This is a genomic window from Ancylomarina euxina, assembly GCF_003863355.1.
GTDB lineage: Bacteria > Bacteroidota > Bacteroidia > Bacteroidales > Marinifilaceae > Ancylomarina > Ancylomarina euxinus.
Map to the genome: position 1 here is coordinate 57,672 of NZ_QQWG01000013.1, position 57,671 is coordinate 115,342.

Genomic DNA, 57,671 nt, shown 5'->3' on the forward strand with positions numbered 1-57,671 from the left:
TTGCAAGATTATAGATGTGAAATTTTAAATAAATAGTAGATAGAATGAAAGAAATTAGAATTGTTAGTTTAGTTGGGTTGTGTTTATTTTTATCAGTAATGGCATATAGTCAGGAAAATGATGATGACTTGAGAAGAATAATGGAAAGAAAAAATAATATTGATTTATCGATAGGTGGAACAGGATTATTCGCATCTGTAAATTACAACAGAATGATTTTTGTTAAGACAAATTATTTTGTGAATGCTTCTGTTGGAATAGGAACCGTTCCATTAAATGGTGGAATTGCCATACCACATCAAGTTACTTTTAACTTAGGAAAGAAAAGCAGTTTCCTTGAGCTAGGGATTGGGGGGACTTGTTGGAGTGGTAAAAGTAATGCCTCAGGTTATACTGAAACATTGAATTCTTACCAACTTTCTCCAATTATTGGATGGAGAAAACATTTTGGTAACAATTTAATTTTTCGGGTGTATGCAAACCCCTTATTCCGTATTTCCGGAGAATATTATATAGAAGATTATTCTGTTATTCCATATTTAGGTATTAGCCTGGGATATAGTTTTTAATATAAGATGAAAACAAACTACTGCTAATATTTCATTTTAAGAGAGGTTTGAATATGACTCTTAATTTTGGCAACCCATTAATATTCATTAGAATAACCAAGCAAACATGTGGAATATGAAGAATTACTTATTTTTGATAACTATCGCTTTGTCTTTGAATCTTTGCTCTTGTGAAAAAGACAAATTAACAGAAGATAAGACACCTAAATTTCAGCCAATTGAATTTGTGAAGATTGGAGGAATAGACCAAGTGATTAGTGTGAAAGGCAATGATTTATCAAAACCTGTTCTATTAATATTGCATGGCGGGCCAGGCTATGCCATGCTACCCCTTTTTCATATGAAATTATCGGAATTAGAAAATCATTTTATCATAGTAAATTGGGATCAGAGAGGTGCAGGTCGGTCATATTCTGATGATATAGACGTTTCTTCAATGACACTTAATCAATCTATTTCTGATGCACATGAATTAACAATTAAGCTAAAAAATAAATTTAATAAGGATAAAATCTATTTACTCGGCCATTCATGGGGAACTGTGTTGGGTATTGAATTAATTAAGGATTATCCACAAGATTATTCTGCTTATATTGGCGTTGGGCAGGTTGTGAATGTGATAAAAAATGAACAGCATAGCTATGCATTTGCCTTAAATCAAGCTACTACTCATAATAATAGTTTTGGAATTAATGAACTTGTGTCGGTTGGGGCTCCAAATAATGATGGTGAATACTTGAATGATAAGGGGTATGAAATAACCAATAAATGGATGGAGTTTTATGGTGGAAGTATCTTTGGTCAGACCAGTTCAGATGAAGTAACTGATCTTATCCTGTCTGATGACATATATGCTGATTATAAAGACCAATGGAGTAAGGGGGTTAATTTTTCTCAGCAATTGTTTGATGATCCCAATGTCTGGTCTTTTGATTTTTCTCGAACTCACCTTGATTTATCCCTACCTGTGTATTTCTTTATGGGAAACCATGATTACGATACCCCTTTTACCTTAGTTGAACAATATTATAATACTTTGAAAGCCCCAAGAAAACAGCTTGTTTGGTTTGAAAACTCGGCTCATTTCCCATTTTATGAAGAAAGAGGAAAGTTTATATCAGAACTAATTAAGCTAAGTGATTTATAATCTGATGCGCCAAGACCTTCTCAAGCAGAGCTAAGAACTTTATTAAATAGTTTGCCACTTTAAGGAATTCTTTAAATCAGCCTAACCTGATTTTATATTATATCGGATCCATGCATTTTGACTTGTGCAATGAATTAGGTTTGGTACCACCTCCACCTCGGGGTGGTATTTTCAGTTCCTACAGACCTTATAACTTTTTATAATGAAAAACGATTATATAGGGCTCATATTTGGATGTCCTCTTTGTATGAAAGAGAGTGTATGTCCTTTTCAAATGTTTCGAAAGGAGAAGGATATGAGGATACGACTTAGGATGTGGGAGGCTATGGACCTTATCGGTTTTTCAGATAAACTAAGATTTCATGAGCTTTGTTTTGAGAAAAATAAACTATAAATAGAATCTCCCTTCAGATTCCCAAATACTTGTTTTCATGGCTACCTTCAACATCTCAGTCAAAAATATCATGAATCTGAATTAAATATTATATTGGAAGCTAGCTACACTACGGGGGTGTTTTTTTCGTTTTTATAAATTTAATCTGTCTAGAAGATTTTCCTTTTTTAAATTCATCTCTAAGGCGGGCGAGGAGCGTATAATCCAATTTAGTTTTGTGCTTCATTTACCCAATTTAATCGAATAGGTGTCTTATAGGTATAAGCAGGTATTTAGTACAATGAAAATCATGAGGTTTCAATCCTTTTAGTTGATTTCTTTTTCTTATATTTCTCTTGGGTGAGGCCTTCAATTTTCACGTTTATTTAAGTTTTTTTTAGAAATTCGTGCACTTTTATCACCCATTTCAAAAACTAAACGAGTATTATAATAAGCTTTAAGCCTAAATCCGATTTTTTGAAAAAACTACTGATCAATAAGGCCATACTCGAAGAACTCTTTAAGGAAAACTATAAGGGTTTGTATTATCATGCCTATAGTTTTACCAATGACTCCGATGTGTCAAAAGATATTGTGAATGATGTTTTCGAATTAATCTGGAAAAAAAGAGACAATATTGATATCACCTACTCCATAAAGTCTTTGCTCTACAGTATGACGAAAAATAAGGCCATCAATTATTTACGTCATGAAGAAGTGAAGAAAAAATACAGCGACTATAAAATCGATTCTTCTGAAATGGTAGAAGAAGATTATAGAGACCATGAAGCGCTCATTACTAAAATTAAAGCAGCGATTGAAGAACTTCCTCCACAAGGTCGTATCATCTTTAAAATGTGTTTTATAGAGAATAGACGTTATAAAGAGATTGCTGAAGAGTTAGACCTGTCAGTGAATACCGTTAAAACACATATTTCCAAATCGCTTAAGCGCTTGCGCAATGATTTCTCAGGAGAAATACTTTTGTTTTTTATTTCTACAAAAAAATAATAAAAAGATATCACCCTTTTTTGTTTTTTGCTGTGTTAGTAATAGAGAGCAATTGAAAAATGGATCAAATCCGAAAATTATGTTTTCTTTTATTCCTGTTTCATCCTAACGGGAATCGTTTTATAAAAAATATCAAATGAAATATCAACACGAAGATATAGAGAAGATCATACAGCTTTTTAATAAGCCTAAGGGTAAAATAGCCCAGTTTCTTGTCGATAATAAAGACGATAAGGAGCTTGTGAGCTTGTATCACGAACTTAGAAAGAATAAGGAGGCTTTATTAGATGTTGAGAAAATTGACATGCCTAATGTTGAGTTGGAATGGCAAAGAATAAGGTATAGTATCCAGAAGAAGCAAAAACGTAAGTGGTTTCGGATGATCGCTGCCAGTCTTGTGCTTATATTATCGGTGAGCTTTCTTTTGGTATTCGAATTGCCCCTTACGTCTTATGATCCTATCGCACAAACTATGGATAGCATTATTCATGGTAGTTCTAAGGCTATTTTAACAACCTCTACAGGAGAAAGTCATTATTTAGATGGGAGTAAGGACTTAAGCATAAATGAACAATCTGGTATTGAAATTTTAGCTGGAACGGATAAACGTATTTCATACAAATATCAGAACGGACAGGATAGTGTCGTAGAGAAAATGGTTTTTAACTCGCTTAAAACACCACGAGGAGGCGAATATCAAATCGTTTTGGCAGATGGCACAAAGGTTTGGCTGAACTCAGAATCAGAACTGAAATACCCTCTTAAGTTTATTGAGAATGAAAGAGCTGTAGAACTAATTGGTGAGGCTTATTTCGAGGTCGCAAAAAATCCGGAACAAACCTTTATTGTAAAAACCCATCATGTGAATACCAAAGTGCTGGGAACGCATTTTAATGTGTGTGCCTATCCCAACGAAGATGCCAATATTACACTTGTTGAAGGCAAGGTCGGTTTGGAAAATAAGCTAACAGGAAACGAACATCTATTATCACCTGGCGAAAATGCAAAGCTTGAGACTAGTAGTAGAGAATTGTTGATTTCTCAAGTCGATGTGAAAAAATACACCGCATGGCGTAACGGCTATTTTTATTTTGAACGAGAGAGACTCGAAGATATTCTTTTGAAACTTGAACGCTGGTACGACTTTAAAGTCTTTTATCAGAATGCCAATGTGAAAGATTTTGAGTTTAGAATGAGAGCCGACCGAACCGTGAGTTTCGATGAGGTGATTAAACGATTGGAACTAACAGGAAGAATAAATATCAGTGTGAAAGGAAAGGCCCTTGTGATATCGGATGTAAATAGAAACTAAACCAAAATAAAAAAAGGGATAGTTGGAGCTATCCCTAATAAAGTAACATTCATTCTTGGAGGAATGAATTATTATTAATCTTCATGACAAATTTATGAAAAAAAAACTAACCATTCCTTTATCTACATGGGATAAAGGAAAAAGAAAACGCTTTTTTATGCGCTTAGGCTTATTAAAATTAATGCTGATTTTTGGATTGATGAGTACGCATGCCAATGTGAATTCACAGACGATTATCTCGAAATTAAAACTCGAAGAAGTTGAACTATCAGAGGCTTTGGAGCGTATTGAAGAACTCAGCTCTTACGATTTTGTCTTTAACTACAATGATCTTAAAGGCTACAAGGTTTCAGTAGATTTGGAAGAAACAAGCCTTGAGAATTGTTTAGATCAAGTTTTGAGAGAAGTACCCTTTGAATACCAGACTAAAGGTGATGTGGTGGTTATTTCTTATAAGAAAAAATCTGCACCCATTCAGCAAGAAAAAAGAGAAATCAAAGGAAAGGTCACTGATGAAAATGGCGAAACTTTACCTGGTGTATCAGTCGTTGTAAAAGGGACGTCGACTGGAGTGGCAACAGATATTGATGGGAATTATGCTATTCAATTTGACCATGAAAATGCAGTCTTGGTTTTTTCTTTTGTTGGGATGGTTCAGCAAGAGATAGCTTATCATGCTCAAAGTAGTTTGAATGTTGTATTGCAATACGATACTGCAAATTTGGAAGAAGTTGTTGTTACTGGTTATCAAACTATATCTAAAGAGCGTGCGACTGGGTCTTTTGAGAAAGTTGATTCGAAACAAATTGAAAAACCGGTTTCTGATATTAGCGAAAGATTGGTAGGAACAGTAACTGGTCTTCAACAAGTGAGAGACCCTAGTGGTGATGTAAGGTTTGAAATAAGGGGACAATCTTCAATTACAACACCTAATGTTGGGGTATCACAACCACTCGTTGTTGTAGATGGATTTCCTATTGAGGGCGATTTTAAAACTGTAAATCCAAATGATATTGAAAGTGTTACAATATTGAAAGATGCAGCAGCAACTTCAATATGGGGAGCGCGTTCTGCTAATGGTGTGATAGTTATTACTACAAAAAAGGGCTCAACAAAAAATAAAGCAAAAGTTGAATTTAGTTCTTTCTGGAAATTCAAAAATAAACCGAATCTTAGAAAAACTCTTAATAGACTATCCAGTGCAGATCAAATAGAATTGGAGAAATATGTATATACCACTGAGAATAATTACGGTGAACGTGGGTATATTCCATATTACAGCTCAATAAGTGATAATAATGGCCATGTTGCAATGGGTGATTTATCAGCCGGACAACTTGCTTTTAACGAACATTATCTGGGTAAAATAACATTGCAAGAAAGAGATAATAGGCTGTCTGCTTTATCTAAATTGGATAATACGAAGCAAATAGAGAAATATTTATTACAGCAAAATTTTACGCAACAATATAATTTAGCTGTTTCTGGTGGAAATGATAAAATGAATAACCGTTTATCATTAATGTTTGAAGATCGTAAGGGTGATAATAAAAATAATGATCTGAAGAAATACATGGTAAATTATAAACTAAATTATAAGATATTAAAAAATTTAGATTTTTCTTTTAATGGGACTTTAAATTATAATAATGAGGAATATAATGGAAGTGGTTCAAAGATATATAATTCATATTCACCTGTAGCTTATGCTAAAGGTGTGGCACCCTACCAGATGTTAAAAAATGCTGATGGTTCACTGGCTAGATGGTCTAACGGGGTAATGACAAAATGGGGTATTAGTGGAAGCAGTACAACTATTTATGGGCCAAATTTTGCCAGATATATAGCTCCAATAAAAGATAAATTTCCCTATCAGGATTGGACCTTTAATCCTATAGAGGAAATAAATGCAAGAGATTTTAATGCAAGGGATATTAATGCCCGTTTTCAGGCAGGACTTAACTTTAAAATTATAAAAGGACTTGATCTGTCTTCTAAATTCCAATATGAGATATATGATCAAAGAATTAATGAACGCTATTTTGAGAATTCATTTGAAGTTAGGATGCGTGTAAATGCAACGAGTGGTTGGGATAAATATACTAATGAAGTTACACAAAGACTTCCTAAAGGTGAATTTTTAGATAAGGCAGATACTGAAATTAAATCGTATAACTTCAGAAATCAATTAAATTTTCATAGAGATTTTGGTAAACATAGCATAAGTGCATTAGTTGGTACAGAAGTTAGTGAGAAAACAACAAATATATGGGCACAGCCACGTGGTTATGGTTACGATAATAATAGATTAAGCTCAGCATCACTTCTACATGGGGATGGCTCTGATAGATCATTTATTACTGCACTTCAAATGCGCCTGGGAATTATTCCGGAACCGGTCACTTCTCCTTATCCTACTATTATAGGTAGACAAGCTTATGGTCTCCTTTTTGGGTTCAGAACCACTGCTCTACCAGGATATTCCCAAGAGGTTTATTTTTCAATGTATAGTAATTTGGCATATACTTACGATGAAAAGTTTACATTGACTGCTTCTGCCAGAACGGATGCATCTAATTTTATTGCGGATGATCCTAAATATAGATATTCTCCATTCTGGTCTATTGGTGGTATTTGGCATATTAGCAAAGAGATGTTTATGGAGGATTTAAATTGGATTGACAGATTAGCTATTCGTACGAGTTATGGTGTAAATGGAAATGCGAATAAAGGTAGCTCCGCAAAAACAGTTTTAAATGTAAAGCCATTAAGTAATTCATATACAGGAGGATTGGAGTCGGAAATAGTGAATGGTTATGGTAATCCTGATTTAGGATGGGAAAAAGTTAATACTTTCAATTTAGGATTAGATTATTCTCTTTTTAATGGCAAATTATTTGGTAAAGTTGAATTCTATAATAAAAATAGTAAAGATTTAATTTGTAGGGTATCAGTACCTAGGTATTCAGGAGCAAATTTGGCTAATTTGAATGCTGCTGAAATGTATAATCGTGGTCTTGAAATGGAATTCGGTACTAATATTTCTATTTTAAAAGATGATATTGTGTGGTCAGGTAATCTTTCTTTTGCATATAATAAAAATAAAATAACAAATGTATTAGCTGAACCTACAGGAGTTAACGATTTGGTTAATGGTGGATATTTTGCATACGCGTCAGGCTATGATGCTAATGCTTTATGGACCAGGAGGTATGCCGGATTGGTGAATGATGAACCTATGATATACGATTCTAAAAACACAAAGCATAGTGCCGTGGACACATGGAACCTTACGGGTACACCTTTTGACTATTCTGTATATAGCGGAACAAAAAGAGCTCCTTATGTTTTGGGATTTAACTCTAATTTTAAAATTTACGATTTTGATATTTCCTTTATATTAACAGGTAAATTCGGTCATAAATTTATGAGAGAAGCTTATGATTTTTATTTACCAGTAACGAATACCTCTGTATCTTCACTATATAAAGAAGCTATAAGTGTTGATCCTGATAAACAGATGCCAATGCCAACCCAAGGCTATAATACACAACTAGGAAATTATCCTTTGGCACAGAATAAGATGAATTATTTAGTTGAAAATGCCTCTCATATAAGATTTCAAGAAATAAGTGTCACTTATAATATGCCACATACGATGATTTCTAAATTAGGGTTAGACGCATGTAAATTATATAGCCAGGTAAATAATATTGGGACCATCTTATTTAATGATTATAATGAAGATCCTGAGTATGGATTTAACAAGCCAACGGCAGTATTTACTTTTGGGCTAAAATGTAACTTTTAAAATTTCGTACAATGAAAAAAATATATGTTTTAATAATATCATTTTCGTTCTTGTTGGGAGCTTGTAATGATCTTTTAGAAAAGGTTCCTAGTAAACAAAGCGATATCGTTCCTACTCATGTCGACTATCTTATAGGATTATTGTCATCAGATGATATGTATGTTTCAGCATCCGATGATAAAGTATTATTAAGTGATGATTTTAATGCTCTTAGAATTTTCCAGGAGCAGAATGATAAAACATTTAGTCGTATGGGGATGCAATTTCCTTTAACTTGGAGTTTTAAAAATCTTACAGCTGTAAAATATTCTCGCAGCTGTTGGGAGAGTGAATATTCTATAATTTATCGGGCGAATACCATTCTGGATTATTTATCGGATGTAAGTGGAACAGAACAAGAAAAGTTGAGATTAAAAGCTGATGCACATTTTATTCGTGCTTTTTCTCATTTTAATCTTGTCAATACTTTTTCGTTACCATATAAAGCTGATAAATCGAACGGTGAAGATCTGGGAGTTCCGATACAAACGTTTCCCAGTATAGCTAATTTTCCCGTTAGATCAAGTTTAGAAGATACGTATCAGTTTATCATAGATGAATTAAAAATTTCAGAAGAACTCTTGAAAGATCAGGAATTAGAAATTGCCCCTATAGGAAATATATGTCAATGGAGAGCAAGTAAACCTGCTGTTTATGCATTACTTTCTAAAGTCTATTTTACGATAGGTGATTATAGTAATGCAAAAGATTATGCTACAAAAGCTATAGTAAATAGTGGTGCAGCTTCATTGATAGATTTTAATACTGAAGTCTCTTATGCTGACGAAAGTGTTAATAAAGAAGTTGATGTGATGATTGAATCAGGTGTAATTGTAAAGGATACGGTGAAAATGCCAATGACTTCAAATAATACCTTTGAGCCTTTTGATTGGAAAGAAAATTTTTATTATAAAACTGATGGTTTTTCAAGCAAGCCCTGGCTTGTACCTACAGACGACCTCATTCAACTATATGGCGAAACTGAAGATCAAAGAAGTTATGATTTAAGATGGAAATATTTATTTGTTCAAAATTTCTCATATACTGAATCTTTTTTTAGAGGTTTTCTGAAAGGCAATACCTATAATGCACCTATCAAAATTTGTGCTTATAAGGGGCTACATCATATTGGATTAAATCTTGCTGACATGTACCTTGTAAAAGCTGAATGTGAAGCAAGAGAGGGTAATCTAGGTGAAGCACAGGATATTATCAACCAATTTAGATTAAAAAGGTTTGATGCTTCAGCACCTTCTGATATTAGAAATCTAACTTTTGTTTCGAAAGATGATGCAATTAAAAAGATTTTAGATGAACGTAGACGTGAAATGCCTTTTTATAGTAGATGGTATGATCTTAGACGTATTGCTGCTAATGGTGAGTTCTCTTATATTCCTGAGAAGTTAAGCAGGGATTTTTTTGAATTTGATAACAATAATGTCTTCACTGATAGACCAAAGGCTTATGAGTTTTATCCGAAGACTGATTATTTGAAGTTTGCTTTTCCAATCCCTTATACTGATATAGAATTAGCTGAGAAATTCGGGGTGATACTGGAACAGAATAAATATTAATAATTGTGGCCAGGTAAATCCTGGCCGCTTAAATATAGTTATCTAGAATATGAAGAAAATTATTATATCTCTGACATTAATTATATGCACTTGTAGTGCATTTTCACAAGGAATAAAGTTTGAAAAATGTAGTTTTAAAGAGGCTTTAGTCTTGGCGAATGAGAACAATAAATTTTTATTTATTGATTGTTATACACAGTGGTGTGGACCATGTAAAGTTATGGCGAAAAATATCTTTACACAGAAAAAAGTAGGGGATTATTTTAATAATAATGTCATTTCTTTAAAGATAGATTGTGGCTCAGTAGAAGGGGAAAAGTTTGCAGCGGATAATAATATTACTAGTTATCCTACAATGCTAATCTATGATGCTGATGGAAAACTATTAAAAAGGATTGAGGGTGCAGCACCCGATGCAGATATATTAATAAGTTATGTCAAGCAAGCTGTTGAGCCAGATGAGAACTTTAATCATTTATTAGAAAAATATAATAAAGGAGATAGAAACCTTGAATTAATAGCTGATCTATTAATAGATGGTTATCAATTTGCGTATATACAGGAAAAAGAAGAAAGAGTAAAACTATTTGAAAGATTAACTGATATTTTTGGGTGGTATATTTCGGTAAAAGATATTGGAAAATGGATAAATAAAAAGGATTTTAAAATAATATCTATTTATTTATCTAAAGAAGAAAAATATATCAATTTTGTGCTGAATCATTACAACGAATATAAAAATATAATTGACGAGGAGATTTTTTCTGAATTTATTGTTAAGTCAAACAATTTCTTTATTTATAAATATAGTAGTAAAGGAGATTTGAAATTTAGGACTTATATAGAAAATATTAAAGGTAAATTCGCAGATGAGTACAAGAGAGAACCGTTTATGTATGAAAAAACACAATACATAACTGAAGCCACATATTCTTTAAAGTATGATAAAAATTTCAAAGAGTTTTATTCGTACATATCGATGGCAATTGAAACTTATAAAAAAATGAATATTTTAAATGCGAATATTTACACTAGTGCCTTAAGTTTATCATATGATAATATTGATTTCTTATCCAAATCAGAGATTAAAGAGATGATTAGATTTGGAGAAAATGCTATAAAAACTTATCAGGATGATTTGGTCTTAAATTTTACATTATCTCGTTTTTATGAATTGAATAATAACAAAAAAAAGTTAATATCAGCATATAAAAAAATAATACCCTTAATAAAAAAATCAGAAAGATTTAAAACTGTAGCACCGATATATGAGGAAAAATTAAAAAATCTTCAGAAATAATAATTATTTCCCCTAAAATATAATCTGTTCTAAAATAGCCTGATATTATAATTTTTGGATATACAGTGTGTTGAAAAAAAAGTGTCCAATTTTTGACACTTTTTTTTTGTTGCTTATGCAAAAGGAGTGGGTTTTTGTAAAGTTTACATTGTGATGAAGTATAGTGATTGGCGAGGGGCAATTTAAGTCTGAAGGATATACTTATTTCAAACTTAGTTTTTTGTAGTGTGTATTCTTTTTTTAGTTATTATATTCCATTAGACAAACCAATTTATTTATAGCCAAATTTTTTGACCTTATTTTTATTGAATGTTTCAACCATTAGTTTAGTTTCATTTGCATTAAATATTGATAACAGAAAGGTTTTCTTGAGTCGATTGTGTTTTTTTAATATTATTATAAAGACAATTCCAATAATTAATTTTAAACTTTATAAACTCATAGTTTGGTTTGACTTAAAACGTTTAAGATATGAGCATATTGCTAGTTTTTGAAAATAAGGATGTTAACCCTTGGTATGAAACATTGAAAGCAAAATTACCTGATACAAATATTGAGATATATCCAGAGGTTAAAAATAAATCATCAGTGGATTTTGTTATTTGTTGGAAACCTAAAAAGAATGTATTAAAGGAGTTTGGTAACGTAAAAGTTATTCAATCGGTCGGAGCATCTATAGATCATATTACAAATTCTCAGCATTTAAGTAAAGATCACCTTGTTACAAGAATTGTTGATGAGAATTTATCCAATGATATGTGGGAGTTTTTAGTAACAATTGTTTTATCACAACTAAAAAATGTAAAAAACTATCACAAGTATCAAAAGGCTAAAGTGTGGGAGCAGCTTGAGTATCGATCAATTCATAAAACGACAGTTGCAATTTTAGGTTTAGGGAGTATTGGAGGCTATGTTGCCTATAAATTTGCACAGTTTGGATTTAAATTAAAAGGATGGAGTTATTCGAAAAAACAGATTTCAAATGTTGAAAGCTTCACTGGAGATGACGGACTTGACGCATGTTTAAGTAATTCTGATTTTCTTATCAACCTTTTGCCGCTAACGGAAAACACGAAAAATATTTTAAATAAAAAGACACTTCAAAAATTACCACAACATTCTTTTGTTATTAATGTTGGTCGAGGTGAGCATTTAGTTGAATCTGATCTAATAGAACTCATCAATTGTTCAAAATTGTCAGGTGCTTTACTCGATGTCTTTAGAACAGAACCTTTACCAATTGAACATCCCTTTTGGAATCATCCTAAAATTCAAATTACACCCCATATAGCAAGTTTAACTAATATTGAGAGCGCTATTGGTCAAATTGTTGAGAACTATAGGCGTTTTAAGAATAATGAAGAATTACTACATGCAGTATCTATAGAGAAGGGGTATTAAATAAAAGATCGAATGGAATGCAGTTATACCATTATTGCATTTCATTACTATTTCTCAGTCCAAATCATTTAATTTGCGCCCTGAGGTCTATTCCTTCTTAAATAACCTAAGGATGGAGTTGAATATTATCTATTTTGTTTGGGGAAGACTACTATTTTTTTTTGATAATTTTTTTTTGTTATTATCGATATTGATAGTCAATTTTGAAGGTCTCGGTCTAGTTTCTTTTGTATTAAGTTGCTTTGAATTTCCAGATACCAAACTTAAATAAAAATATTTTTAATTTAAATGGAATTTTTCTTAATATTTTTCAACGGTCCCGTTAGGATTGAAGGGTGATTTTAAAGATTTTTCTTATCAAAGCACCATGTATTTAGTGAAGTTGTTCAGGATGTTATGTTATTTATGTTTAGTTGCTTATTATTTAAAGCTTGTTTAAATTCAAAATATGACCACATTCGTATGTGTGGTTAGGGCTAACAGACGGATTCATATTTACTGGGAATTAATTGTATTGTGAACTTCTTATGAGGAGAGCTTTTTTGTAAAATCAATATCCTTTTCTATTTTTAGCACCTACTATGAACAATCAGGAGCAACTAATTTATACCGAAATTACAGAATGGCGACGAGTCTGGTTTGCGCCAAATGTTTGATCTGTATTATTCTCCTCTCTGTATTCGCTTTAAAATATATCGATTCTTTTGATCTTGCTGAGGACCTGGTTCAAGATATTTTTTTGTTTTTGGGAAAATAATCGGGTTTAGCAGCTAAATACCTCTTTAAAATCCTACCTTTTTACATCAGTCAAAAACAATGCTCTGAATTATACATTAAAGAACATTTTTAATGCTAAATGTTGTTTCTCAACTTCTTACGAAGCGTTATATGACGACTATTCGTGAAGAAGAAGGGAGATCATACGGTGTAAGTGTCAATCCTTCAGCTTTAAAACTACCAAGTCCAAAATTTTCTTTAAGTATCAATTTTGATTGTGACCCAGAAAAACGTGACCGATTAATGGAGATTGTAGTTGAAGAAATCACTAGAATTAAAAATGAAGCTTGTGATGCTAAAGACTTGAAAGAGATTAAGAACAATTTCATTAAAAGTAGACAAGAAGCCGAATTACAGAATTCATTCTGGTTAGGAGTTTTACTGGAGAACCAGATGGTAGGTTCTAAATTTACTTCAAAAGAGGAATATAAGATATTGCTTAATAGTATCGATGCTGATTTTGTTAAGAAGTTTGCTAAGAAACTCTTCAAGAAAGTGAATACCGTAGAGGTTATCATGAATCCAAAAAAATAAGTTAAGTATTTTTTTATTAGTTATTTCATATGAGGGGCGATCTGTATTATTACAGCATTGCGCCTTATTATGAATATCGATTTTGTATGACTTTACTTTAAAGTCATCAAAAAAATCCAATTTGTACCGTACAAAAAATATCGTTTACTTAGTTTTAACCACCTCCATTTCTGGAGGTGGTTTTTATTTTTTTATTAGATAGGTTCTATTCTATAGGTCAATAAAGTTCATGAAATCAAAATCAGCCTACGAATTCAATAGGGAGTAATATGTTTTTTTAACTGATTAAATGACTTGTTTTTATGATGAACGAACTGAAATCTGACGTTCACTTTTTCGAAAAGGCATCCATTTGATTATTCAAGGGCTAAAAAAGGACTGAAATTAATTAACAATAAGTTAGTTTAACTTTAAGATCATAGCATTTCAGTTCTGATAGGCCATGCTGCGGCTTTTTTAGATTTATTCTGTTTTTTTTGAGGGCTTTTAAATGGTTTTTTTACATGAAAGCCCATAAATACAGGGCTTGATTAATATTCTATGCCTGTTTTCTTAGATTCTTGAGCTTAAAACTCCTGATTTTAGAGTGCGAGACTCATTCTCTCACGTGTGAGAGTGAGTCTCGCACGTGAAAATGTCAATCTCTCATGCTTTTCCCCAATTCTCGCATCTGAAAATCCAGACTTTCATGTGAAAATCCTCAGCTTTCAGTTTTTTGACGATTCTCGCATGTGAAAATGCTCAGAATATAGTGCAGGGCTGAGTCTCGCACGTGAGAGAATTGCTCCCGCATCGTTTTCCTGGACATTTTCACCCTTTTCTTGAGTTCTCTCGCCTAAAAAAGTGCTTAAAACGGGTGAATATTTGACTCTCGCAGTCAAAAATATGGCCTAAAAGCATGAAAAAGTGACTCTGGGAGTGCTAGATGTTTAACTTAAGACTGTGCATTTTTATTTTAATGAAGATTTTTTTCTTTAATTTATATTTGGCTCCAGGTCTCACCATTCGGTTTATTTAGGCTCATCATTTTATTGTAAACACAATACTCTCACTACTGATCATCAGGTTTTTGGAGGGTTTTCGCGTAAAAGGAATCTATATTCTCTTTAGTTTCATTTTTGAAAATCGGAGTTTTCATATTTGAAAACATCTATTTTTGAATATTTGAGTCAGCATTGTTTAGCATAGTTATTTTTTGTATTCCTTTTGAGCTTAGTGTTTGTCAGTGTTTTTCGTTTTGCTTAATCAATTGGTTTGATTTTTGAATTCATTTGTTTTTTATCTGTTCGTTTATCCCATAACTTTAATGATGAAAAGCTAAAGCTCATTGAATTAATGGATAGGAATTGATCTGATCTTGTTTGTTTTTGCTCCCTGCTTTTTACAGATCAATCTTATTATTAGCAAAGTCTGGTTTTATTGTATATGAACTCAGACTTGTTAAAGGTTTAATTCAAACGTCAGAATATGGGTTTATTGTATTCTGAGATACGAAATAGGGTGTCCTTATTAAGAAGCGCACATTTAACAGCATGTATCTGTTTTGTCGGAACTCTTTTTTGTTCTTGTGCTCATCGGGTTTCGCCCTAATGCTTTCATTAATACGAAATGTTATGACGGTAATTAGAAAACGACATGACTTTATTGCAGGACCTGAAAACGTCTATGTGGATAGAGCCGTTGTCTACAAAAACAAGCTGCCAATCTATAAATAAATCTTAGGTTTGACAGATGAAGAAATTGCAGCAGATATTGCTGTAATGGATGATGTGATATCTAAAAAAGAGGCCAAGGATATCGCAGTTGCTAATGCCAGTTCCAAGATTGAGGAGCTTAATGAGTCCCGATCGGTACTGACACCTTATATGCGTAATAGAAGAGTTGAAATTATGTCTCATCCTAACTATACCAGAGCTATGGGCATCGATTTGGGCATCGATATTACGTTTACGAATCAGGATACCAAAGATATGCAGCCTACTGTTTCAATTAATAATGAAGGAGGCTATCCGGCTATCAAGATATATAAGCAGGGGACGGATGGGGTGCGTATTTACTCTCGAAGAAATGGTGAAATCAAATTCACATTTTTAGACGTTTGTAATGGCACCAAGTATATGGATGTACGTCCTAAGCTTGATGATCAGTTACCTGAGCTGCTTGAGTATACCTTTTATTATATTGTAAAAGGTGCTCAAGTGGGTAAGGAGTCCATTATTTATAAAATCAATTTGTAAATGTTTAGATGATTGAGATACATGCTATCAGGCCAGCCCATAAAAGGGGCTGGTCTTTATTTTTAAGTGATTAAGCTGTTACTGGAAAGAGAAAATAGATTATAGATACATTGAAATTTGGCTTAAAATATTCTTTGTATATCTTTATGCCCCCTATGAATCTAACCAATGAACATATTGATCGAATAGCCAAAGGCGATTTGAAATCGTTTAGAGAGATGTATGAAAACATGTTTCATTCTCTGTGTTTATATGGTTATAAGATGATTCCGAATGAGGATGTTGTGGCTGATATTGTGCAGGAAGCTTTCATTGCAGTATGGAATAAAAGAGAGGAGTTCAATTCTCTTGTGGGGACTAAATCTTACCTCTATACGGTTGTCCGTAATAACATTTTAAGTCATATTCGTGATTTACGAACGGTATCCATTGAGAATCATCCAGCAAAGGATGAGGAAGCAGATATGGAATTTAATTCACAAATACTAAAAGAGGAATCATACAAATTGGTTCGGGATGCCGTAAAAAATCTACCTGATCAAACTCGTAAAATCATTAGTCTGACCTTAAATGGCTGTTCAAATCAGGAAATAGCAGACGAATTGGGTATCTCAGTCAATTCTGTAAAAACGCTTAAAAAGGCGGGTTATGCCAAGTTGAGGGAGAAACTGCAAAAGCATGTTTTTGCTCTCCTTTTTATTACGGATATTCTTCATTCGTAAATTTTACAAGAAATTTCAATTTTCACTCACCCACTTTTCATTTTTCGAGTATATAAGGAAATCAATACTCAAAATGGAATCAATAAAGACATATATAGAGCGGGCAAGAATTTGGGCAAAATTGATATTGTCTGATGATTTATCGAATTCAGAACTAAAGGATTCGGAGCTTGATGATATTCATTCAGTTGCAAGTGGCAAATATGAAAGCTGGAGAGAATCACAAATTCAAAAGTTTGATGAAAAGAAAATCTGGCGTAATATTGAAATGAAACTGAAAGTTTTTCAGAAGCCAGAACCTAAAATTATTAGATTGCTTAAACCATGGCGCTCAGTGGCTGCAGCTGTATTGTTGATGGTGCTGGGTACTGAGTCTTATTTTATTTTTCAGGATTTAAAGACTGTTAAAACGGTTGAAGTTCTACCCGGCGAGTCACTTGCTTACCTGCAAGTTGACAATCAGAGCAAAATTGACTTGTCTGTACAAGATACCTTGCTACTTTTTCATCAGGTAAATGCTCAGGTTGATTCGGGCCAGCTGGTATACTCTACTGCTGAAAGTGATCAATCTAAAATTGAAACGCACACTATTAATGTGCCTAGTAAAGGGGAATACTTTGTACAACTATCTGATGGAACAAAGGTTTGGATGAATTCGGAATCGTCATTGAAATTTAAATCGAAGTTTACGGGGCAGCAGCGTGTGGTCGATCTTGTGGGTGAAGCCTACTTCGAGGTCGCTAAAAATCCGAACAAACCTTTTATTGTTAGAACAGCGAATACCTATGTGAAAGTTTTGGGAACCAAATTTAATATCAAAGCTTATGCTGATGAAGCCTATACTTATACTACTCTTAAGGAGGGGAAGGTGAAGTTAATAATGGATGATAAGCAACAAGTAATGGCACCTAATGAACAAGTTGTTTTCGATAAAACGAAGCATCAGTATACAAAAAGGAGGGTTGATGCTTCAATCTATTCTGCCTGGACAGAGGGCCAATTTGTTTTTAAAGATGAACGTTTAGAAGATATTCTTAACAGTTTAAGCAGGTGGTATGGGCTGAAAGTTTTTTATAAGCATGCACAACAAAAGGAGGAGCGTTTTTCAATTAGTGTGAATCGTTATGATGAAATTCAACCGCTTCTTAATCATATAGAGTTAACGGGAGATATTCACTTGAAAATAAACAAGTCGGCACTGATTGTCGAATAAAAAATAGGGAGAGTGATACTGCGAATATCCTCCCCCTTGAGTTAAATTATAGTACTAACCATTCATTAACCCAGACAAATTTATGGAAAAATTTGCAGATGTGTTTCGCATTTTTATGCGGAAACGAAATCAAACGTTTAGAATTATGAAACTTTCAGTTTTTTTGATGCTGATTGGCATGATGCAAGTTTCTGCTAATGTTTATTCTCAGGCAGGAAAAATCAACGTGCAGGTCAGTCATGTTAGCTTATCGGATCTTTTGTGGGAACTCCAGGAAAATTCAGGGATTGTCTTTGTTTACAAGACTAAAGATTTGAAGGATTTCCCCATGGTGAGTATCGAAAAAGAAGGGGCCAGTATAAGTGAGATTCTTGATGAAATTTTATTGAATACTGATTTGGAGTATACATTAGATAATAATGTTGTGGTGATTAAGAAAAAATTGCTTGAATTAGAACCCAATATTAAAGTTGAAATCAAGACGGAAGAACAAGAGAAAAAAGAACTCAAAGGCACTGTGACCGATGATAAGGGCGAAACCTTACCCGGAGTTTCTGTGGTTGTGAAAGGGAGCACGATCGGGACAGCTACTGATATTAATGGTGAGTTCTTATTGATGGTACCTAGTGATGCTAAGGTATTGGTGTTTACCTTCGTAGGGATGATTTCTCAAGAGATTGCATATCGTGGACAAGAATCATTAAAGGTTGCCTTGGAAGCTGATTTTGAGGGCTTGGATGAGATTGTCGTTATTGGTTATGGAACGACTAAGAAAGAGCGAATTGGTAGTGCAATATCTCAAGTAGATGCTGAAGATATAGAAGAACGATCAGCAGGTGCTGTTAGTATCGATCAAATAATTGGCGGGCAGATTAAAGGTGTTCAAATTAATCAATCATCCGGAGCACCTGGTTCAGGTTCAACAATTCGTGTAAGAGGAATTACCTCACCTTTTGCAAGTGGAAACAATCAGCCATTATATGTGATTGATGGTGTTCCTTTCAATGGCGATGTTGCAACAGGAAATGGAAGTTTCAGCGGGGGTGAAAACCCTTTGTTAAGTATTTCTCCTTCTGATATTGAAAATGTTTCAGTCCTAAAGGATGCCAGTGCTACTGCAATATATGGTTCCAGAGGTGCTAATGGTGTAATCATTGTAAGCACAAAGCGAGGGAAAAAGTCAAGTCGTACTGATATTAAATTGAACTATGTATACAGCATTTCAAATCCTTTGAATACACAAGATGTTCTTGATGCCGATGGTTTTAAGTCTTTGCATAATATGATTGCTAAAAATACAATCAATTCATTTTACGAAGGAACAGCATCGTACATTGGTTTTAGCGATGCCGATTTAATTGTTGATGCCGATACGGGCGAAAACAGAGAAAGTATTTATAACCTTTTTTCTGGCGAAATAATTCCAGTATATGGTACTACGAATACGGATTGGCAGGATAAGATTTACCGTGAAAATGCAGCTACACATCAGTGGAATTTGAGTTTTAGCGGAGGAAATGACAAAACAAATTATGCCTTTGCTTTATCTCATACGAATCAAGAAGCTTTAATGATTAATGAAGACTTTAAAAGATATGGTGCCCGATTAGCTATAGATTCAGATGTTAATGATTGGTTGAAAATAGGAACATCTATCAATTATAGTGGAATAAAAAATGTATCTGGTCGTCAGACATTAGTTGGATATGGATCACCTACAGATGCTATGATTACAAGACCAGATTTTGAAGTGTATCAGGAGGATGGTAGTTTTAAACGAATTCCAGATTTTTGGCAAGGATACGGATACGGCATGGGGGGGTACATTTTTGAGAACCAAAACCCAGTTGCCGGTATGGAAAATAAGATTGAGTCAAAGACCAATTCTTTTATTGGGAATGCCTACTTAGCTGTTGAACCTATCAAAGACTTATCTGTAAAAGCACAGGTAAATGTTCGTTCTTTTAATACTATAGGCTCTGACTTTGCTCCAACAAGAGCTCAAGCTTACGATGTATTTAATACAGATAGGAAAAGCATGTTGTCAAATAGTCTTTCTGATATCACTAATGTTTCTACTGTTTTTCAGGCGAATTATGTGAAAAATATTAATGATCATTATTTTACATTAATGGGGGGGATTTCCTTTGATCGAAATTTCTACCATAGTGAATCTCAAACCTACCTTGGTACTGCAGATGATAATGTGCTCACAAACACTTCATCAGCGTCTACTCACTTCTATTCTCAAGGAGGAAAAGCTGAAAGTGGAACAAATTCTATCTACAGTAGATTGCAATATTCTTATTTAGCAAGGTACACCGCAACTGTAAATTTTAGAACGGACGAATCGTCAAAGTTTGCTCCAGGAAACAAACGTGCCTATTTTCCTTCTTTTGCTTTGAATTGGAATGTTGCCAATGAGGAGTTTATGAAGGATCAAACCTTTGTGAATCAATTAAAAATACGCGGTAGTATCGGACAAACGGGATCGTCAAATGTAAACGATTTTAGTTATTTACAATTTTTTGAAGTTGGACAAATTGAGACGGGGAAATACAATGGTCAATCGACAATTGTAAACTCTAAAAGCTTTCCCAACAAAGATATTAAGTGGGAAACAACAACTGAATACAATTTAGGACTTGATTTTTCATTTCTTAATGATCGTCTGTATGGTAGTGTTGATATTTATAACAAGTACACGAAAGATGTATTGGCGCCAACTCCAATCTTTCTTGAAGCTGGATCTCCTAATTTTATAAGTAATCTTGCAGAGATAAGTAATAAAGGAATTGAGCTTGATTTTGGAGGTTATTTTATTAAAAATGACCAGTTTTCATGGAGTGCCGATTTTAATATTGCTTTAAATAGAAATAAAGTAGAGGATATTAATGGTGCATCTCTTTCTCAGTTTCAGATAGATAACTTTATTGAAGGTGAGCCCGTTGGTACCATAAAAGGATATCGAGTAGAAAAGATTATACAGAATCAAGCAGAAATAGCTGAGTTGAATTCAAAATCTCCAACAGGAGTTTATTATAAACAAACTACGGGAGCTGGTGATTATTTGTATAAGGATATTAATGGTGATGGACGAATTACATCTGATGATAGAGATATTATTGGAAATATGCAGCCTGATTTTTTTGGTGGATTTTCTACAACATTAAATTATAAGGGTTTGTATTTATTTGCAGGCTTTCAGTATTCTGTAGGAAATGAAAGAGAGTGGGGGAATTACCGATCTTTAATTGGGAGTCCAACCGTATTTGCAAATATGGCAAAGGAGGCCTTGACGGATACCTGGACACCTGAGAATACTGATGCTAAATACACACGTTTAATTTACGGAAATTTCGACAATGCAAGTGTAAATGATCGTAACATTCAGGATGCATCTTATTTAAGGTTTAAAATTTTAAGATTAGGTTATCAAATACCAGAGAATGTTTTAAAGAACTCTCCATTGCAAACAGTGAATGTATTTGCCTCAGCATCAAATCTATTTACAATTACAGATTATAAGGGCTTAGATCCTGAAGCTATTGGTAGTTCATTTATAAGTAGTGGTGTATCTGGTGGTGATGATTATCCATTTGCTAAAACATTTTCACTTGGAGTAACTATCGGATTTTAATGACAATTAAACTAAAAGATATGAAAGGAGCCATGAGTAAAGTTTTTTCGCACTGTGGGATAACTATTGGCAACTTCCATATGGTCATAATTTAAAACTATAATCATATGAAAAAATATAATTTCATTTTTCTATTGGGATTCATGCTATCCATCCTGTCTTGTGATATAATGGGCTCATTAGATGATATTGAACCTCTTAATAAACTTGAGGAAGAACAAGCTTTTACTGATAATATAAAAGTTGAAGCCGCACTGAATGGTGTTTATGCCACGTGGAGAAAGGCTTCAGGAGGATATTTACCCGGTAATATCATGGCTTTATCAGGTAATTATAGCCGCAATTATAATACGGCGTTTAATGAAAATAATATCGACTATAGTAATTCGGATATTCGTGATGCATACCTTGGCTATTATGAGTTAGTTCAGCGTGCTAATTTTTTGATTGATGCATTGAAGAGTGATCAACCTATAACAGGGATGACTGATCTTCGAAGAGTTGAAGTAGAAGCCGAAGCAAGAATTACCAGAGCAATGAGTCACTTGTTTTTATTAGAAATCTTTGGGCAATTTTATGACATTAATTCTACTTATGGCGTTGTTTTAAAGATGACTGCTTCTCGCGAATTAGAAAATCCTAAAAGAAATACTGTACAAGAGGTTTATGATGGTATTCTTGAAGATTTGGATTTTGCAATTGTAAATGCGCCTGATTTTGCACCTCATTACAAAATGTCTAAATCAGTAGCCCAGGCTTTTAAAGCAAAAACACTATTGTATATGGGTTTATACGATCAGGCTGCGGAGAACGCTTTGGCGGTTATTAATGGTTTTAATTACCCCCTTGAGGCTAATTATAGTGATATTTTCACGAATGGATATAATTCACAAGAAGTATTGTTTGCTCCACTTTCAATTGCATATACCGAAAGTGTACCTGTAAATATTAGCAATTACTTCTCACCTTTAGCAATTGAGCAAGTGGCAGATCAAGAGGCTGAGGATGATGTCTCTGGAACAATGTATGATAAACGATATACTTTTGCTCATATTGATGGAGTGCCTCAGGGATTAAGAAATGCTAAATACCCTTATAACTCTTCGACTGAAGGACAGCAGTCTAATACTCATTTTATTATGAGAACCGCTGAAGTTTATTTAATATTTGCCGAAGCAAAAGCGCGATTAGCTGCTGGTACGACGGTTGATTCTGAAGCTTTAGATATGCTGAATGAAATCAGGACAAGAGCAAATGTGCCTACTAAATCTCCAATGACAAAGAAGGCTCTTCTTGAAGATATTCGCATTGAGAAAAATTTAGAGCTATTTGGCGAATTTGGACAGCCTTGGTTCGACATGATTCGATATCATATGCTTGGTGATATTGACATATCGTTGATTAAATCGTCCATTGTTTCGATAGATCAGTTAACAATGCCTATTCCCAAAGCGGCATTTGCAGGAAATAATGCTCTGATCCAAAACCCAGGTTATTCAAACTAATTTAAAAGGAGGAAGTTTAAAAACTTCCTCCTCTTAAAATACGTGCGGTATACTTATAGTGGAATATGCTACAAGTATGCTAGATATCGTAGATGTAAATGAATTGTAAATTAGAAGTTTAAGATGAGAAAGATTAATGTTGTATTAGGTTTTGTGTTGTGTTTTATGCTTGCATGCACTTTTGCACCAGAAGAATATATCATAAATGGGACAGTTGATGAAAAGGACTTTGATGGTAAAGTTTTTCTTTTTAGTTCAACATTTGATACGCTCCAAGTGGCGAATGTAATTGATGGCAAATATGAATTTAAGGGTCAAGTAGATCAACCAACCATGGCCAAAATTATGATTGGACATAATAGTTTTGATTTGATACTCGAAAATGATTCATATCAGGTGATCGTTAATGAATTTGTGAAATATGCTAAAGGTGGGAAGATTAATACTTTGGTTTATGGCTATAATTCTGACGAAAACTTTATTGCTTATAGAAAAGACTATAAGGAAGCAGTTCTGAAGGAGTTTACGGGGCTTGATATGATGGATGAAGTAGCCGTAGATAATGCAAGAAAAAAGGTAAATGCTAAGCAATCTGTTTATTTCAAATTGATTAAGAATTTTCAGAATAATGTACTGGATGGAGATTTTCCTGCAATAGCTAAACTCTTTGTTTTATCAACGCATTATGATTGGAAAAATTACGATATCAATAGGAGTCTTGAGCTATTGAATGAATATGAAAAAGAATTAGGCAGTAATGATTTCTTAAACCAATTGAGACAACGTTATCTGGATGAAATAAAAGCGGAAGAGAAGCGTAAAGCTGTTGCACCAGGTAAAGTGTTTAAAGACGTATTTGCTATGGGAATTGATGACAAAGAAGTGAAATTGTCTGATATAGTTTCAAAAAATGAATACACTCTTTTCGAAATGTGGGCTTCTTGGTGTGGTCCATGCAGAGGGGAGTTTCCTCATCTAAAGAAAGCTTATAGTGTTTATCATGAAAAAGGCTTTGAAATCTATGCACTCTCCTTTGATGAAAATAAGAAACAGTGGTTAAAAGCTTTGGAGCAGGAAGATGTGCCATGGATTAATGTTGTTGATTTCAAGGGATTTGAAAGTTCTGCTGCTCAACAATATTCAGTTCAAGGTATACCGGCTAGTTTTTTAATTTCTAAAGAAGGAATTATTGTAGCTACAGGTGATGATATAAGAGGGTTTGCTTTAGACGACAAGTTAAAAGAACTATTAGATTAATATTATTGAAGCAAAGAATATTAAGCTATTAGTAATTTGATTTTTTAGTTTAAACTTAATCGACCTCCCTCTCTATAAACTCATTTTGGATTATGTGAAGTCGGTTTGTGAGTTCTTATTACCCTACATAGAATTTTTCTATGATATAATTCATTTGTCGGCGCATAATAAATTGTTAGTTTTTTGCTTTTCATAAGCTTGGTTTGTTTATGAGTAAGGTGAGAGGGAGGTTACTTACAGGTCTTGTAGTTTCATAAAGTTTGAATTTAAAATATTGGCTGAAATATTAAATTCCCTTTCGGGAAAATGTCGGATTATGAGAGTCAAATAACTTGTTGTTTGCTGTGTTGATTCTAATTTTCAAGTAATTAAAATGTAAATCTGAAATTTAAGGTGTCATTGATAAAAAAATAATCATGGGAAATCTTATTATAAATCGACTTGATTACACTCGGATTAAGAAGTGTATCGTTGATGCAAAAAGAATTAAATCGATTAGTGATATTGAAGCTAAAGAATTGATTACAGAACTAAATTCAGCTAAAATTGTAGAACCTCAAGCTGTTCCTTCTAATCTGGTAACGATGAATTCTGTTGTTAAGTTAAGTTTTTTAAATAATAACAAACATGTTCAATTCCGGATAGTTTATCCAGACGAAGCGAATCTAAAAGACCATAGAATATCAATATTTTCACCGATCGCTACTGCATTGATTGGGTATAAAGTTGGAGATGTGATCGATTGGATTGTACCCGCTGGTTTAACACAATTAAAAATTGATGAGATAGTTTATCAACCTGAAGCCGCTGGTAATTTTAATTTGTAAGGTGACGAAAACTGTTTGCTAATATACAGATCTAGTAATATCAAATTAGCTACTATAATGCTTAATTAGCTTTCGGATACTCACAATATCCAAGCAAGATAGGGGTTTAAGAAAGAATTTAGTTTAGAGCTTTATTGGCAGGAATTCCTTTGTAAACTCCTGTTGTGTTTGCGTAAAAGGCATGAGTTGAGTGTTTTACAGGTGTGGTTTAACCACCTCCATTATGGGGGTGGTTTTTTGTTATTAAGAATTTTATCGATAAATGAGCACTCTTTTTTTTAGTCAACATAAGATACCAAATTGGGGGTGGCGTCCAATGTTTATAAGATTAGTTTTTAAATATTAAGACGATAAAGACATATGCACAAGGTCGGCTCATTTAAATCGGACTGACTTTTCAATTTTAGAGCCATTTCAAAAATACAACTAGCGAAGAACGAACCCCTTTTGATTTGTTTTATATTTGATTTTAGTTAGTGGGTAAAAGGGCTGAAGCCCTAAGGAATCGTTTGGTGAGACGTCTTATGATTTTTGATTTAATCTTCTATGGTCGGATAGGGTTAAATGAACTTGAAACGTATTTCTGATTATTTCATCCTTTTGTTTTCTTGTAACCATCCTCAGGAGGGCCTATGAAAGAGTTATCATTTTTATTCATTATCACGTCTCATGATCTTGGGCTTGAGTGTTTTTAAAAAAACACCTTGTGGTGATTAATTGAAGGTATTTTGCCTGTAGTATTATTTCGATCGTATAAAGATCGTACTTGCGCAATCAGTTTTTTTTTGCAAGCTTTGAGCACAAATGGAAATCTCTGATCAATATATCTGCGAACTTTTGTCCTCGAATAATAAGATGGGCATGACTTTATTGTTTAAAAAATATTTTAAGTCCCTTACCCTTTGGGCTGATACTTTTTTGAATGATATGGATTTGGCTAAAGATGTTGTTCAAGATTTTTTTTATGCCATCTGGCGGAACAAAGCCTATCAGAGCCTTCATCACGAGAAACTCGCTTCCTATCTTTTTGTATCCGTAAAGAATTTATCTTTCAAAAAGCTCGCAAAAAAGGATGTCCTTCGTTATTCCATGGACATTGAATATTTCGATCAGGTTAGTGAAGACTTTGAATCGAATAAAGAAGCTATTGTTGTGGAAATTATGAAGGAAATCGAGAACTTGCCTGAGAAATCACGTGAAGTGGTGAAATGTATTTACCTGAAAGGAATGAAATATCAGGAAGCTGCTGAAGAATTGGGCGTATCCGTTTCTACGATTAAAACCCATTTGGTTCGTTCAATGAAAGCACTCAGATTGAAGTCGGAGCATTTGGGTGATTTTTTTCTTTTGTGCTTTTTCCAAAATAAATAGATTATTTGTCAACCGATTTTATTTTTTCGGGTACTACTAGTAAATGCGCACTAATAGTATACGAAAATGAAAATATCAGATCAGCAATACAGCCTAATACTGGACTACATCTCTGGAGAGCTTGAAGAGCAAGCAAGGAATGATGTCGAATTATGGATTAAATCATCTGATGAAAATAAAAGAGCCTACCATAAGGTTCTTAAGAAGACCTTATATACCCAATGGTCTTTGAAAGATGTCAGCATTAATCAGGATCTAGAATTGAAGAAATTTGAAAGAAGATTACATGCAAAAACAAGATTCCTAAGTTATGCAGCAGTTGCCGCAAGTATTCTTATTTTAATAAGTGTATCCGTTTCTATTTTATTGGATCATCCAAAATCTGAGCTGGATCGGATTGTAGCTGAAAATACCACAATTTCGCCTGGAGAAAGAGGAGCTGAACTGATTTTATCTACCGGGGAAATTATTGATATTAATACGAGTAAATCTCAAGTTAAAGAAAGCAATGGATCTGTGATTCAAATCGATTCGGTTTCCGGGATTGATTATAAGTCTGCTTCTATAGGATCAACAAAACAAATATATAATACCTTAAAAACAGCCCGAGGACGGGAGTTTAATATTATTCTTTCCGATGGAACCAAGGTTTGGCTTAATGCAGAATCGGAATTGAGGTATCCTGTTCAATTTGCTGGTGATACGCGTCAGGTGTATCTTAAAGGTGAAGGCTACTTTGACGTGAAGTCCGATAAAGACATACCATTTCTTGTAAATTCAGGTGGGCATCAGGTGAAGGTATATGGCACGCAATTTTGTGTTAACACTTACGATGAGGCTTATATTCAAACTGTTTTGGTTGAAGGTTCTATTGGTTTAAAGTCTTCAGCCATTGCAAAAGAGAGTCGATTGAAGCCTGGTGATTTGGCTGTAGTGGATTTAATAACCGGAGATTTAGACATAAAGCAAGTCAATGTTCGTCCTTACGTGGCATGGAAAGATGGTGATTTTGTATTCGAAGATGAAAATCTGGAGAGTATTATGAGACGATTGGAAAGATGGTATGATGTGAAAGTCTTTTTTATGAATCCCGAAACGAAATTTTTCCGTTTTACTGGTGATATGAAACGTTATTCCAGAGTTGAAGATTTGCTTTATTTTATAGAAGAAACTTCGAATGCAAAATTTGAGATTAAGGATAATGCAATTCTTATTATGAAGAAATAAAGCCCCCAAAAAGAAACGGAAAGTTTTGCAGAACCTTCCGTTTTTGAAAATTAAATAATGAATAAATACCGGGCGGGCGTTTATTCAAATACTAACTTATCATTACAAAATTATGAAAAAAAATGGTTTCCCCTATCTTTTCCCACGAGGGAGAAGGTTAAAAATCCTTATCATGATGAAGATGTTTGTTTTTTTGACTCTTGTGCTAAGCTTAAGTGCATCAGCCAGTAGTTTTTCGCAAAATCAGAGAGTGAGTTTCGAATTTAAAGAAGGCTCAATTTTGGATGTGTTGAATGAAATCAGAATGCAAACAGAACTGCATTTTATTTACAACGAAGATAAAATTAAAGAGTTAGGTACTATCAACGTGGATGCTTCAGACATGAGAGTGGATGAGCTTTTAGAAGAGATTTTTAAAGATACCAATCTGGAATGTCGCTTTCAGGATAGTGTGATTATGCTTGTTGATAGAAAGCCTGTACAGCCTGTTAATGAGAATCAAGAGAAAAAAGAACTTAAAGGTAGCGTGATCGATACAGATGGTAATACTTTGCCGGGAGTATCAGTCGTAGTAAAAGGAACGACTATCGGTGTGGCAACGGATATCGATGGGAATTACTCCATCAAATTTGATCAAGACAATGCAGTTCTTGTTTTTTCATTTGTTGGAATGCTTTCCCAGGAGATTGTTTATAAGGGACAGCTGGTTCAGGATGTGACTCTTGTTTTAGATTCTGAGCAGATGGATGAAGTTGTTGTAACCGGATATCAAACAATTTCTAAAGAGCGAGCAACAGGTAGTTTTAATTTGGTCTCCAAAAATCAAATAGATAAACCCACTTCCAATATAGGAACTCGTTTGATTGGTAATGTATCAGGAATTCAGGCGACATTAGATGAAGAAGGTAACCCAACTTTTGAGATTCGGGGTAAGAGTAGTTTGTTTGCCAACTCGAAGCCATTGATTGTTGTGGATGGTTTTGCTATAGAAGGTGATTTTTCATCTATTAACCCAAATGATGTAGAGAGTGTTACAGTGCTTAAGGATGCTGCAGCCGCTTCTATTTGGGGGGCTCGTTCAGCAAATGGGGTAATTGTCGTGACTACAAAAAGTGGAAAAAAATTAGAAAAAGGCAGTTTGAAGGTTTCACTAAATTCTTTTGTGAAATTTTCACCTAAGCCCGATATGGCATATCTGCTGAACAGAGCTTCTTCGGAAGATGCTATTGCTTACGACAAAATGTCTTTTGGTAAATGGGGAAGAGGAAAGACAAGTGATGCAGAATGGGCGGTTATGTCTGATTTAACACCTGGGAGAGCTGCTTTAAATGAGCATAGCTTAGGCTATTTGTCAGATGGAGAACTTGATGCCATTCTTAATAAATATGCTTCACAGAACAACCAGGATCAAATTAAGGATCATTTGATTGAAAACCCATTTATTCATCATCATAACTTGGGAATTACCTCTGCATCTGAAAAATTTAATAATAGCCTATCTATTATGTATGAAGGTAATCAGAGCTATTTGAAAGGCAAGGAAAATAAGAGGATTTTGATTAATTACAGGACTTCTGCACGCGTTTTTGAATGGCTGGATTTTAATTTTGGCGGGATGTATGGGTATAAGCAATCGTCTAACAATGCCTCTTTGGCTGACATTAAAAGTATAGCTCCCTACGATATGCTTTTGGATGAGTCAGGTAATCGTCTTCCAGTTTACAAAGGAATATACATGCCGAATTTTAATCGATATTGGCCCAAGGAAAACTTTCCTTACCCCGATTTGTCTTATAATCCTATCACAGAAATGGAAAATATGGATTATACCAATAAGGAAATTCAAACAAGATTTCAGGCTTCTATGCTTATTAAGCCTTTTGATGGTTTAAAATTTAATTCTCAGATTCAATATGAGAGTTTTACCAATTCAAATAAAAATATTTTGGGAGAAGGTACTTATGCGACCAGATATGAAGTGAATTATTACACGAATTGGGACAGAGCCAACAATACCTTTACTCAAAATATTCCCAGTGGAGATATCTTGGATCAGAACAGAAACGAAATTGGAAGTTTAACATTCCGAAATCAATTAAACTTTGAACGAACTTTTGGGAAGCATGCTTTCAATGTTATTGCTGGTATGGAGTTAAATAAAAAAGTGACCAAAACTTTTACTGAACCAAGAGTTTACGGCTACGATGATGATAAATTATCAGTAGGGGCTTTGCCCAATGGTTTAGGTAGTTATACCAATAGCAACCTTGCTATTTATAGTTGGTATGGATACAAAACAACCATATATAAAAATAAAATTCATCAATTTGGGCATTATACCGATAAGTATGTGTCAGCTTATTTTAATGGCTCATATACGTATAACGATAAATATACGCTATCAGGAAGTGCCCGAACAGATGCTTCAAATTTAATTACAGATGATCCTGCATATCGATATTCTCCTTTTTGGTCTGTAGGTGGGGGATGGAATATCTCAAAGGAGAATTTTATGACAGATATTCAATGGATTGACAGACTAAATTTACGAGCAACATATGGTTACAATGGTAATGTGGATCGATCGACTTCTTTCCTGCCGCTAATCAATATGTATGCGACCAATAATACTTATACCGATGAACCCTATGCCAGCATATCCAGTTATGGAAACCCAACTTTGCGATGGGAAAAAACCGGCACATTCGATTTAGGAATTGATTATTCATTGTTCAGAGGAAAGTTATTCGGAAAAGTGGATGTATACCACAAATCAGCAAAAGATCTTGTTGCCAGTGTTTCTATACCTGCGGTTAATGGTGTGGCTGCGCAAAAGATGAATGTGGCTGATATGATTAATAAAGGAATTGAAGTTGAAGTTGGAACCAAGTTGGCAATTGCAGAAAAGATGGCTTTTTACGGCAACTTTAATGTATCATACAATTTTAATAAAATAACAAAACTTTACAGAGCTAAGTTCGGTCACTCGGATTTGTTACCATGGAATGCTTCGGGTTCAACAGCTTATGTCGAAGGTGAAAACGCAAATATGATTTATGGCAGTCATTATGCCGGCTTACACAACGATGGAACCAGTGAAAAACCAAATATGCAGCCTAAAATAGAGGGTAAAGATGGAACTTTGTATGGTTTTGGAACCTGGCCGGCCGATGATGTGATGAATTATGCTTATGCTCAAGGCACAAAGGTGGCTCCCTGGGTGATGGGATTATCATTCGGGTTTAAGATTCATGATTTTGATTTGTCGTGTATCATGACGGGTAAGTTTGGTCATGTGTTCAGAAGAACGTCATACAATTACAATGATATAAAGCCGAATTCCAGATTGTCAGAGGTGTTAAATGCTGATTCAAATGAAATTATGCCGCTTCCACAAAATGACAATGAAAGCCGCTACTATTTTTGGGACCGATTTTGGAAATCTTTTTCATACCTGACAGAAAGTGCCAATCATGTTAGGATGCAGGAAGTTAACTTAACCTATAATTTACCGTCTAAGTTTTTAAATAAAACTGGTTTGGAAAGCGTGAAATTCTATTCGCAGGCGAATAATTTGTTTTCTATTTATGCCAATAAGTATAATGAAGATCCAGAATATCCACTGGGCACTTACAAGCCGACTCCGGTATATACATTTGGTGTTAAAGTTGGATTTTAATTGATAAATGATATAGAAATGAAAAAATATATATTAATCTTAATAATGGGTGTTTTTTTAGGAGCTTGTGAATCCTATTTGGATGAAGTGCCTTCAAAATCGACTAATCTACCGCTTGAAACGATAGAACAATTAGATGCCTTACTTGGAAATTACTATTATTTCTTTACGGACAAAAGTAGAAATGCTGCTTTGTGTACCGATGATTATGAAATTTCTGAATATTTATACAATGGATTCTCAGGAAATTCATATCGTTCCATGGAAATATTTCAGGTTGCTACCTGGGATGTGAAAGATACACCTTTTGATGGTAAAGAGACTTTTTGGGGTACCGAGTATACAAAAATATTTTATGCCAATATGGTTCTGTATTATTTGGATGGTGTTTCCGGAACGGAAGAGCAAAAAGCAGAACTCAAGGCGGAAGCCAATTTGATTAAGGCATACAGTTACTGGTTGTTGGCTTCTAACTTTTGTTTGCCATACAATGACGCAACGAAGAATGAATTGGGGGTATCTTTAAAAAAATCGGTTTCTTTCGATGAATCAGCAGCTCGAAGCACACTCGAAGAGACTTATGCTGAGATTGAAAATTGTCTTGAGGAAGCCCTTAAGTTGGAGAATTCAATTGTTAAAGATGGAACTTTCCGACCATGGAGGGGAAATACATCAGCAGCCAAAGCTTTTGCTGCACGCTATTACTTAAGCGTGAATAACTATACGAAAGCTTTGCAGTATGCCAATGCCGCACTTGCTGACTATTCGGAGCTTTTTGATTACAACAGCGAAATGTCATTTTATAAAACGACTACAACTGTAAATAATCAGCAGGTTGAAATCAATTACCCGAGTACATATCTTTCAGATGATAATGAGCAACTTTCCTACAAGGAATTTTATTATGCCAGATTTTCTTATCACCCTTATGCCTGGTATGTTCCAAGTCAGACTTTAATGGGTTTGTATGACAAGGATGCGGACCTAAGATACAGATATAATTTTGTGGAAAACTATTCCTATGTTCGGGATAGAACAGGGATCAGTTATCCTGGATATATTGCAATGGGTAGCTATAATATTCCTTCCGGACCAACCACTTCTGAAATGCTTTTAATAAAAGCAGAAGCGATAGCAAGAACCGGGAATTGGCAGGATGCCATGAATGTACTGGAGCAGCTTCGTGTGAAAAGAATTGATGCTGGTATGTATACCGAACTGGTTGCAAATAATCAAGAGGAAGCTGTAAAGCTGATCATTCGTGAAAGGAGATTGGAAAGACCATTTGTATTTACCTGGTATGATTACAGACGATATAATAATAATGAGGTGAGTTATGACGATGTAAATCTGTCGAGAGAATTTTATCCATATAATGGTTCAACCGTGTTAAGCGGAGAGCCTCTTGTAACCTACGAACTTAAAAAAGGGGATAGAAAATGGGCTAGACCCATTCCCAATACCGAAGTTGAGTCAAGTTTAGGAGAGATTAAGCAAAATACTTACTAGAAATAACAAGTTCGGTAGTTCTCTGTCTATTCATAAATACAAACAGAGTTCTACCGAACTCCTCTTTATTCCTTGCCAATAATATGGTATTAAAACGGGTTGTCTTTTTCAATAAAGTCTTCTAAAATACGGCTTAACTGAGTCGGTTTAGGTTATCTATTTCCACAAACATCTTTCTGTAAATGATCGGTGTCTGAAATAATCAGATCATTTACCCAATAGCTCATTCAGATCGTAATTAACATGTTTGCAATTGATTGGGTGTATAACTATTGAATTTATTTATTATGCGACAAAAGTATTTAAGGCACTTATTGCCCTTATTTGTGATCATTGGATTTTATGCCTGTGACACAAATAATCCTCACATCAAAGGAACAATCTCAGGTGAAAACTGGGAGAAAATATATTTATATGCCGAAGGCATTAGGGAGCCATTGGATTCAGCCGTTATTAAAAATAACAGATTCGAAATAGATACAAAAAATCTGAAAAGTCAGATCTGTTATATTGGAATACCAAAGAATACTGTTCCACTATTTGTTGTTCCGACTTCCATTAAAACATCCTTAACTGTTAGCAATGGAAAGATATTAATGGAAGTATCGGGGTCTCCTGAACACAGTATGTTTGAAAAGTACAGAAAGGAATTAAACCAGTCGAAAGAGCAGATAGAGCTTCAGGATTGTGTGAAAATAATGAAGAAAGAAAAACAAAATAACAATGATTCAATTGTTGAAAAATTGAAGGTAGAATATCAGAGAATTAACGATGAATATTGGCAAATGGTAAATCTAAAGACCGAACAGCTCATTCAAAAGAATCAGAATTCACCTTGGGGATTGTATTTGTTTTACCGACAGTATGTTTACTTCAAAAAATTTTATACCCAGGAAAAAATTGATTCCATTCGTCAGAATTATTTGGGTTTTGGTGAGCGTGCACTTGCATCTGTATGGACTGAAAAGATTGAAGAAATCCTTACTAAGTCGGAAAATAGTGTTGTAGGTAAAATGGCTCCTGATTTGACCGGTACAGATACATTGGGCTTGACCAAAAATTTAAGTGATTTTAGAGGGAAATACGTTTTGGTCGATTTTTGGGCCAGTTGGTGTTACTGGTGTCGTTTGGAAACTCCCAATTTTAAAAAAGCTGTTGGTTTATATGATGATAATCAATTGGCTGTGCTTGGTGTTTCTTTTGATAGTAAAGAGAAGCTTTGGCGGGCAGCTATAGAAGAAGATGAGAGTCATTGGAATCAGTTGTTGGTTACATTGGAAGAACAAAAGCGTCTTAAAAAGGCTTATGCTTTTAGTGGAATTCCTCATATTATATTACTTGATCCTCAGGGCAAGATTTTAGCTCGGGATTTAAGAGGAGAAGAGATCATTAATACTTTGAAAAAATACTTAAAAAAATAAGATATGATCGAGCAAGAATCACGACGTTATATGAAGCGTCTTTTTTTAGTTTTATTTGTTTTTGGATGGATTGCTTGTAGCCATTCACAACAGAAAGTCGTTAGGTTAAAAGGACAATTGGTTAACTTTGAAAAAGTGAGCATAATGGAGAATCAAGATCCGCAAGCCATTCTTTTAAAGGAAGGAATAGAAATTCATCTTGATGATTCCAATCATTTTGAACTTGAAATAGGTTTGGAAAGACCGAGCTATTTTAGATTAGGCCGTAATACATTGTACTTGCAACCCGGTTATAATATGGAGATTTATTTGGATTATAATTCTCCGGTAAATGCCAAATTTAAAGGGATCGGTGCGGAACCAAACAGGTATCTTAAGCATAAACCTTTCCCTAAGGGAGGATCTTTTTTGGAAGCTGGTAAAATTATGAAATCCAATTGTTCGTATGAATTTGTAAAGAAGGAAATAGAAAATAGATTGCTTGCCTATATGGATTCATTAACGATGACTCCAAATCTGACTGAAAATTTTATCGAATTAGAAAAAACACGAAATTATTTGAATGCCGCAATTTCTTTTAATTCTTATCCTGCCTATTTAGGCTTTGCAGGGAAGTTTAAAGATGAGGATGAATACAAGGCTGCCCTTGATGAGGTTGCAAAAATTGTTCCTGCCGATTTTCACAAATATGTGGGTTTGGCAGGAGTGCAGTCTTCATATCTACAATTGGAAGAGTTTCGTACAGTTGTGTTTAAAAATTTGCTGCATGATGATAAATTGCTGTTTACAAACGAGATTGATGATTTCGTTAAAACTTATATGATAATAAATCAATTAGGTAGCCAAGGGCCCGTTAAGGAAGTGCTAAGTGAAAAAGTAAAGGTTGCTCAGGAATTAAAAACGGATGACTATAAATCAGTTTTGAACCAAGCATTTGAGAAGTATAATAGCCTGCTTCCCGGTCAGCTTGCTCCTGATTTTCAATTAACCGATTTAAAGGGGAAAAGGGTGAGCAAGACGGATTTCAAAGGAAAAATATTGGTTGTGGATATATGGGCAACATGGTGCGGACCTTGTAAGGCCGAATCACCTTACTTCGAAGCATTGGCCAAAGAATTTGCTAATGAGGAGCTTGCTTTTATATCGGTTTGTATAGATAGTGAAGACGCAGTGTGGAGGAAATATCTCGAAAAACATGAAAAAACATCTCTACAATACATGGCAGAAAGGTCTGAATTTCAAGCTTATTTTATGAATGGTATTCCTCGTTTTATGGTATTCGATAAGAAAGGCAAAATTATTGATGCCTTTGCACCAAGGCCTTCTGATGAAAGATTTCGACAAGTGATACAGCAGGTTTTATAATTGATTTTATCGAAGGTGAGTAAGACTTAGACTAGACAAGCTGGTCCCTGAATTGAGGGAATACATATTCTTTTTATGCTTAAAGATGAAAAGGTTGATCAGGGACCAAATGTTTATAAGTTATAAAGCTAAATTATAATCAAATGCATATAATAGGGCCAGTTTCTTATATAGGATCTGGCCTATTTTGTGAGAGATAAGTTTGTTTTGTAAGTCAGGATTTCTAAGAATTAGTTGTATTTTGGGCCTCTTAAAGTGAGGGCTTTTTTGTAAAATCAATATCCTTTTCTATTTTTAGCACCTACTATGAACAATCAGGAGCAACTAATTATACAGAAATTACAGAATGGCGAAGAGTCTGGTTTGCGCCAAATGTTTGATCTGTATTATTCTCCTCTCTGTGTATTCGCTTTAAAATATATCGATTCTTTTGATCTTGCTGAGGATCTGGTTCAAGATATATTTATTGGTTTTTGGGAAAATAATCGGGTTGAACAGCTAAATACTTCTTTAAAATCCTATCTTTTTACATCTGTAAAAAACAATGCTCTGAATTATATTCGTAAAAACAAGAAGTATCGAATCGAGGAGTTGGATGATGAATTCGATATGATGATGGATGATTCTTTTGATCCTGAAGATTTAGAGCAGATGAAGCTAAAACTTTATCAGGAATTAGAAAATCTGTCCCAGCAAAGCAGAATCGTGTTTGAAGCCATCATCTTTCAGAATATGAAATACAAGGATGTTGCTGAAGATTTAGATATTTCGGTTAATACCGTTAAAACACATTTTGCACGTGCCCTTAAACAACTACGAGGGTCCTTCGATATAATTCTTATGATTATGCTTCCGTAGTTTGATGGTTGATCCCCCTCAACCGTTCTCTAATTTATGCTTAAATGAATATTTGAGTTAATCGTATCTATTCTTATTAACTTTATCTTTTTTTTCGTGGTAAGGTTTTGATTATCTGGTGTTAAAAGATTCTTTTTGAACTTAGCTGTTTTTTTTTTTCATTTTTTTTGTCACCCATTTCGTGTTTCATCAATCCTAATAATAAAGAAGTAGGATTCATGACATCTTACACGATCGAATTAATATAGAATGGAATTAAAAGAGGAACATATTATCAATTGGGTTATCAACTATTCAAAAGGTGAATTGTCTGATACACAAAAAAGAGATTTAGACCATTTTCTTTCAGAAAATGAGGCAAATAAGCATCTGTTTAATTCTTATCGTGCGCTTTATATTAAGGGGCGTTCAGTAACTTTTTACAGTCAGCTTAATCAGCTTGAGGCTTGGAATCAGATTGCCTCAAATATTACAAAAAAGAAATCTAAGATTCGAAAATTGTCTGCATGGTTTTCTTATGCAGCTGCTGTTTTGATTATTGCTTTGGTCAGTACCCTTGTTTTAATGAATCAGGTTGAGAAAGTTGACTTTTCAAAGGATTATAATTTTGCGGAATTAGCCCAAAAAGGAAATAAGGATGCAACCTTAACCTTAGCGGATGGCTCAAAGGTTAAATTACAAAATGATGTTGAGCAATTGATATCCGAGAAAGATGGGACTCAGATTTCTAAAGATTCGTCTAATACCATAGCTTATACCTCTCAGACAAAAGAACAGATTGCTTTGCTTTATAATACAATTGATGTTCCTAGAGGAGGTGAGTATTCATTAAAACTATCCGATGGAACTCAAGTTTGGTTGAATGCGGATACCAAATTGAGATACCCCGTTAAGTTTATAGGTGATAAAAGGGAGGTTTTTCTAAAGGGAGAGGCTTATTTTGAAGTTGCTCACAATAAGCAAGCTCCTTTTGTGGTTCATGCGCATGATTCAGAGGTAAAAGTTTTGGGAACCAAATTTAATGTGTCGGGATATGATGATCAGGATTTTATTGCAACAACGCTTGTCGAAGGATCTGTACAGGTCAGCAATTTAAATCAAAGCGAAATATTAAGGCCTGGTTATCAATCAAACATCATCAGAGGGAAAAATGGGATTGAGCTTAGAGAAGTAGATACAAACTTGTATACCTCTTGGGTGAGTGGTGTTTACGAATTCGAGAATATGGAGCTGGAATACATCATGACTCAATTGGGAAGATGGTATGATGTTGAGTTCTTTTTTATGGAAGAAAAATACAAGCATATCCGTTTTACGGGTGCATTTGAAAAAGAGAATTCTTTTGAGTACGCGCTTGATATGATTGAACACATTGCAGATGTGGATTTTGCAATTAAAGGAAAGTATATAATCGTCGGAAGACAATAAAAAAACGGGAAATATTTGCCGTATTTCCCGTTAGTGATAATTAAAAACCATTGTTGACGCAATGGCATTAAGTAACCTAAACCCAAAAGTATGAAAAAATTAGGAAAGTGGAGGTGTTTATCACCTGCCATTGGTAAAATCGCACGTATTATGAAGATAAGTGTATTTTTAGTGTTAGTCTGCTCCATGCAATTGTCTGCATCGGTGATGTTGGGGCAACAGGTGAGTATTCATGCTGGTGAAATGACCGTGAGGGAGGTTTTTAAAGAGTTTAAAACTCAGACAGGAACTTTTTTTATGTACAGTGAAGAAGATATTAGCCTCGATTTGACAGTTGATGTTGATTTTTCACAGGTGAGTTTAGAAGAAGCTTTGCAAGAGATTTGTAAGCAAGTTGCGTTAAGCTACGAAATAGTGGATAACTATGTTCTGATCACTAAGAAACCATCTCTTGTAGAATTACCTTTGCAAGAACAGAAGAAAGAACTCAAAGGTACCGTAACGGACTCTGATGGGAATACTTTGCCAGGGGTTTCTGTTGTTGTAAAAGGGACAACAATTGGTGTGGCTACAGACATTGACGGGAATTATGCCATTCAATTTGATAATGAAAATGCTATCATGGTTTTTTCTTTTGTCGGAATGCTTCGTCAGGAAGTCCTTTATACAGGTCAAGCGGTCCAGAATATCATCTTGCTTCCGGATTCAAAACAAGTGTCAGAGGTTGTGGTAACGGGATATCAAACTATTTCTAAGGAGCGTGCCACGGGTGCCTTTGAAAAAGTAGGTGTTAAGGTGTTGGATGAAAAATCAACCTTTAAGGTATTGGATAAACTTGAAGGACAAACCTCAGGTGTATTGTTCGACGAATCAGGTAATATGACAATTCGAGGAGTATCCACAATGAATGCCAATAGAGATCCTTTGGTTGTCGTAGATGGATTCCCGATTGAAGGTCATGTAGAAACCTTAAATCCTGATGATATTGAAAGCATTACCGTATTGAAAGATGCGGCTGCTGCATCTATTTGGGGAGCAAGAGCGGCTAATGGTGTCATCGTTATTGTATCTAAAAAGAATGGCAAAAAAGGAAAGCCTCGTGTAGAGTTTTCTTCAAGCTTATCCATGACGGGGGAACCTGATTTGGATGATCAACCTGTTGTTTCCACTGCATCATTTTTAGAAATGGAAAAGTTTTTAGCTGATAATGGCTGGCAAACAATGCCTACGGGTGCAAATCAGTATCCAATTACGCAGGGGATGGATACCTACTTGAGATTAAATGATGGGCAAATTTCAGAAGCAGAAGCTAATCAGATACTTGATGGCTATAGAAAGGTGGATGTACGTAATGAATTTGCCGATTTGTTTTTAAGAAAACAAGTTCGTCAACATTATAACCTTTCGATTAGTGGTGCAGGAGAGAAAAATAATTATTATATGTCATTAGGTTATGATGATAATGATAATTTCTCGAAAGGGAACGATAGTGATCGTTTAATCGCGAATATAAAAATTAGTTCAGAACTATCAGATCGTATTAGTGTTAATGCGGGCGTATCCGCAACACTTAGAAATCAATACAGCAATGGGATTTCCATTGGTAGTTTGGGCAGTGTTTCGCAGTATCAGACCATCTTAGATGCTAATGGAGATTATGTGCCGCAACCACAGTCCTATTACCAACCCACTAAGGAGGCTTTAGTTGCTCAGGGATATCCTTATAATTGGGACTATAATTTGTATCAAGAGTATCAAAACAAGGATAATTCGATAAAGAACACCGATTTAAGAATGAATTTTGGGTTAAATATTAAGTTACTCAAAGGGCTTGATTTTGAAGGTCGATATCAGTATGAGTGGGGAAATGAAGAGGGTGAAAACCTTTATAACGAAGAAACTTATAATGTAAGGGGCTTTGTTAATAGATTTACATATATTGATGATGATGGCAGCATTGTTACAAATGCGCCTAAAGGACATATCTTTTCAGAGTCCTTTTATAAGAAAAAGTCTTATACAACCCGAGGACAGTTGAGTTTTAATCGAGCTTTTGATGCAAATAAACATCAGATTAATGCAATTGCGGGTATGGAGGTGCGAAAAACGACTAGCGAGTCTTCATCTTATCGTAAATATGGTTATGACCCTCAAAGCCTGCAGTTTGTGAGCATCAACCATAATGAGAGATATCCAATGGCAATTAGTGGTAGTAAAGGAAGAATAAGTGATGATACAAAATACTTGCAAGAAGAGGATCGATTTATTTCTTATTACACTAATACAGCTTATACCTACAATGATAAGTATACGGTAACAGCGAGTGCTCGTTTGGATGATTCCAACTTATTTGGTGCCGATTCTAAATATCGCAATGTTCCACTTTGGTCTACGGGTATCAACTGGCAATTGCATAAGGAAGATTTTATGACATCAGACTTGATAAACCGATTGACCCTAAGAATGACTTATGGGACTAATGGGAATGTTTCAAAGACAACAAGTCCATACCTAATCGCACAAGTGACAAAAGATTATAGGGATCAGCATCAATACGCTTATATTAAAAACCCTAAGAATCCAAGTTTGCGTTGGGAAAAAACAGCTGTAGTCAATTTTGGACTTGATTATGCATTATGGAACAATCGAATTTCAGGATCTCTTGAATATTATTCAAGAAAGAGTACGGATCTTTTAGGAAATGTTTCGTTGAATTCGACTTATGGCTTTACCAGTGCTTTGATGAATTTTGCAGAAATGTCGAACAAGGGGGTTGATGCATCTTTACTTGTGAAACTTGTTGATAAGCAGGTGAAATGGAATACGAGTTTAAACTTTTCGTATAATAAAAACAGAGTAGAGAAAGTGGAAATGCCTGACGAAACGGTTTCAAGTTATATGAGTGGAACAGCTAGGGTTGGAAAGCCTCTTAACTATATGTATAGTTACAAATGGGCCGGACTCTCTTCAGAAGGTTTTCCGCAGGTGTTTAATGAAAAGGGAGAGGCTATTGATTATGAAACACGATTGGATGATCCTACCGCACTTAAGTACGAAGGAACAATGACACCTAAATATTATGGTAGTTTGAATAATGTTGTTACTTATAAGGGGTTTAGATTGAGTATGTTGATGACTTATAAGTTGGGATATAAGTTTAGAATTCCTACTATAGACTACAGTTCTTTGAAATCGTCATTAAAAAGAAATTGGGTACACGAAGATTACGATAAGCGCTGGCAACAAGCAGGGGATGAAGCGCACACTGATGTGCCGGTTTTGCCTGCAAATTTTAGCCAAATTGGAGGGTATTTTGGATCTTATAGCAGTGGTGCAAGTCATCTGGTTGAGAGTGCATCCCACATTCGTTTTAAAGAGGTGATTTTATCTTATAATTTGCCTAAAGAATGGTTTAAATCTTTAGGAATTAATGCTCTTGTTATTGGAACTCAGGTTAGAAACTTAGGCGTTATCACATTTAACAATTCGGGTATTGACCCTGAGAATATACCTGGTTTGGGTAAATATGGAAATTCAAACCCAGAATATACATTTAGTCTGAAAGCGACATTTTAATTGATAAACCAATGGAATAAGAGGCCGGTTTAAAGCCTCTTTCATTTAAAAATATTTCAAATGAAAAATTTAATTTATTTATTCATTTTAGCCTTACTAATTACTTCGTGCAATGGTGATGAATGGCTGGATATTAAGCCGAAAGGAAAGGTTATCCCCAATAAGGTGGACGATTATCGCCTTTTATTGGACCAAACACAAAACCTAGGTAAATCAGAAGCAATATTTTCAACCACAGGAGGTGATTTATTTCTAACAGATGATGTTGTAATAGGTGAGTATATTTTTGATAACTCTTACGGGGAAAATTCTCGTAATGCTTATACTTTTGAAGCGCATACGTACTTGGAAATTGAAGAAGATGATGATTGGCAAGTTTCCTACAATCAAATCTATGTAAGTAATGTTGTGATCGAAGAGGTTCTGGAGACTAGTGGTAAACAAAGTGAAAAAGAGGCCTTGTATGCTGAAGCAAAGGTGCACAGAGCTTACGCTTATTTGAATTTGGTAAACCTTTATAGCAAACACTACAATGATGCAACGGCCGGCGCAGATCTTGGTGTGCCAATGCGATTGGATGGTGCCATCGAAGGAAATTTAAAAAGAGGGACTGTACAAGAGGTATATGATCTGATACTATCTGATTTAAAAGAAGTTTATGACTACTTACCAGATGTGCCTGAATTTTCATTTCGACCTTCGAAAGCTGCTGTAAACGCTCTTTTAGCGAGAACCTACCTGTTGATGGGAGACTTTGATAAGGCATTGGTCAATGCTAATAAAAGTTTGGATATATATAGTTTCATGTACAATTACAATGATTTCGGGAAAAATGCCTGGTATTCAACGGCTTTGGATATGCCTGATTTTTACGAAAATAAAGAGCAGATCTTATTAAAACAACCTCAAAATAAATATCAATTAATTTACCCAAGTGAGGCGCTTTCTAATTTGTATGATAAGACCAACGACTGGCGTTATGATGGGATGATGTATGCAGAATGGTTTCCTCCTTATACAAATATGATGTTTTTACAGGAGTATATGGTTGGCAGATCAAGTGGGCTATCTGTACCTGAAATGTTATTGATTAGAGCAGAATGCCATGCCAGAGCTGGTGCTGCAGATTTAGCGATGGATGATATAAATACAATTCGTCAAAATAGAATCAAAACGGCTGCTTATCTTCCATTAACAGCGGCAGGTGTAACTGAAGCATTACAGTTGGTTAAAGAGGAGAGAAGACGAGAATTAGCATTCTTAGGTGCAAGATGGTTTGATATCAAACGCTACAATACCTACGATAATGCAAACATTTCTATTGACCATAGTATAAATGACGAAAGTCATGTTTTGGCTCCTGGTGATAATAAGTGGGTGTTACCAATTGCTCGAAAATACATTCTTAAAAATTCTGAAATAGAGCAAAACCCTCGTTAATAGAATTATTTAGTTCTCTAGGACATAGTCCTAATCCTATTAGATGCCCCGGATTTTTTCCGGGGCTAATTTCGGTATCTGACTATTTTAAAGATCCGGTTTGAATTTCGTGATGTGTTCTGCTACTTCACGCTATTGTTCGTTTAATTAACACTTATTTATTTCATGATGAATTTATTTAAAGTATTTGCTATTATGGCAATCGCTGCTCTATTATCATGCAGCAAAGCGACTGATACCTGCCTAATCAAGGGCCAATTGTCGGGTGGTGATGGAGAGCTTGTAATTTACCCTTATCAGGAGGTTCACTCAAAAAAGGAAGCTGACAGTTTGAGTTATAAGGCAAAAATAAGTAATGGGAAATTTGAAATCGAACTGGATGGAGAATTGGTTTGTCGATTGATGAATATCAAAATAGGGAATGAGTTGAAACGCTATGATGTTTTTACTGAACCAGGCATTATACATTTAGGAGAGAAGGATGGAAAACTGATAGCAAAAGGTTCTTCTTTAAATGATGAATATTATCGGTTATTAAATGAGCTTAATTACGAGGCTTATGATAAGATTAAATATAAGAAAGTTTTGAGTGCAGAAGAGCAGAAATTAAAAGATGAGTACAATCGTAATTTATGGGAACTTATCGGAACGAATTCTGCTAGTATTCCCTTAAGTTATCTGTTCTATCAAAAATACTGGGGGGCAGATGCTTCAAGCTTAAATAAAATAATAAATACCTTTTCAAAGGATATTCATCAATCCTATTATCTAAAAAAAGTGATTAACCGAAGAGATAATCAGCAACGAGTGGCCATTGGAAATCCAGCTCCGGACTTTAGCTTAAAATCGAATGATGGTCAGGATGTATCTCTGGAGATGTACAAAGGCAAATACTTGTTGGTGGATTTCTGGGCATCGTGGTGTGGACCTTGCCGTGCAGAGATTCCAAATCTGAAAAAGGTTTTTGCGAATTATCACTCAAAGGGATTGGATATTTTAAGTGTAAGCACAGATGCCAGAGAAAAGGCCTGGCTAAAGGCTGTAGATGCAGAACAAATGCCCTGGGAACAAGTTCGCGATACCAAATCAATCAGTGATGTGTACAATATTACGGCTATTCCTATGATCATTTTGATTGATCCCGAAGGTAAGATTATGGATAAAGGCCTTCGCGGGGAGGGGCTACAAAAAAAGTTGGATGAGATCTTAATGCATAAATAAGCTTAGGATGAGTTGAATATAGATTTTATCAAATCGTTTAAACAAAAGGGATGAAAAAAATATTAATAATAGTCGTGAGCATGTTTGCATGTGGGAGTTTATTCTCTCAAGGGATTGAATTTAAACACGGCACTTTTAATGAAGCTTTGGCAAAAGCTAAGAAAGAAAATAAACTGCTTTTTATGGATTGCTATACCTCATGGTGTGGTCCATGTAAGTATCTGTCGGAGACTATTTTTTCACAAAAGGAAGTTGGTGATTTTTTCAATAAGAATTTTGTGAGTTTTAAAATGGATATGGAAAAGGGTGAAGGGATTGAGCTTTGTAAAAAGTATCAGGTGAAGTCTTTTCCAACTCTACTGTTTATTGATGCTAAAGGGAGTGTAGTTCATAAATTGGTTGGAGGAATGCCTGGCGAGGAATTAATTAAGGGCGCACAAGCTGCTTTAAACCCAAACTTGAGAATTGGAACATTAAGAGAAAAATTTGAAGGTGGTAACAGAGAATATGAATTCCTGTTGACTTATTTGACTGCGGTAAAAAGACAATACGATAAAGTGAACATACCATTGGTATCTAAAGCTTTAATTGAAAATTATTCTCTCGAAAAATTTTTAACCAAGGATTTGTTTTATGTCATTAGTGGAGCGAATATTAATTATGTCAGTAAAGAGTATCGCTACCTAGTCCAAAATAAAGACGTTCTTATAAATAAAGTTGGTGCAAAAGAATGTGATGCTGTTTTAAGAAAAGCGATAAGAACTCACTTATTTCAATTTGCAGAAGAATGCTTTAGCCTTACTGATTTAAAAAAGGAAATCGAAAAATGTAAAAAAGACAAGGTGTACTTGAATATTGAAGATTTAGAAAGAGATTTGAGTTATACTTATTGCTTTGCACATGGGCAATTAAAAAAATGGTTTGATTTAAAATTACAGGAAGCGGCGAATTTAAAAGGAAGTCCAAACTATGTTTATGTCATGCATAATATTGGTGATGAGGTCGTAAGAAATCCCAAGTTTAAAGGTTCTGAAGAATCAATTAATAGAGCACTTAAAATTGGACATGAATTGGCAGATAATGACGATGGGGTGATTATGGGTAATTTTTTATTGGCTAAGCTTTATTTAAAGGTCGGAAATAAAGAAAAAGCACAAAAGCATTATGATCTGTTTATTGAAATAAATGGAGAAGCTGGTGGAAATAATACGCATCCTTCTGTTGCAAAAGTAAAGAATGCTATAGATCTTTTGTAGGAAATAATATGATCTGAATTGTGGATGGCTACGCAATTAATATAACACCTCCACTTCGGGGGTGTTATATTATTCTACTTAAGTTGAGATGTTTCTTAATTAAAGTTGCATACAGTGAGTTCATGTACGATAGCGAATATCTCCAATACAATTTATCCATGGCGTCCAATTCGTTTCCAAATATCTACTGGCCTTATACCTGTGAGTGAAATAGACGGTATAAGGAACTAATAGCCATAAGACAAAAAATCCTAACAAGCATTTAGGCTGTTAGGATTTTTAGATTTCACTTGGGTAGGCTCAAGTTTAACGGATGATATTTTATAATTCTATTCAACCGGCTTAACATTCTCCTTAAGCGATTCCGAAATCAGCTTTTTCAAACGTAAAGTTTGTGCCTCCATGGCGCCTTGCTTTTTAGGATCGTAAAGATGTTTATACTGACAAGGAACAAGCTTATATTTTAAATCATCCATAGTGCCTCTTACATTGAGCCCTAATCGAAGAGGTAATGGCGTATCGGTTACCGATATGTGATAGTTAAAGCGATTATCCATGGTATGACGTCCGGAAATAACGGCTTTATAATTATCCATCACAATAAGGAAAGGATATAAATCAATTTCATCTTTAAAGAGAGTCATCTCAACACTCAGGCTATCGATCACATTTTCTGTTTTTTTCTTAAACAGAAGTTTGTTGGCAATCATGTCAAATGTTTCGGTATCCATAAGGGTTAGTTCCTGTCCCTGGAAAGCCGCCGCACCACGAATTGTCGATTGTTTAAGAGAGTAATCGCTCTTAAGATAGGTCTCTCCGGCCAAATGAAATTCACCTTTCCCTTTGAATGATTTTAGCATGGGAATAATGGTATCAACTGAAGGAATCAGATCAATGAGTTCAGCAATATCAATATCTAAAAGGTGAAAGTCGATGCCAGAAAAAAGGTGATTTTTTCTGTCGGAACGGTACATGGCCGTTAACTGCATATTGGCGGCCTTACTTGTAAAACCCATTTGGTCCAGAACAAGTGTCCCATCTTTAATGGTTAGTCCACCTTTTATATTTTCAATAATATTCTCATTGACCACAGTCTGATCGATGCTTGTGTTTAATCGAATTTCAACACCTTTGGGTACCATAAAGGGATCGTCTTCTGATTTAATCGTTTCATTGCTCGCAAGACTTGAATCCTGACTCCCCATGCCGTTAAAAATGTCCATCAGCTCATAGACATTGGTGTTTTTAGAGATTAAATTAAACTCGCCCTTAAGCAGAGATTCATCCTTAAGATACTTCGAGATATCGGTCAGTTCACCGCTAAGATTAAAGTCAGAATCACCTAAAGTTACATTGGCTTTCTTAATCGCCATGGTGTCGGCATTAAGTGTAAAGGATATGTTTGGAATTTGACCGTTTAACTGCTTACCCAAGTCATAAATGGCATCGGAGAAACGGACAGCCACTTCGGGCTGCCATTTTAGTATAACATTATTTTGAGAGTCGTCGTACTTCAGATTGGTTTTGGCATACAGCTCTTTAGCATCAAACAGAGTCGAGTCTTTGCTGGCAATAACAATTTGCTGACTATTGATTGTAGAATGAATAAGAGCAATCTCTTGTTTGGCATTAAGCCTTGGAGCATATTTCATTTGGCCATCTGCATGATTGGCGCAAATAGATAATGTGTCGGCTGCAGCATAAAGGCTGTCAAATTTAAATCGACAAGACGATAGTGGCGCAGAAAGGCCTTTTGCCAGTTGATTGATGTCGACCTCTAACTCAATATTTTTAGTCATAGCGCGCATAGTATGCGACATGTTGATATCAAATTGGGGTGCATCCATTTTGATTTTGGCAAACAGAAGGTTTTTGTCTGCTTTGCTTTGGCTGGGTAAATTAAGTTGAAGCTTTGCCGAAGGCAGGTTCACTTTTATACTGTCTTCGTAGGTCGCATAAAAATCCTGAGTCTCGAAATCGCCTCTTAAATAGATACGGTGATAGGCCTCTGTGTCCAAATCAGACTGAGAAAATCGGGTATGCAGATTGCCATTAAGCGAACCTTTAATGCTGATGTTTTGATCTTTGGGTATAAAGGACTTGAAATCGGCTAAATTAAAATCACCTTTCGTATAAACGTCATAGACTGGCGTTTCCAAAATGTTCGAAATTTCACCTTTAAGAGAAAGGCTGCTGTGCGCTATTTGCGCAGAACTACTATTGATCGTAATAGCCGAAGTCTGGTTTTTATTCAGATCCACCTGAGTCGACATCGATAATTGAATAGCCTTAACTCCAGGATAAGTGGCGTATTTAATTTCGCCTTTTTCGTATTTTATATTGGCTTTGATAAGGGGCATGCTTGTGTCAGATACAAGCCCTTTTACCGATCCTGAGATTTGCGCGTAACCCTTAGCCGTCAGATCTTTTAAGGGCGCCGAATAGGCTTTAGGAATAAGCGCTATAATTTTCTCAATATCCAATTCCTTGCTTGAGTATCTTAGGTCGGTCGATATTGAATAATCTTTCAAGAGTTTAACCAAACCACTAAATGAGACTTCTTGCTCATCGTTAACAATGAGTTTTGACTCTTCTAGATCGTAGCTGTTTTCGGATAGCTTGCAATTAAAAGGCAAGTGAGTGTCAACTTTCATCTGAGATAAAAGGGTATCACCAGCCATAGAAACCGACATGGCCTGACAAACCAATTTTAAGTCGGTATTGAATTGGTTTTTATCCTTAGCTTTAGCCTTAATGTTCAGATCACAGTTCCTGGCATCAAGATAAAGAGCCATTGAGTCGGATGTTGTAAACAGCAATCGATTTAATTGCATATTCAAACCCAAAGACTGGTTCTCCTTGTTGTATTTAAGTTCGAGTCTGGCATTTAAGTCGCTAAGCTTCGCCATTCTTAATGTTGACTCATCCGTATAATGAACCTTACAATTCTTAAATTCCACATGACTCATATCCATATCACCCAAGGATGAGGCTTCAGTATCCGCTTCTGAGGAATCGGAACCGCTTTTTAAAATATCGAAATTAGACTGGCCATGCGAGTCTATTTTAAAATTCAAAACTGCATTTTCAAGGAGAAAGGGGTCAAGCTTTATATCGCCGCCCCATAAGTAGGCCATCACATTTGCGGATGCAAAGCATTTAGATGCGTATAAGAGCGTATCTGATTTTGGGGCATTATTCTCTCTTAGACAGAGATTCGTCAGCTCAATCCCAAAAAACGGATAGCTACTAAAAAAAGTGGGTTCAATTTTTTCTATCATCGTCTGGCAGGACAAATAGGCTTTTGCCTGTTTAATAACGATTGGGCTTAATTTTTCTGGTGTAAAAAGATACCAAAGGCCTATTCCTGCAGTTAGTATCAATACAAAAACCAATCCCAGTAAAGCGACTCCAACTTTTTTTAATATACGCATTTTACCTATTGTTTACTGAATGATGTTGTTTCTCCGTAAGCGTCTTGATACTCCATTGATGTTGCTGTTAAATTCGTAATGGTGTATACCTTTGGCACGTTACCGCCATTCACGATGATATGAATTTGCTCCAACTGATCTTTGTCAATCGTCCAGCTAAACTTCTGAGCTTCTGCTTCTGTTACATCATCGGCAGTATCCCAGGTCGCTCCTGATTTATCTAAATCGTATCTCTCGAACAAAGTGCCACTTTTCCATTTTCCAATGATTAATGACTCATCAAAACTGGCTTGGGTGTCCTCTTTAGTACAGGAGGTTGAGAAAAGCGCTGCTATTGCAAGGCTTAAAAGAATTAATGCTAAGCGTTTCATCTATTTATAGTTTGTTTATGATTTACTTATTTCTTACTCAGGAATAAACTACAAAAATAAGACTTTATTGTCGAAAATGAATGAAAGCTGATTTCTTAATTATGAAAATAATGAAATATTAGATGTTATTTCTCATAATGGTTTGGATGATATTAGGATTGTCGAAGAATCGAAGGATGGGGAAGCTATCCCACAAAACAATGCCAATATTAGTATTCATAATTATGTAGATCTATTCTGTTTTATGTTTGTTAGTGGTTTTGTTTAATCCGAATTGTTTGTAAACTTGTTTTCATAAATTTGCGAGATTTTAGGCACAGGCTCTGGTCTGTACCTTTAGTTATGGCTCTTAGGGATTGAATTAATTGTGATTCGTTCTTGCAAAAATCGTAAGTGTATTAGTAACTGTTCGATGTCTTAGTGTCTTATTTTTTTAAGTGTTTATGGTAATGTTCGTGTGGTAGGAGTAAATCGCAAGTGAGCATTTAAACAAGCTTATAACAGAAACATATGAAACTTATGAAAATTAAAAAAAAACGTTGAAAAAATGACCTTTGGTAACAGCAACAATTTTTTCAACTTTAAATCTATTCTCACAAACGGACAAAGGAAAGACTATAATATCAATTGATGGAAACTATATAAAGTCAACGACAGAAAATGGTGTGACGCAAAATCAAAATGTTACGCAAGGCAAATATTTGGATGTTGGAGCTTCTATTGGATGTTTTATAACAAATAGATTTATAGCAGGTTTCGGACTTGATTATAGTTGGGAAAAAGAAGTCAGAACCAATAATTTAATGATCAACAAGTACTATCAAACTGAAAGAACAAACATAAAATCTAAGGCTCTTTTATCCAATATTTTTTTAGGATATTATTATCCGATTGCCGACAGATATATGTCAACGCCAATCTAAAATTTAGCTACGGAAAAGTTAAGTCTGAGTATGACACCTTTTTGGCTGGTAAGGTTTATTATCAGTCTAGTACAGTGACTGAATTAACAAATGATTATGCTTCCTCGTATGCAATGAGCCAGGTCGGAAATTCAAAGCTTGATTTTTTTAGTGCAAATATTTTACCAGAATTAACTTATTTTATCTCTACTAAATTTAGTTTTTATCTCGGCTTGGGCGGAGTAAGTTATTCTTTACTTGATTGGAATACAGATAATTCTAATTGGACAATAAGCTTTAATCCAACTTGTTGGAAATTTGGAGTTAAAATAAGAATATAAAAAATGCCCGCCAAATAAAAATGAACTTGTGATTCCACACATCAAAGATACATGCATGATTTATTAATTTAAATTATGGTATCATTGAACATGTTAGTGTAAGCGAATCTGATAGGAAATTGCCTCGTAATCCCTCAAGACAGCCTACCTAAAACCTTAGCAACAAGCTTGGAAAACATAACGAAATGAATTAACTTGAGTTTTCAAAACTTAAAAGCATAGTTATGGAAGATTCAAGAAAAGGTAAATGCCCAGTTATGCACGGAGCAAATACAGATACTAATAGTTCCGTAATGAGTTGGTGGCCAGAGGCTCTCAATTTAGATATTTTGCATCAACACGATACTAAAACCAATGCACTTGGTGAGGACTTTAATTATCGAGAAGAATTTAAAAAACTTGATTTTGATGGACTTAAAAATGACCTGAAGAAACTGATGACTGACAGCCAAGACTGGTGGCCAGCAGATTGGGGACACTATGGTGGTTTAATGATTCGAATGGCATGGCATAGTGCCGGCACCTACCGTACTGCAGATGGGCGTGGGGGAAGCAATACAGGCAACCAACGTTTCGCACCTCTCAACAGTTGGCCCGACAATGTGAATCTCGACAAGGCCCGCCGTTTATTATGGCCTATAAAGAAAAAATATGGCAACAAAATTTCTTGGGCAGACTTGATGATTCTTGCTGGAAATATGGCTTATGAATCTATGGGATTCAAAACTTTTGGTTTTGCTGGGGGCCGTGAAGATATTTGGCATCCTGAAAAAGATATTTATTGGGGGGCAGAAAAAGATTGGTTAGGCAAAGACCGCTATTCAGATAAATCGGATGAAAAAACACTGGAAAATCCATTGGCAGCTGTTCAAATGGGGTTAATTTATGTAAATCCAGAAGGCGTTGATGGCAAACCTGACCCGCTAAAAACAGCCAAGGCAATGCGAGTTACATTCGAAAGAATGGCAATGAACGATGAAGAAACAGTTGCCTTAACAGCTGGTGGACATACTGTAGGAAAAGCACATGGAAACGGCGATGCTTCTATACTGGGTTTAAATCCAGAAGCTGCTGATATTCAAGAACAGGGATTCGGTTGGAAAAATCCCAAAGGAAAAGGTAATGCTGAAGATACGGTATCAAGCGGACTAGAAGGTGCCTGGACAACTCAACCTAACAAATGGAATAATACTTATTTTCACTTACTGTTTTCCTACGATTGGGAGATCAGAAAAAGTCCTGCAGGTGCGTCGCAATGGGAGCCGATAAATATAAAAGAAGAAGATAAACCTTTTGATGCTCATGTATCAGGAGTTCGCAGAAATCCAATCATGACTGATGCTGATATGGCATTGAAAATTGATCCTGAATACAGAAAAATTTCAGAGCGTTTTTACAAGGATCCCGAATATTTAGCTGAGGTATTTGCTAAGGCATGGTTTAAGCTTACGCATAGGGATCTGGGACCTAAAAGCAGATATTTAGGCACTGATATACCTAAAGAGGATTTGATTTGGCAAGACCCTATTCCAACGGTTAATTACACGCTGTCGGATGCAGAAATTGAAGATTTGAAACTAAAGCTTTTGAACTGCGGTTTAAGCCAAACCGAACTTATCAATACGGCATGGGATAGTGCAAGAACTTTTCGATCATCAGATTTTAGAGGGGGTGTAAATGGAGCAAGAATCCGCCTTACTCCTCAAAAAGATTGGGAAGGCAATGAACCTAAACGACTCGAAAAAGTACTTGCGAAACTTACAGAAATTCAGACAGGACTAAATAAAAAAGTAAGCATTGCCGATTTAATTGTTTTAGGCGGTAGTGCTGCCATAGAGAAAGCGGCTCAAGAAGCAGGTGTAAACATTAAAGTGCCGTTCGTATGGGGAAGAGGTGATGCAACAATGGAGATGACCGATGTGGAATCATTTTCAGTTCTTGAACCTTTACATGACGGTTTTAGAAACTGGCAGAAAAAAGAATATGCCGTAAAACCCGAAGAAATGCTTCTCGATAGAACCCAGTTGATGGGGCTTACTGCTATAGAAATGACTGCTTTAATTGGAGGGATGCGTGTTTTAGGAACAAATCATGGGGGGACAAAACATGGCGTGTTTACTGACAGAGAAGGAATTTTAACTAATGATTTTTTTGTAAATCTTACAGACATGAATTACAGATGGCAGCCTGTTTCTGATAAGCTTTATAATATTGTAGAAAGAAAAACAGGTGAAACTAAATGGACGGCGACAAGAGTTGATTTAGTTTTTGGATCTCATTCAATATTGCGGGCTTATGCAGAAGTTTATGCACAAGATGATAATAAAGAAAAATTTGTAAATGATTTTATAAAAGCATGGGTGAAAGTGATGAATGCAGACCGTTAAAATAAATTCTGCTAAGACCCACCCTCTTTGGATTTTGAATTGTTTTATACTTGAATTTAGTTAGTTGTTAAAAGGGCAGAAGCCGTAAAAGAATCGTTTGGTGAGACCTCTCACAAATTTTTATTTTTAATCTTTTTGGGTCGGATTAGATTTAAATGAAAACTCTAAGCGTATTCCTGGCATCTGTTCTTTTGTTTTTTTGAGACTGGTCCTCTTTGGTAAATGACTGAAGTCATAAAAACCTATTATGCAAAGGTTTGCGAAATTAAAAGTAGGAAAAAACACACTGCGGAGTGAAAAATCTCACTATATTTGCATGACTGATCAATAAGAATAAACGTGAGTCAGTATTTCTAACTAAACAACCATAATTAAAATGCACGTAAACGGAAGGCCACAATCCGCATTAAATTACGAGGCACAGGTTTTTATCAATCTGTACCAATCTTTGGGAGAAAGAGCAGAGAACTTTCTTCCACATCGTATTTTTGAAAGCCTTACACAATTTGTAAGGCTTTGTTATGAAGAATCAGACGATCCGGTCAATCAAGAACTGGAAATCAACAAGCGATTATTAGACCTCAAAGAGTCTATTCCTGCTTATGTTGATGTTTCGTTGATGATTTTCCCTCATGAAAACTCAAAAGCATTCGAGTACAGTGCCAAACGACAGTCCTTCGTCAAGAGAATTAACCACCTAATGGACATCGAAGCTGTAGACGAAAAGGAAAAGAAACAGCTGAGACATATCTTAAATGCACCCGACTTTTCTGTTGGGACACCACCCGTAAGTCAGCACCTGATCAATTTCCTGTATCAGATTTTACTGGGCGATAAGGTTCGTGAGCTGCGCAAGTTTCGCGACGTCATCGGTGTAAATGGTTATATCGAAGAGGCTCAATGGAATTACCTTTTAGATGTGATGGATCAGCTTGTTGTTCAAAGTACTCATTACACAACAGCTAAGGAGAAAGAGCATTTTCTGACCCGTACCGAATCGACCGTCAATTTTAAGGGCTTGAATGGCTTTATCAGAACCCTGGTTTCCGGAACGGCAGATACGGCTATTAAACTCATTCGTGATGAGATTTTCCAGCCTGAGATTGTGCGTGTGATTGAATTCACAAGTCCCGATGAGGTTTACGGCCAAATTTGTGAGGATACAACCAGTATTTTTATCATAAAGGTGCAGCATATGCGTCGAAACCCACTGAATGATTTCAAATGGTTTCCATTGTTAACGCGTATGATCTTTGTTGACTGTTCGCTTGAATCATTGGCATCTAACACCAGTCTGGTATTCTCCTTTCACAACGAAGTGATCAATACCCTGAATAAGGTTCATACCAAGAAATTGGGAGCGCCTGCCAATACTCAAATGAATCTGCGTTTGATTTTGGATAAGGTGAATTCCCGAAACTTGGAGAAATTCCGATTAGCTGCCGAAGCCAAAATTAAGGATTACGAAGAGGAGTTGGCACGACTGAAAAAGGAACAATTGGCAGAACCTGAAAATCCTGATCAGGATATCATCCTATATAAGTTTGATGAGTTCGCTCGTCAGATTATTAAAGACAAATACATTTTGTCGAAACTGGTTGCATTCATCTCTTTTGTTGAAAATATAAAAGATTCAAAAAAGCAGACTGAGACCATTGAGATTTTGCTTCAAGAGTTTGAGACTCGCATGAAGTCCTATTTCTATGGCAATAGCAAGGATATTGACTTGGCTACCATTGTTGAAGGTGGTGGTAGAAATCAATTGAAAACCTATGGTGAATATCTGCTCGAGCGTAAGTTGAAGAGTTTAAAAAAGGATGTTGTTGAGCGTTGTCGTGTTATTCTTGATATCATTCCAGATAGCTATCAGCGTACCCTGCACAACCATTTTCATAAGAATTTTGGCATTAATCTTTTCCTCGAGAAGTATAAAGAATATCTTATAAAGGCTGAGAACGAGGCGGATAATAAAGGGCGTTTCAGTAATCTTTTGATTGATCTTGGTATCGAGAAAAAATATGAACAGAAAAGCGAGGAGGATAAGCAAATTATTCGCGAATTTATCTCAGGTTTGGGTAATCTGGAAAAGACATCAATCTCTGATGATGTGCAGATGATTATTCGTGATTTGGTTTTAAATCGCACTTATGTGAAGCCTTTTATTTTCCTGAATCAGCAAGCAGCCTGGGAGTATAAAGATTTGTTCCCCATTGAGCAATTCGATATGAATGCTTTCGATGTTGAGATTGAATTAGATGATGAGGGGCGTATCGATTACGAGCGCTTTTTAATCAAGTTGCAGCGTATAAAGAGTTCTTTTCAATTGTTTGATGAGACAGGCAGTTTGTGGGATAATTTTTGTGCTAATTCGACTATCCTAATCAACGACCCATCGAACCCAACAGGCTATACGGATTTTAATAATGTGGCGTTAATAAAATTCCTGAAGTTCATTAGCAATACACAGTTAACCCTTTTCCTGGATGAGGCTTATAATGATTCTGTTAAGATTGATGATCCTGAGGAACCAAAGTGGAGAACAATTTCTTCATATATTATTAATAATATAGCCAGTTATGCACGTATTTCTATGGTGGCATCCATATCGACCACTAAGAATTTGGGCGCAACTGGCGATCGTTTGGGAGCTTTGGCTGTCACTGAGGCTAAAAAAGATTTAACGGCTTTTGCCCGTAAACAATCAGATGCAAGCAGGGGGAATTCTTGCTCACTCTTTATGTTGGTCAATGTTTTGGAGGTTGCTCAGCAAGCCAAGCGAATTAAGGTTCAGATGGATGAGGCCCTTCCTAAGGATGCTTCTCGTCATAAGGTGAAGCAAAAGCTGGAGGACTTTATTAAATCGAAGGTGAAAAGCAATGTGCCTACAACTATCGCACTCAGTTCGGAGTCCACCAAGAGAGAATCTTTGTTTGAAGGGAGTCCGCTTCATATTTTCCTTTTGGATGAGTTACTCTCTTTAGATAAGCTTGATGTACTGGAACTTCCTGATGATTTTAAATATAAGGGAGAAGCTTTCTTTTCTTATTACAAGCAGCATATAGTTGGTGAATTGAACCAATTCCGTGTGAACCGAATCTTTAGATCCGAATCTATTAAAAGGTTGAAGATGGCCAAGGAAGTGGCTGCTAAAATCATAGATGAACAGCAATTAAGCGATGTGGGATTTTTGAATTCGGAGGGAGCTTACTTGTTTAATATGACTTTGAAAGGTTATTCTTCCTATCAGGATCTGGAAGCTTTTACTCAGGTATTTGCTGAGAAAAGAGGTATTGCTGCCATACCATATAAAACGGGTATTGTTCGTTTCTCACTAGGTGACTATGTGGAAGGAAGCGAGGCGAGTTATCAGATCTATGCCAAAGAGTTAGAGAATGCATTCAGGTTGTTTATCACGAACTGGATTCGTTTTAACGAAGGCAAAAAGACGGGTGGGCTAGAGAATGATGCGGTTTTAAATGAACTCTTCCCAGTGAAATTAGATAGAGGGTTTATCGAATCAGTCCTTGAGGATTTTACGCAGATACGTGATCTTGAAAAACGTACGAATCAAAGCTTGAAGATCAATGATATTAAGACTATGTATCATGCATTTCCTAATGTGTGCGGCGTGAGTATTAATTCTATTGGAGATTCTACGAATGCAGTGATCGAATTCTACGAGAATATTGGTCAGTGTACCAACTTGGTTGAATTTCTAAGTAGTCAGGCTTTCTCAAAGATTTACGAGAATCTATTGCCTCAGATCTACAAGAATATACCTGCAATTAAGCATTTGGATATCAATGAGGTTTTGGCTCGTTATGGCAAGCCAACCATCCAGAAATATGTGAATAGTAAGCTGAAATATCAGCCTAATGCACATGTTCTTGACGGTCCGGATGAGAAACTGATCATGACGGAAATCCTGATTGATATGGAACGGATTCTCTTCTCCGATTCCAAGGTGAAGATGTTGGTCTTGAATGCCAATGAAAAGGACCCATCGGGCGATTTAGCGAAGCTTGAGGGGTATAACGTTATTCTACGTAAGTACATACGTGAAATTCTCTTGCACTTCAACCTGCCTTTCGAGAAAGAATTGATAGAACCTTCCATTGATCAGTTGTTTGTAAAAGCAAGTGAGCGTCTGCAGGAGATATCAGGTAAGCAGATGAATGGCGTCAATTTTGATTTATTGGTTCAAGATTTTTTACAAAATCTAACTTCAGAAAAAGCTTTGGCCGAGCATTCTCATAAGAATCTGATATTTACTTCTGTTCAGTCAGAACTTGAGACCTTATTAAAAGGTAAATCTGCAGAAGAGAAGCTACTTGCTATCTACCTGATTCAATCAGATGTGGCCTTGCTTAAGAACCTGATGGATTCGGTGAATCGCTTGTTCCGTGGATTGGAAACACATGATGAACCAGATACACGCTTGTATTCGGAAAGTTTGATTGCCAACGAAGCCAAGGTATTGCTGGAGCAAATTGTTCTTCGTAAATCGTTTAAGTTAGTCGAAGAGCAGATTGTAAGTGAAGCCAGACAAATGAGTTTGTTCTTGACTTCTGCTTTGAATCGTATCCGAAATACGCAGCTTTACAATAGGTTTAATCATATTTTGATTAAGCTCTTG

The 57,671-nt window shown here is 35.2% G+C and carries 33 protein-coding genes (1 of these 33 only partly in view); 31 read left to right on the forward strand and 2 right to left on the reverse strand.

The window, feature by feature from the left end:
* Nucleotides 1-44: 44 nt before the first annotated feature.
* The 28 genes from DWB61_RS12590 (at nucleotide 45) to DWB61_RS12725 (ending at nucleotide 45,600) form a co-directional block, all read left to right on the forward strand.
* Nucleotides 45-569: a hypothetical protein gene (locus tag DWB61_RS12590; protein WP_125031262.1), complete on the forward strand. Its 525-nt coding sequence runs from the start codon at nucleotides 45-47 to the stop codon at nucleotides 567-569.
* Between the two features lie 115 nt (nucleotides 570-684).
* Nucleotides 685-1,716, forward strand: a complete 1,032-nt coding sequence (locus DWB61_RS12595) for an alpha/beta fold hydrolase (RefSeq protein WP_158614410.1) — start codon at nucleotides 685-687, stop codon at nucleotides 1,714-1,716.
* A gap of 850 nt (nucleotides 1,717-2,566) precedes the next feature.
* Complete coding sequence (locus DWB61_RS12600) at nucleotides 2,567-3,100, forward strand: RNA polymerase sigma-70 factor (protein WP_156190251.1); 534 nt, start codon at nucleotides 2,567-2,569, stop codon at nucleotides 3,098-3,100.
* A 136-nt stretch (nucleotides 3,101-3,236) separates the two neighbouring features.
* Entirely contained in the window at nucleotides 3,237-4,412 is a 1,176-nt protein-coding gene (locus tag DWB61_RS12605; RefSeq protein ID WP_125031265.1) for a FecR family protein, read from the forward strand.
* Between the two features lie 94 nt (nucleotides 4,413-4,506).
* A complete protein-coding gene (locus DWB61_RS12610) occupies nucleotides 4,507-8,223 on the forward strand; it encodes a SusC/RagA family TonB-linked outer membrane protein (protein WP_125031266.1) in 3,717 nt (1,238 codons plus the stop codon).
* A gap of 11 nt (nucleotides 8,224-8,234) precedes the next feature.
* Nucleotides 8,235-9,836: a RagB/SusD family nutrient uptake outer membrane protein gene (locus DWB61_RS12615; protein ID WP_125031267.1), complete on the forward strand. Its 1,602-nt coding sequence runs from the start codon at nucleotides 8,235-8,237 to the stop codon at nucleotides 9,834-9,836.
* Nucleotides 9,837-9,885: 49 nt separating this feature from the next.
* The gene (locus DWB61_RS12620) at nucleotides 9,886-11,136 is read left to right on the forward strand and encodes a thioredoxin family protein (protein ID WP_125031268.1); all 1,251 of its coding nucleotides are present in this window, start codon (nucleotides 9,886-9,888) and stop codon (nucleotides 11,134-11,136) included.
* Nucleotides 11,137-11,607: 471 nt separating this feature from the next.
* Nucleotides 11,608-12,537: a 2-hydroxyacid dehydrogenase gene (locus DWB61_RS12625; RefSeq protein ID WP_125031269.1), complete on the forward strand. Its 930-nt coding sequence runs from the start codon at nucleotides 11,608-11,610 to the stop codon at nucleotides 12,535-12,537.
* 849 nt (nucleotides 12,538-13,386) lie between these two features.
* Nucleotides 13,387-13,848: an insulinase family protein gene (locus tag DWB61_RS12630; RefSeq protein ID WP_125031270.1), complete on the forward strand. Its 462-nt coding sequence runs from the start codon at nucleotides 13,387-13,389 to the stop codon at nucleotides 13,846-13,848.
* A gap of 1,724 nt (nucleotides 13,849-15,572) precedes the next feature.
* Nucleotides 15,573-16,085: a hypothetical protein gene (locus DWB61_RS12635; RefSeq protein ID WP_125031271.1), complete on the forward strand. Its 513-nt coding sequence runs from the start codon at nucleotides 15,573-15,575 to the stop codon at nucleotides 16,083-16,085.
* A 155-nt stretch (nucleotides 16,086-16,240) separates the two neighbouring features.
* The gene (locus tag DWB61_RS12640; RefSeq protein WP_158614411.1) at nucleotides 16,241-16,807 is read left to right on the forward strand and encodes an RNA polymerase sigma factor; all 567 of its coding nucleotides are present in this window, start codon (nucleotides 16,241-16,243) and stop codon (nucleotides 16,805-16,807) included.
* Between the two features lie 73 nt (nucleotides 16,808-16,880).
* The gene (locus DWB61_RS12645) at nucleotides 16,881-18,020 is read left to right on the forward strand and encodes a FecR family protein (RefSeq protein ID WP_158614412.1); all 1,140 of its coding nucleotides are present in this window, start codon (nucleotides 16,881-16,883) and stop codon (nucleotides 18,018-18,020) included.
* A 145-nt stretch (nucleotides 18,021-18,165) separates the two neighbouring features.
* Entirely contained in the window at nucleotides 18,166-21,660 is a 3,495-nt protein-coding gene (locus DWB61_RS12650) for a TonB-dependent receptor (protein ID WP_158614413.1), read from the forward strand.
* Nucleotides 21,661-21,767: 107 nt separating this feature from the next.
* Nucleotides 21,768-23,165 (forward strand): RagB/SusD family nutrient uptake outer membrane protein, encoded by a 1,398-nt coding sequence (locus DWB61_RS12655; protein ID WP_125031275.1) that lies wholly within the window; start codon nucleotides 21,768-21,770, stop codon nucleotides 23,163-23,165.
* Between the two features lie 123 nt (nucleotides 23,166-23,288).
* Nucleotides 23,289-24,422: a TlpA disulfide reductase family protein gene (locus DWB61_RS12660; protein ID WP_125031276.1), complete on the forward strand. Its 1,134-nt coding sequence runs from the start codon at nucleotides 23,289-23,291 to the stop codon at nucleotides 24,420-24,422.
* Between the two features lie 416 nt (nucleotides 24,423-24,838).
* A complete protein-coding gene (gene rnk, locus DWB61_RS12665) occupies nucleotides 24,839-25,249 on the forward strand; it encodes a nucleoside diphosphate kinase regulator (RefSeq protein ID WP_125031277.1) in 411 nt (136 codons plus the stop codon).
* 861 nt (nucleotides 25,250-26,110) lie between these two features.
* A complete protein-coding gene (locus DWB61_RS12670) occupies nucleotides 26,111-26,620 on the forward strand; it encodes a sigma-70 family RNA polymerase sigma factor (protein ID WP_158614414.1) in 510 nt (169 codons plus the stop codon).
* A gap of 66 nt (nucleotides 26,621-26,686) precedes the next feature.
* Entirely contained in the window at nucleotides 26,687-27,847 is a 1,161-nt protein-coding gene (locus DWB61_RS12675) for a FecR family protein (protein ID WP_125031279.1), read from the forward strand.
* 172 nt (nucleotides 27,848-28,019) lie between these two features.
* Nucleotides 28,020-31,526: a SusC/RagA family TonB-linked outer membrane protein gene (locus tag DWB61_RS12680; RefSeq protein ID WP_158614415.1), complete on the forward strand. Its 3,507-nt coding sequence runs from the start codon at nucleotides 28,020-28,022 to the stop codon at nucleotides 31,524-31,526.
* Between the two features lie 18 nt (nucleotides 31,527-31,544).
* Entirely contained in the window at nucleotides 31,545-33,035 is a 1,491-nt protein-coding gene (locus DWB61_RS12685; protein WP_125031281.1) for a RagB/SusD family nutrient uptake outer membrane protein, read from the forward strand.
* Nucleotides 33,036-33,322: 287 nt separating this feature from the next.
* Nucleotides 33,323-34,456, forward strand: a complete 1,134-nt coding sequence (locus tag DWB61_RS12690) for a TlpA disulfide reductase family protein (protein WP_125031282.1) — start codon at nucleotides 33,323-33,325, stop codon at nucleotides 34,454-34,456.
* A gap of 3 nt (nucleotides 34,457-34,459) precedes the next feature.
* A complete protein-coding gene (locus tag DWB61_RS12695) occupies nucleotides 34,460-35,821 on the forward strand; it encodes a TlpA family protein disulfide reductase (RefSeq protein ID WP_125031283.1) in 1,362 nt (453 codons plus the stop codon).
* A gap of 306 nt (nucleotides 35,822-36,127) precedes the next feature.
* Nucleotides 36,128-36,679 (forward strand): RNA polymerase sigma-70 factor, encoded by a 552-nt coding sequence (locus tag DWB61_RS12700; RefSeq protein ID WP_125031284.1) that lies wholly within the window; start codon nucleotides 36,128-36,130, stop codon nucleotides 36,677-36,679.
* 249 nt (nucleotides 36,680-36,928) lie between these two features.
* A complete protein-coding gene (locus DWB61_RS12705; RefSeq protein ID WP_125031285.1) occupies nucleotides 36,929-38,107 on the forward strand; it encodes a FecR family protein in 1,179 nt (392 codons plus the stop codon).
* Between the two features lie 90 nt (nucleotides 38,108-38,197).
* Entirely contained in the window at nucleotides 38,198-41,683 is a 3,486-nt protein-coding gene (locus DWB61_RS12710) for a SusC/RagA family TonB-linked outer membrane protein (protein ID WP_125031286.1), read from the forward strand.
* Nucleotides 41,684-41,743: 60 nt separating this feature from the next.
* Nucleotides 41,744-43,123 carry a RagB/SusD family nutrient uptake outer membrane protein gene (locus DWB61_RS12715; protein WP_125031287.1) on the forward strand — a complete coding sequence of 460 codons (1,380 nt, stop codon included), beginning with the start codon at nucleotides 41,744-41,746 and terminating at the stop codon, nucleotides 43,121-43,123.
* A 168-nt stretch (nucleotides 43,124-43,291) separates the two neighbouring features.
* The gene (locus DWB61_RS12720; RefSeq protein ID WP_158614416.1) at nucleotides 43,292-44,344 is read left to right on the forward strand and encodes a TlpA disulfide reductase family protein; all 1,053 of its coding nucleotides are present in this window, start codon (nucleotides 43,292-43,294) and stop codon (nucleotides 44,342-44,344) included.
* A gap of 50 nt (nucleotides 44,345-44,394) precedes the next feature.
* Nucleotides 44,395-45,600 carry a thioredoxin family protein gene (locus DWB61_RS12725; protein ID WP_125031289.1) on the forward strand — a complete coding sequence of 402 codons (1,206 nt, stop codon included), beginning with the start codon at nucleotides 44,395-44,397 and terminating at the stop codon, nucleotides 45,598-45,600.
* A gap of 329 nt (nucleotides 45,601-45,929) precedes the next feature.
* Here DWB61_RS12725 and DWB61_RS12730 read toward each other — a convergent pair whose 3' ends face one another.
* Both DWB61_RS12730 and DWB61_RS12735 read right to left on the reverse strand, forming a co-directional pair.
* The gene (locus tag DWB61_RS12730; protein ID WP_125031290.1) at nucleotides 45,930-49,034 is read right to left on the reverse strand and encodes an AsmA-like C-terminal region-containing protein; all 3,105 of its coding nucleotides are present in this window, start codon (nucleotides 49,032-49,034) and stop codon (nucleotides 45,930-45,932) included.
* Between the two features lie 5 nt (nucleotides 49,035-49,039).
* Entirely contained in the window at nucleotides 49,040-49,405 is a 366-nt protein-coding gene (locus tag DWB61_RS12735; RefSeq protein ID WP_125031291.1) for a lipocalin family protein, read from the reverse strand.
* Nucleotides 49,406-49,959: 554 nt separating this feature from the next.
* Between DWB61_RS12735 and DWB61_RS17800 the strand changes: the two genes are divergently transcribed.
* The 3 genes from DWB61_RS17800 to DWB61_RS12750 all read left to right on the forward strand — a co-directional run.
* Nucleotides 49,960-50,328, forward strand: coding sequence for a hypothetical protein (locus DWB61_RS17800; protein WP_225423391.1), 369 nt, complete (start codon nucleotides 49,960-49,962; stop codon nucleotides 50,326-50,328).
* 544 nt (nucleotides 50,329-50,872) lie between these two features.
* Nucleotides 50,873-53,035 carry a catalase/peroxidase HPI gene (katG, locus tag DWB61_RS12745; protein ID WP_125031292.1) on the forward strand — a complete coding sequence of 721 codons (2,163 nt, stop codon included), beginning with the start codon at nucleotides 50,873-50,875 and terminating at the stop codon, nucleotides 53,033-53,035.
* 376 nt (nucleotides 53,036-53,411) lie between these two features.
* A protein-coding gene (locus DWB61_RS12750; RefSeq protein WP_125031293.1) for an aminotransferase class I/II-fold pyridoxal phosphate-dependent enzyme crosses the window boundary here: on the forward strand, nucleotides 53,412-57,671 show its 5' portion. The gene runs 2,406 nt beyond the window's last position; 4,260 of the gene's 6,666 nt are visible here — the first part of the coding sequence; it begins with the start codon at nucleotides 53,412-53,414; the stop codon falls past the right edge of the window.

Excerpts from the sequence above, each read along its gene's own strand:
- DWB61_RS12700 (WP_125031284.1), top strand. The coding sequence starts at position 36,128 with ATGAACAATCAGGAGCAACTAATTATACAGAAATTACAGAATGGCGAA.
- DWB61_RS12615 (WP_125031267.1), top strand. The coding sequence starts at position 8,235 with ATGAAAAAAATATATGTTTTAATAATATCATTTTCGTTCTTGTTGGGA.
- DWB61_RS12735 (WP_125031291.1), bottom strand. The coding sequence starts at position 49,405 with ATGAAACGCTTAGCATTAATTCTTTTAAGCCTTGCAATAGCAGCGCTT.
- rnk (WP_125031277.1), top strand. The coding sequence starts at position 24,839 with ATGGGAAATCTTATTATAAATCGACTTGATTACACTCGGATTAAGAAG.
- DWB61_RS12690 (WP_125031282.1), top strand. The coding sequence starts at position 33,323 with ATGCGACAAAAGTATTTAAGGCACTTATTGCCCTTATTTGTGATCATT.
- DWB61_RS12650 (WP_158614413.1), top strand. The coding sequence starts at position 18,166 with ATGAAACTTTCAGTTTTTTTGATGCTGATTGGCATGATGCAAGTTTCT.
- DWB61_RS12655 (WP_125031275.1), top strand. The coding sequence starts at position 21,768 with ATGAAAAAATATAATTTCATTTTTCTATTGGGATTCATGCTATCCATC.
- DWB61_RS12595 (WP_158614410.1), top strand. The coding sequence starts at position 685 with ATGAAGAATTACTTATTTTTGATAACTATCGCTTTGTCTTTGAATCTT.
- DWB61_RS12630 (WP_125031270.1), top strand. The coding sequence starts at position 13,387 with ATGCTAAATGTTGTTTCTCAACTTCTTACGAAGCGTTATATGACGACT.
- DWB61_RS12605 (WP_125031265.1), top strand. The coding sequence starts at position 3,237 with ATGAAATATCAACACGAAGATATAGAGAAGATCATACAGCTTTTTAAT.
- katG (WP_125031292.1), top strand. The coding sequence starts at position 50,873 with ATGGAAGATTCAAGAAAAGGTAAATGCCCAGTTATGCACGGAGCAAAT.
- DWB61_RS12670 (WP_158614414.1), top strand. The coding sequence starts at position 26,111 with ATGACTTTATTGTTTAAAAAATATTTTAAGTCCCTTACCCTTTGGGCT.
- DWB61_RS12610 (WP_125031266.1), top strand. The coding sequence starts at position 4,507 with ATGAAAAAAAAACTAACCATTCCTTTATCTACATGGGATAAAGGAAAA.
- DWB61_RS12710 (WP_125031286.1), top strand. The coding sequence starts at position 38,198 with ATGAAAAAATTAGGAAAGTGGAGGTGTTTATCACCTGCCATTGGTAAA.
- DWB61_RS12675 (WP_125031279.1), top strand. The coding sequence starts at position 26,687 with ATGAAAATATCAGATCAGCAATACAGCCTAATACTGGACTACATCTCT.
- DWB61_RS12640 (WP_158614411.1), top strand. The coding sequence starts at position 16,241 with ATGAATCTAACCAATGAACATATTGATCGAATAGCCAAAGGCGATTTG.
- DWB61_RS12680 (WP_158614415.1), top strand. The coding sequence starts at position 28,020 with ATGATGAAGATGTTTGTTTTTTTGACTCTTGTGCTAAGCTTAAGTGCA.
- DWB61_RS12645 (WP_158614412.1), top strand. The coding sequence starts at position 16,881 with ATGGAATCAATAAAGACATATATAGAGCGGGCAAGAATTTGGGCAAAA.
- DWB61_RS12590 (WP_125031262.1), top strand. The coding sequence starts at position 45 with ATGAAAGAAATTAGAATTGTTAGTTTAGTTGGGTTGTGTTTATTTTTA.
- DWB61_RS12705 (WP_125031285.1), top strand. The coding sequence starts at position 36,929 with ATGGAATTAAAAGAGGAACATATTATCAATTGGGTTATCAACTATTCA.
- DWB61_RS12725 (WP_125031289.1), top strand. The coding sequence starts at position 44,395 with ATGAAAAAAATATTAATAATAGTCGTGAGCATGTTTGCATGTGGGAGT.
- DWB61_RS12730 (WP_125031290.1), bottom strand. The coding sequence starts at position 49,034 with ATGCGTATATTAAAAAAAGTTGGAGTCGCTTTACTGGGATTGGTTTTT.
- DWB61_RS12720 (WP_158614416.1), top strand. The coding sequence starts at position 43,292 with ATGAATTTATTTAAAGTATTTGCTATTATGGCAATCGCTGCTCTATTA.
- DWB61_RS12715 (WP_125031287.1), top strand. The coding sequence starts at position 41,744 with ATGAAAAATTTAATTTATTTATTCATTTTAGCCTTACTAATTACTTCG.
- DWB61_RS12625 (WP_125031269.1), top strand. The coding sequence starts at position 11,608 with ATGAGCATATTGCTAGTTTTTGAAAATAAGGATGTTAACCCTTGGTAT.
- DWB61_RS12685 (WP_125031281.1), top strand. The coding sequence starts at position 31,545 with ATGAAAAAATATATATTAATCTTAATAATGGGTGTTTTTTTAGGAGCT.
- DWB61_RS12620 (WP_125031268.1), top strand. The coding sequence starts at position 9,886 with ATGAAGAAAATTATTATATCTCTGACATTAATTATATGCACTTGTAGT.
- DWB61_RS12660 (WP_125031276.1), top strand. The coding sequence starts at position 23,289 with ATGAGAAAGATTAATGTTGTATTAGGTTTTGTGTTGTGTTTTATGCTT.
- DWB61_RS12695 (WP_125031283.1), top strand. The coding sequence starts at position 34,460 with ATGATCGAGCAAGAATCACGACGTTATATGAAGCGTCTTTTTTTAGTT.